Origin of the sequence: Caenimonas koreensis DSM 17982, from assembly GCF_009646335.1 — a bacterium.
Classification (GTDB): Bacteria; Pseudomonadota; Gammaproteobacteria; order Burkholderiales; family Burkholderiaceae_C; genus Ramlibacter; species Ramlibacter koreensis.
On record NZ_WJBU01000025.1, the window covers coordinates 1 to 56576 of the forward strand.

A 56576-nucleotide genomic window follows, 5' to 3' on the forward strand; every position below is an offset into this window, starting at 1 on the left:
ACGAGGCTGCATTCGACGCTGGGGTACGTGAGCCCAATGCAGCATGAGAGAAACTGGTTGGCGGCCCAGGAAAAGAAGTCCGCTTAACAAGCTCGGTTAAGGGATTCGTCAAACAGGGGCAAGGTCAAGGAGCCTTCAAGGGACAGTGGGGGCTGCGGTTGTTTCATGGGGTCGGGTGTGAATGGAAATCGGCGGAAAGGATGATCCTAGTCACTGCGCGAGCGCCTGGTAGCGATGGAAATGTGTCCGCGAAGACGAATGAACGGGCGCCGCATTTATATGCCTAGCACTGTGACACATTCGTGGGAAAGTGCTTTGCTGGATATCCACGCACACACCTCATGAAGGAGTCGCGCAAGCGCGCGCTTGTTCGCTTGAAAATTCTCGGCGAAGGGCACCTTGGTCGAGGGAAACAGGAAGCCGACCGCCGCATTCAATTCCTGAACAGATTCGGATGATTCAAGATTTGCTTCGAGCAACCGCAAGTCGCTAACGATGCACTCCCATTTGCTTGCAGCGATCTCGGTAAATGCGTAGTGGTCATAGTCCGGAACGTGCCGCTGGATAACTGGCTCCAAGTAAGCGAAGACTTCCTCTTCGAAAAACAACGAACCGTCATTCCAGCATTGCTCTAAGTACGGGCCAGGCAGAAGTTCCATGTATGCAGTGCCAACCAGCTCAGTCTTGCTTTTAATGATGCGGATGAAATCCATAGATAGTATTGCGGTACAACCCGTAGAGGTAACCGATGGCCGCGCCAAGATGCAAGCGCAGCGAGTAGACGATTGTGGACATTTGCGTTGACTTCCCGGCTAGGCCGGCTAACGCTCCCCATACGGCACAACTGTATCCAGCTGACCCGCAGGAAACAGATTCGGTGCAACGTTGCGGTAGACAAGTCGAGAGCCCACAGGCATCGGAATCACCGAGATCATTCCCCGGTTGTTAGTTTGGAACGAAGTCGCGTTCAACTGGTACAACCTGCCAGCCTCGACCCGAAGTCCGATTTGACCTTCGCCAGTCTCTCTGCGGGATTGGTAGCGAATTCCGATACGGTAAGCCCCCGGAAGCAAATAGATGATCGAGGCGCAGCCGCCTTGAGAAGTCGCAGGCTTTCCATCCACGCTGCAAATGAAGCCAGATTCGTAGTTTGGTCGACCGTCGGTAATGAAGACCGTGGCAACCTCAGACTCAATTCTTGGCGCCCCGGAGTATCCAACGGCCTTCACGGCGGGGCCAGGAGGAAAAGAAGCGCATGCCGCCAACAGAACCGTTGTCAAAGGCAAGGCAAAGCGGTGCAAGTGAGTCATGAAATTGATGTCAAACGTGAAGCAAGCTCCGCGACCATGTTGAACAACCTGTTAGACCGCATTTCCACCCTTCCTAACAAACTGCGCCCCGAACCAGAGCAGATACTGTACTGCGACCGCGCTCGGCGCTAAGAACACCAAGGGCAACCAAGCATTCATCCAGCTCCAGGCTTCTGGAAAAAGGAGCATGTTGTAGACAGCCCCAAGACCCCAGGGAAGTGCGCCGCACAGACCGAGACAAAGCAAACTTGCAGTCATCCAAGTGAGAACGAAGCTGTGCCGCCAGCGACCGTGGAAAGATGCCAGGGTGAGGCCGAGTAAGCCAGCGACCCCGAACACTGCGAATGACACGAGGCCAACTTTGAGCGCCGGTCCGATCAACAGTGTTACCGGCAACAAGAACACTGCTGGCGCTATACCACCGATGGCACACCAGAGCGGATGTGGAGGCGCAATGTGTGCCATGCGATCTAACGTTAGAGGTACGCGGTGACAAAGGCACCTGCGAGCATCGCGAGCAGATGCCGCAAGGCATCCGTCTTGACTGACCTGTCAGACCTCTTGCTCACTGCTCGTCCTCCGCCTGCAATGGCGAATGTGACCAAGACCAGTACGAAAGCAAGGCAGTTGCGTCCATATCGAGCTCCGGCCAATAGTTGTGCGCGTGAGGCGCCGAACCCTCGATCTCTCCGCGTTCAAAGCCAAGCGCTTTCATTTCAGATACGAAGCGATCGAGCCGTCCATACGCAAAGAGTTCATTGTGCCGATCCCACACGACAGTTCCATGATCAATGCGCGAGTGCGCCCAAATATCAAACCTGGCGTCAGAGGACAGAAATGAGGCGAACCTTGACATGAACGACTGAAAATCCACGGCCGACAGTTCCGGGCTCTGATAGCGACCTGGCTCACCTTCACCCCTTGGCGTGTGCAGAACATAGAGCAGCGTGTAAGGCTCCGCCATGCTCAGGACGAGCTTGGTAAATGGAGCCGAGTCTCCGCCCGGTGCAACCGTCGTAAGACGGTGAACGTCACCCACCGGCGTCAATGAGAAGACAGGACGTGCGGAGTGTTGAACCCAACTGCCGTCGACTAGACGCGAGAGCTTGTGCATGAGGTCTAAAGTGAAGATGACCGGCACACAGCAACTGCGGCGCGAGCCGCGGCCCGCTGCTGTGCGTCGGTGGCGGTTGACAGGTTAGACCGCACTTCGTGGCTCCGCAACAAGAACGAGATGAGAGAGAAGTGCATCGAGTTCTTCGTCCGTATGCCCCGCGCCCTTGTGATTGCTATCCCAGTGCCAAATGGCCTGCACCTCAGGCGTAAGGATGTTCGAGTACAGACGCGTCGCAAGAAACGCAAGCGCATACCTATCGAGGCCGTAAGTCGCCGCGACAGCACGAAACGCTCTTGACGGAGTCGACGACTGCAGTAGATTCCGCAGCTTTTTCGCCGCTTCGCGTTCTCTGTCCGACTCCAAACTCCTATTCATGCGCATTCTGTGCCCGTGCGGTCTAACGTAAAGTAACCGGCGCACAGCAACTGCGGTGCGAGCCGCAGCCTGCTGCTGTGCGTCCGTGTCGATTGACATGTTAGACAGCATGACGCGCGACCTCTTCTCGGCGTGTCCAAAGTGCCGGATTTCGCCAAATGCCAAGCACCCATGTAGCAAGTGCGATAACCGTCGTGTACATGACAAAGCCCGCGAGGTCTTCCAGCGCCTCGATTTTCTTCCAGTCTCTGAGACCTTCATCAAAAACCATTGACACGAAGATTGGCCCGAAGTACAGCATGCCGATCAGTGCGCCGCCTGCCGCAGCCCAATACCACTGCAGCCTTTTGAACTTCCAAGCAATGGCAAAGAGCGCCAAACCGAGCGGTACAGCGACGACTAATACCAAGGCTGCGTGCACGAGCGCACCAGTAGCAAGCGCTCCAATGCTTTCACCAGTGCCTAGAACGAGGCTGCTGAGAAATGCGACCACGAATGGCGCGAACACAAAAGCAGACAGCAGCCTAAACATGCGGTCTAACGAATGAAAGGGACTTCCCCGTCCCGAACTAGCCGCGTATTGCGGCGACCGGCAACGAAGTGCCACGATGGGAAGTGCGAATGTCTCATCAACTCGTTCGAAAGGGGAAGTCCATGTCTATTGTTACTCTGGGAATCGATCTCGCCAAGAACGTTTTTGCGTTGCATGGCATTGATGCCACCGGCCGCGTGGTGCTAGCGCGTCCGAGCGTGACGCGCGGCAAGTTGCTTGAACTGGTTGCCTCTTTGCCGCCGTGCCTCATCGGCATGGAAGCGTGCTCGGGTGCGCATCACTGGGCGCGTTTGTTCGCTGCGCACGGGCATACCGTCAAGCTGATGGCGCCCAAGTTCGTCGCGCCCTATCGCCTGTCGGGCAAGCGCGGCAAGAACGATGCGGCTGATGCGGCGGCGATCTGCGAAGCCGTGACGCGGCCCGCCATGCGCTTTGTGCCGGTCAAGAACATTCACCAGCAAGGCGAGCTGCTCGTGCATCGCGCGCGCCAGGGCTTCGTCGTGCAGCGCACGGCCACGATCAACCGCATCCGCGGCCTTCTGTCGGAGTTCGGCATCGTGCTGCCGTTGAAGGCCGCTACGGTGCGTCGCGAGGCGCTTGCGCAGTTGGAGGACCTGCCGGGCTGGTGCAACACCGTGATCGGCGATCTGCTGAGCGAAGTGCATCGCCTGGACGAGCGCATCGCGCAGTACGACCGGCACATCGAAGCCATTGCGCGCCAGAGCAAGTCCGCGCAGCAGCTGATGCAGCTTCCCGGCGTGGGTGCGACCACGGCGACGGCATTGATTGCGATGATCGGCAGCGGCCACGAGTTCAAGAGCGGCCGCCAGCTCTCGGCGTGGCTGGGCCTGGTGCCAGGCCAGTACAGCTCAGGCGGCAAGCAGCGCCTGGGGCGCATCACCAAAGCGGGCGATCCGTACATGCGAATGCTGCTGATCCTGGGCGCGCGATCGGTGCTGCAGACGGCCAAGGACAAGAGCGATGCCGTGAGCCGATGGGCCGTGCAGCTGGCAGCCCGCGTGGGTTACTGGAAGGCGATTGTCGCGATCGCGGCCAAGAACGCCCGAATGTGCTGGGCGGTGCTGGCCCGGGGAGAGAGTTTCAAGTTGCCGGCGTAGTCGAAGCCGGCAAAGAGTTTCACCGCGTGATGTGCAAGCGTTGATGTGAGTGAAGGTTGGACCTGCGCGGGGTGTGCCTGTTCATCTCTAGGAGAGGGCATCTGCCGTCCTCGGCTAACGATTGAGGCCCCCGCGCGCGTCTTTCATCAGGGTCCGCAGCACGAGTGCTGCATCAATGACCGTTTGTAGTTTCGCTGTCCGCACCCTTCGCAAGCAGCTGCACAGAGCGCATGGAAAGTTTGATTGCCTACACGCGATCTGCGATCGCGAAGGGGATCATTTGCTTGACAGGTGGGGAAGCCCTTGTAGTAAAGATGACCGGACAACAACACCTTGCGGCGAAGCCGCGTTCTGCTGTTGTTGGTCCGTGTCGATCGACAAGTTAGACGGCATCACACACCGCCCGTATAAAACACCAAATAGCACGGCAGCGCCAACAGCGCCGTGATCGAAACTAAGACAGCCAGCACTTTGAGCCTCCAACGAACTGCAACGGCCCAAGCAGCAGCGACCAAAGCGAGTACGCCTACCGGGACATGAACGTAGTAGCGTAGCTGACCTGCAGACGGGTACCCGGGCACGTTTTGTGAGCGAACTCCGTCAATACCCGCGAGGCCTATCACCAAGAACGCCACCCAAAGCGCAGCAGCTGCTAAGGAGAATACGTGGGCGGTTTTCATGCGGTCTAACGAATGAAAGGGACTTCCCCGTCCCGAACTAGCCGCGTATTGCGGCGACCGGCAACGAAGTGCCACGATGGGAAGTGCGAATGTCTCATCAACTCGTTCGAAAGGGGAAGTCCATGTCTATTGTTACTCTGGGAATCGATCTCGCCAAGAACGTTTTTGCGTTGCATGGCATTGATGCCACCGGCCGCGTGGTGCTAGCGCGTCCGAGCGTGACGCGCGGCAAGTTGCTTGAACTGGTTGCCTCTTTGCCGCCGTGCCTCATCGGCATGGAAGCGTGCTCGGGTGCGCATCACTGGGCGCGTTTGTTCGCTGCGCACGGGCATACCGTCAAGCTGATGGCGCCCAAGTTCGTCGCGCCCTATCGCCTGTCGGGCAAGCGCGGCAAGAACGATGCGGCTGATGCGGCGGCGATCTGCGAAGCCGTGACGCGGCCCGCCATGCGCTTTGTGCCGGTCAAGAACATTCACCAGCAAGGCGAGCTGCTCGTGCATCGCGCGCGCCAGGGCTTCGTCGTGCAGCGCACGGCCACGATCAACCGCATCCGCGGCCTTCTGTCGGAGTTCGGCATCGTGCTGCCGTTGAAGGCCGCTACGGTGCGTCGCGAGGCGCTTGCGCAGTTGGAGGACCTGCCGGGCTGGTGCAACACCGTGATCGGCGATCTGCTGAGCGAAGTGCATCGCCTGGACGAGCGCATCGCGCAGTACGACCGGCACATCGAAGCCATTGCGCGCCAGAGCAAGTCCGCGCAGCAGCTGATGCAGCTTCCCGGCGTGGGTGCGACCACGGCGACGGCATTGATTGCGATGATCGGCAGCGGCCACGAGTTCAAGAGCGGCCGCCAGCTCTCGGCGTGGCTGGGCCTGGTGCCAGGCCAGTACAGCTCAGGCGGCAAGCAGCGCCTGGGGCGCATCACCAAAGCGGGCGATCCGTACATGCGAATGCTGCTGATCCTGGGCGCGCGATCGGTGCTGCAGACGGCCAAGGACAAGAGCGATGCCGTGAGCCGATGGGCCGTGCAGCTGGCAGCCCGCGTGGGTTACTGGAAGGCGATTGTCGCGATCGCGGCCAAGAACGCCCGAATGTGCTGGGCGGTGCTGGCCCGGGGAGAGAGTTTCAAGTTGCCGGCGTAGTCGAAGCCGGCAAAGAGTTTCACCGCGTGATGTGCAAGCGTTGATGTGAGTGAAGGTTGGACCTGCGCGGGGTGTGCCTGTTCATCTCTAGGAGAGGGCATCTGCCGTCCTCGGCTAACGATTGAGGCCCCCGCGCGCGTCTTTCATCAGGGTCCGCAGCACGAGTGCTGCATCAATGACCGTTTGTAGTTTCGCTGTCCGCACCCTTCGCAAGCAGCTGCACTGAGCGCATGGAAAGTTTGATTGCTACACGCGATCTGCGATCGCGAAGGGGATCATTTGCTTGACAGGTGGGGAAGCCCTTGTAGTAAAAATGAGCGGCGACCGATGGAGTTCGAGCGCCGCAGGCGCGGACGCCATTGGGCGCCCGTCTCGATTGCCCAGTTAGATTGCATCGTCCGCTACCTCAATTGACGAACCATTGGGCACTTCCGCGGTCGTGGCTTCGACGAGTAGAAAGGCATCTTTCTCATGCGGAACAGGTTGTCGACGTAATAGCCACTCTTTCCATGCGATGAACTCGCGGCGCTCTCCATTGGGAAGAATTATGGTGGCTCTCAAACGCTTCCCGACCGAAAGCGGCATTTGATCACTGACCACTGCCACAAGCCCGCGCCCAGTGATCGTGAACGTTGCTTCGATTGGAACAGGGCCGTGCTTCATGCAATCTAACGTAATGTCTCAGGCAAACCCGCACGATAAAAACGGCGGGGCCTCACTTCACCCCGCGTCACATCGCACGCAAGTCCTTGAACGACAAGATGAGTTTTCATTTTTTCGGCCGCCCCTGATTTTTCTCTCCGCATATATATCACGCAGGATTCTTCGTGCGGAATAAAACCGCAGGATATTCGCCGGGCTTGCGTGATAACGCCAACGCCGCTTTTTTTTGCAGCCCTTCGTCTCATTGGCGATGAGCTCATTGCTCAATGCCGCTCGCGTCAATATACTGTCTTTTCATACAGTATAAATCCCATGCCAAACCCTGCACCGCCTTCAGCCTCATCGTCTGTTGCATCCCCGCGCCTGCTCGACCAGGTCCGCGCGCGCGCACGCTATCTCCACTACAGCTTCAGCACCGAAAAAGCGTATGTCTACTGGATCCGCTTTTTCATTCGCTGGCACAAGCTCAAGCATCCGCGCGACATGGGCTCGGCGGAGGTCGAGGCGTTTTTGTCGATGCTCGCCATGCAGCGCAATGTCTCCACTTCCACGCACAACCAGGCACTGAGCGCGCTGCTCTTTCTCTATCGCGAAGTGTTGAACATGCAGCTGCCGTGGATGGACAACATCCGCCGGCCTACCTACACCAAGCGCATTCCTTCCGTGTTGACGCGTGAAGAGGTTGCCGCGCTACTCGCAGCAATGGAAGGAGACATCGCCATCGTCGCGCAGCTGCTGTATGGCACGGGCATGCGCCTGATGGAAGGCCTGCGGCTGCGTGTCAAGGATGTTGATTTCGAGCGCAACGCCATCATCATTCGCGAAGCCAAGGGCAGCAAAGACCGGGTGGTGATGCTTCCGCGCTCGCTCACGGGCCCGCTGCGCAAACAGATGCAGGCCGCACACGCACTCTGGATGAGCGACCGCGCTGCCGGCAAGGCCGGCGTCGAAGTGCCACACGCACTTGAGAGCAAATACCCGCAAATCGGCAGCACCTGGGGCTGGTTCTGGCTGTTCCCTTCGCCCACGTTCGCCACCGATCCGGCCACGGGCGTCGTGCGCCGGCATCACCTGTTTGAAGACCGGCTCAAACGCGCCCTGCGCAAAGCCATCACCGCCACAGGCATCCAGAAGCGCGTTTCAGCGCATACCCTGCGGCACAGTTTTGCCACGCATCTGCTGCAGGCCGGCACCGACATCCGCACGGTGCAGGAACTGCTCGGTCACAGCGACGTGAGCACCACCATGATCTACACGCACGTGCTCAAGATTGCTGCAGGCGGCACCGCAAGCCCGCTCGATTCGCTGACCCCTATTGCACCACCCCAGCAGCCGCCCCGCTGCGAAGAGGCCGTGGTCGCCTACGACATCTCAAGCAGCAAACAGCTTCGCCACACTGATCACGCCGCCAATCACGATGAACAGCAGGGTCACCAGCAAGATCACCTTGGCGCGTTGCGGCAAGCCCCACACATAGCGCCCCGGGCCGCTCGCGCGCCGCTCGTTCTTGTCGAGCAACGCCTGCAGCTCACTTGCATCGACAGCGCTCCACAAACATCCGCAATCAGGGCACGCGTGAAACCGCTGCTTGTCTTTGAGCCGCACCATCCGCTTGAAAGCGAAGAAGCGCAAACCGTCCGGGTAGAAGGCACCCCTGAACTTGCCGCCTTCGTCTGAAGCCATGATGCTGCCCGCCACGCATCGCTCCTTTGAACAGGCCGGGCACTTCACCGGCGTCACACCTGCTCGCTTTGCTGCTGCAGCCGCCACATGTCGGCATACCGGCCGCCGCGCGCGAGCAGTTCCGCATGGGTGCCGCGCTCCACGATGCGGCCCGCATCCATCACCAGGATCTGGTGCGCGTCGGCCACGGTGGAAAGGCGGTGCGCAATCACCAGCGTTGTCTTGTTCTGTGCCACGCTCTTGATCTCCGCCTGAATCGCGCGCTCGTTCGCGGAGTCAAGCGCGCTGGTTGCCTCGTCAAAAATCAGGATGAGCGGGTTCTTCAGCAAAGTGCGCGCAATCGCAACTCTCTGTTTTTCACCGCCTGAAAGTTTGAGCCCGCGTTCACCCACCATCGTCTGGTAGCCCTTGGGGGTGGACTCGATGAAGTCGTGGATGTGCGCCGCCTTCGCAGCTTCTTCCACTTCTTCGCGCGACGCACCCGGCTTGCCGTAAGCGATGTTGTATTCGACCGTGTCGTTGAACAGCACCGTGTCTTGCGGGACGATGCCGATGGCCTGCCGCACACTCGCCTGCGTCACTTCGCGAATGTCCTCGCCTGCAATCGTGATGCGGCCCGACTCGATCCCACCGCTACCCGCAACGCCCACGTCATAGAAGCGATAGAGCAGCCGCGCCAGTGTCGATTTGCCGGAGCCTGATGGCCCCACCACCGCCACCGTCTTGCCCGCCGGTATCTCAAAGCTCACGTTGTGCAGGATGATGCGGGCCGGGTCATAGGCAAACGTCACGTCGTCAAAACGAACCGCCCAGTCGCCTTGCGGCGATAGCGGCTTGGCGCCCGGCCTGTCAGCCACTTCGCGGTCGCGCTCCATCAGCACAAACATCTTGTCCAGGTCCGTCAGGCTCTGCTTGATTTCGCGGTAGAGCACGCCCAGGAAGTTCAGCGGTATGTACAGCTGGATCATGAAGGCGTTGATCATCACCAGGTCGCCCAGCGTCATGGTGCCGTTCACCACACCTTGCGTCGCGCGCCACAGCATTGCCACCAGGCCCACGGCAATGATCAGTTGCTGGCCGGTGTTCAGTATCGTGAGCGACGTCTGCGCCTTCAGCCGCATGCGCCGCAGGCTCTCCAGGCTCTTGTCGTAGCGCTGCGCCTCGAAGTCTTCGTTGTTGAAGTACTTCACCGTTTCGTAGTTCAGCAGCGAGTCAATCGCGCGCGAATGCGCTGCCGAGTCATGCTCGTTGGCCAGCTTGCGAAATTGCGTGCGCCACTCCGTCACGGTCACAGTGAACGTGATGTAGAGCACCAGCGCAATCAGCGTGATCCACGCAAACCACACATCAAACTTCACCGCCAGGATCGACAGCACCAGCGTCATCTCGATCAACGTCGGCAAGATGCTGAAGATCGAATACGAGATCAGCGATTCAATGCCGCGCACACCTCGCTCGATGTCGCGCGTCATGCCGCCGGTCTGCCGCTCCAGGTGAAAGCGCAGGCTCAGTGAATGCAGGTGGCGAAACGTCTGAAGCGCTATCGTGCGCGCCGCGCCTTGCGTGGCCTTGGCAAAAATCAGCTCGCGCAACTCGGTGAGCAGCGAGGTTGACAGGCGCAGCAAGCCATACGCGATCAGCAGCCCGACGGGCACAACCAGCACCGCCGCCGTATCGCCCGGCTTGATCGACATCGCATCGACCAGGTGCTTGAGCAGGATGGGCACGCTCACATTGGCGACTTTTGCGCCCACCATGAAGAGCAGCGCAAAGGCCACGCGCCACCTGTATTGCAGCAGGAAGGGCAAAAGGCGCTTGAGCGTGGCCCAGTCCGAGCGCGGCTTCGCTGGCGCGGGCTGCGTCGTGGTGTTGGCGGTTGTGGGCGCGCAGGGCCCTGTGGAAGCTGCTTCGCCGTGCTGGCGCATGAGGGACAATCCGTTCGATTCAGACCTGAGTTAAAGAGATTGTGCCCATGTCCGCCAATACAAGCCCTGTACATGCCACGTTGCCCACCGACAAAGAGCTCGTGATGAAGGTCATCCCCATGCCCGCCGATGTCAACGCCAATGGCGACATCTTCGGCGGCTGGGTCATGGCGCAGGTCGACTTGGCGGGCTCCGTGGTGCCGGCGCGCTATGTCGAAGGGCGCATGGCGACGGTGGCGGTGAATGAATTCATCTTCAAGCAGCCCGTGCGCGTGGGCGACATCCTGTCGTTCTTCGCGTCGATCACGCGCATCGGCAATACGTCCATCACGGTGCAGGTGGAAGTGTTTGCCGAGCGCTTTCGCAAGCAGGGCCAGTTCGTGAAGGTGACGGAAGCGTCACTGACCTACGTTGCGATCGATGAAGCGGGCAAGCCGCGGCCCATTCCGCGCAAGCCCTGAGGGCGGCTCGCAGCAGCGGGCTAAAACTTCCCGTGCCGCCCTTCGCCTGACGCGAAGCGCCCTGCCCCTTCAATGCCATCCACCACACGGGCCTTGCTTCGCTCCCACTCCATGCGCAGGGCGTCCTGCATCGGCAAGTCCCACTGCTCATAAGCGTTCATGCGGTCAGCCAGCATCGTGGCTTGCGGGAACTTCGTGAGCTGACTGGCCAGCTCCACGGCAGCAGCCAGCGCATGCCCTTTGGCGACCACGCGATTCGCCAGCCCCATCTGCAACGCCTCCGCGGCCTCGACCTTGCGGCCGGTCAAGATCAAATCCATCGCGTGACCCATGCCCACCAACCGCGGCAGCCGCACCGTGCCGCCATCGATCAGCGGCACGCCAAAGCGGCGGCAATAGATGCCGAAGTACGCGTCTTCTTCCATCACGCGCATGTCGCACCACAGCGCCAGCTCCATGCCGCCGGCCACAGCCGCTCCGCTCACGGCCGCAATCACGGGCTTGGACAAGACAAGGCGCGACGGCCCCATCGGGCCTGCAGGCTGCGCCACGCCTTGCGGAAACTCCAGCGCGGCGATCACGTCACTCGCGGGCATTGACGACTTTGCGGCGGCCTGCAAGTCCCAGCCCGCACAGAAGTGGCCGTGCGCGCCATGGAACACGGCGACCTTTGCATCCGCGTCATTCTCAAAGGCGACGAATGCCTCGTGCAGCTTGAGGGCGGTGGCGGCATCGACGGCGTTGCGCACGTCGGGCCGGTCAAGTGTCACAACGGTCACGCCGCTGTGGTGTGTCACGTGTACGCCTGTTTGCATGAGGGCATTAGACAGCAATGCAGCCAGCCGCGCGACAGATCGTTCGGGTTGCACCCGGTATCTTCACTGCGCCCGACCCGCTATAAAACCTGTGGTTCGCTTCACCGGAGCAAGAGTGCAATTCATTCAACTCGTCATCAGCGGCATTGCGCAGGGCTGTATCTACGGCCTGATCGCGCTGGGCTTCGTGCTGATCTACAAGGCCACTGAGACAGTGAGCTTCGCGCAGGGCGAGCTGATGATGCTCGGCGCGTTCTGCGGCCTGGCCTTGATGACGTTCATGGGCTTTCCGTTCTGGCTGGCCGTCATCAGCGCCATCGCGGCCATGGCGGCGTTTGGCGTGCTGCTCGAGCGCATCGTCATCCGCCCCATCCTGGGCCAGCCCGCCTTCTCGATCGTGATGCTCACCATCGGCATCGGCTACGTGGCGCGCGGCCTCATCACCATGATCCCCGGCATCGGCACCGAGACGCACACGCTGCCCGTGCCCTACAAAGACCAGGTGTGGAATGTCGGCGCGCTGGTGCTCAACGCCGAGCAGATGGTCATCATCGGCGCGACCACGATGTTGTGCGCGCTGTTGTTCGCCGTGTTCCGCTACAGCAAGGTCGGCATCGCGATGCAGGCGTCGTCGCAGAACCAGCTGGCCGCTTACTACATGGGCATACCGGTCAAGCGGCTCAACGGCATCGTGTGGGGCCTGGCCTCTGCCGTCGCAGCCGTGGCGGGCCTGCTGCTCGCGCCCATCACGTTCGTGCACGCCAACATGGGCTTCATCGGCCTGAAGGCCTTTCCTGCTGCGGTGGTCGGCGGCTTCGGCTCGCTGCCCGGTGCCATCGTCGGCGGGCTCGTCATTGGCATCGTCGAATCGCTCTCGGGCTTTTACCTGCCGGAAGGCTTCAAGGACATCGCCGCTTACATCGTCGTGCTGGTCATGCTGATGGTCAAACCGAACGGCCTGTTCGGCGACAAGCTGCGCAAGAAGGTTTGAAAACTTTGCGGGACAGATCTTCAGCTCTGTCCTCAACTGATTAAGTATGCGTTTCATCTTCAAGACCGACTACGGCCAGGACATCGACCTGGTCAAACACAACGGCCAGCGCTTCTGGTACGGCCTGCTCATGGTCGTGCTCGTCGCCGCGCCCTGGGTATTCCCCGAATACTGGCTCGCGCAACTGAACTTCGTGCTCATTTACGCCATCGTCGGCCTGGGGCTGATGCTGCTCGCGGGCTTCACAGGCCTGTTCTCGATCGGGCACGCCGCCTTCCTCGGTGTCGGCGCGTATACCGAGGCCGTGTTCAACAACATGGGCGTTCCATTCCCGATCTCGATTGCACTCGCGGGCCTGTTGTCAGCAGCCGTGGGCGTCATCGTCGGCCTGCCTGCGCTGCGTGTGAAGGGCATCTACCTCGGCATCGCCACGCTGTCATTCGGCTTCATCGTTGAAGAAGTGCTGGCCCGCTGGGAATCAGTCACGGGCGGCAACGCGGGCATCACGGTGAAGAAGCCTGCGATGTTCGGCTGGAGCATCGACTCGGGCACGGGCTTTTATTTCCTGTGCCTCATCATCGCGGTGGTTGCCACACTCGGCATCCTCAACCTGCTGCGCTCGCCCACGGGCCGCGCGTTCGTCGCCATTCGCGATTCTGAAATTTCCGCGCAGAGCATGGGCATCCACCTCGCGCGCTACAAGACGCTGTCGTTCGCTCTGTCGGCGATGCTCGCAGGCATAGGCGGCGCGCTGTATGCACACAAGCTGTCGTTCATCTCGCCCGACCAGTTCAACATCCTGCAGTCGATCGACCTGCTCCTGATGGTGGTGATCGGCGGGCTTGGCTCGGTGCACGGCGCCTTCCTCGGCGCGATCTTCTTGATCTCGATGCCGCAGCTGATCTCGCTCACCAAAGACTACCTGCCCGCAACAATTGGCCAGGCACCCGGCCTGCAAGGCCTTGTGTATGGCGTGGTGCTCATTGCATTCGTGCTTTTCGAGCCGTATGGCCTGTATGGCCGGTGGCTGAAGGTGCGCACGTACCTGCAACTCTTTCCGTTCTACCGCAAAGGGCTCTTCAAGCGGCAAAAGTCCTTCCAGAAATCCGACCGGCTCAAATGACGACCACCTCCACGAACGACATCCTGCTGTCTGCCCGCGACCTGAGCGTGCGCTTTGGCGGCGTGCTGGCCGTCAACAAGGTCAGCTTCGACGTCAAGCGCGGCGAAGTGTTCACGCTCATCGGTCCGAACGGCGCTGGCAAAACCACGGTGTTCAACCTGATCAGCCGCATCTACACGCCCACCACCGGCACGATCGACTACGAAGGCCAGCCGCTCACGCAGCAGCCGCCGCACAAAATCGCGTCGCTCGGCATCGCACGCACGTTCCAGAACATCGAGTTGTTCGAACACGCGACCGTGCTGCAGAACATGCTGATCGGCCGCCACACGCACCGCACCACCAGCCTGCTCGACGACATTCTCTTCACCAAAAAAGCGCGTCAGGCCGAAATCGACGCACGCGAGAAGGCCGAGCGCATCGTTGACTTTCTTGACCTGCAACACCATCGCGATTCCATGGTCGCAGGCCTGCCGTACGGCGTGCGCAAAGTGGTGGAGCTGGCCCGCGCGCTATGCACCGAACCCAAGCTGCTGCTGCTCGACGAGCCGTCTTCAGGCCTGAACGTCGAAGAAACGGAAGACATGGCCTTCTGGATCCAGGACATCCAGCACGAGCTGGGTATCACGGTGTTGATGGTGGAACACGACATGACGCTCGTCTCCAAAGTGTCTGACCGGGTGCTCGCCATGAACCAGGGCGAAGTACTTGCCATGGGCACGCCGCGCGAAGTGCAGAACGACCTCGGCGTGATCGAAGCGTATCTGGGCACGGTAGACGACGTGTCGTCACTGCGGAGGACAGCGGCATGACACAAAATCCTCCCGCCGTGTCTGACACGCCAGTGCTCAAGCTGCTGAACGTCGAGTCGGCCTACGGCCCGATTCGCGCGATACGCGGCGTGTCGCTGCAAGTGCGGCGCGGCGAGATCGCCACCGTGCTGGGCTCGAATGGCGCTGGCAAGACGACAATCTTGAAGACCATCTCCGGCATCATCGACCCGCGCAAGGGCAGCGTCGAGTTCAAGGGCGAGAGCATCACCGCGAAAGACCCGGCTTACATCGTGCAGCAAGGCCTGTCTCACGTACCTGAAGGGCGCGAGGTGTTCCCGCTTCTCTCGGTGCACGACAACCTGCTGATGGGCGCCTACACCCGCAAAGACAAAGACGGCATCGCGCGCGACATGGAGGCGGTGTACACGTACTTCCCGATTCTTCGTGAGCGCGCGCAGCAGGATGCAGGCTTGCTCTCAGGCGGGCAGCAGCAGATGCTGGCCATCTCTCGCTCGATCATGGCCGCGCCCGACCTGATGCTGCTCGACGAGCCGAGCCTGGGCCTGTCGCCCAAGCTCACGAAAGAAATCTTCGAGATCGTCGTTCGCATCAATCGCGAACGCGGCACGACGATTTTGCTGGTGGAGCAGAACGCGAACATGGCGCTCAATGCATCCGACTACGGCTACGTGCTGGAAAACGGCCGCATCGTGATGGAAGACACCTGCGCGCGCCTGCGCGAAAAAGACGACATCAAGGAGTTCTACCTGGGCATGAAGGAAGCCGGCGTGCGCGGCGAGCGCAGGTGGAAGAAAAAGAAGAATTGGAGATAGCGCAATGAGCAACCTGTGGGACCTCTCCAGCATCCAGCCCGAGACACGCGTCGTGCTCGAAGGCGACACGATTGCAGCCATGTACTGGAACGCCGTTGCAGCGCGCGGCCCCAACACCTGGATGCGCCAGAAAAAGCTCGGCATCTGGCGCGCGTGGACATGGGACCAGACGGCCGAGGCCGTGCGCGAGATGGCCGGCGGCCTGATGCATCTGGGCTTCAAGCCCGGCGACACGGCATCGATCCTTTCCAACACGATCATTGAATGGGTGCTGGCCGACATCGCGATCCTGTCGTGTGGCGGCGTGTCGAACGGCATCTACCCGACAGACGCTGCATCGCAGGTGCAATACCTGTGCGAAGACTCGCACACGAGCATCCTGTTTGTGGAAGACGACGAACAGCTCGACAAGGCGCTCGAAGTGCGCGCGCAGTTGCCCGGCATCACGAAGATCGTCGTGTTCGACATGGAAGGCCTGCGCGACCTGAACGACGACGGCGTGATCAGCCTGGCGCAGCTGCGCGAGCTGGGCCGTGCGTACAACGCACAGCAGCCTGGGGAGCTGATGCAACGTGTCAAAGCCGTCAAGCCTGATGACCTGGCGATCCTCGTCTATACATCGGGCACCACCGGCAGACCCAAGGGCGCGATGCACAAGCACAGCGGGCTTGTTTACACCGTGCGCGGCTACAACACGCTGGTAGCGCAAGACGAGCGCGATGAGCGCATGTGCTTCCTGCCGCTGTGCCACATCGCCGAGCGCATGGGCGGCGAATACTTCTCGCTCTACACCGCGTCAAAGCTGAACTTCGTTGAAAACCCCGAGACGGTGCCGGAGAACGTGCGCGAGATTGCGCCGACGGTGTTCACGGCCGTGCCGCGCGTGTGGGAGAAGTTCTATTCAGCCGTGATGATTGCGCTGAAGGAAGCCGGCCCCGTGCAGCAAGCCGCGTATGCGTGGAGCATTGGTGTCGGCACCGAAATCGCCGACAAGGTGCTCGCTGGGCAACCCATCGACAGCTTCCTCAAATTCAAGTTCACGCTGGCACGCCGCCTCGCGCTCGACAACGTGCGCAAGTTAATAGGCATTCATCGTGCGCGCTTTCTCGTGACGGGCGCCGCGCCCATCGCGCCTGACCTGGTGAAGTGGTACCTCGCGCTCGGCGTGCCGATGCTGGAGGTGTGGGGCATGACCGAGTCGTGCGGCGCTGCCACCGGCGTGCCTGCCACGCGCATCAAACCCGGCTCGATTGGCCCGGCAGCGAACTACAACGAGGTGAAGCTCGACCCGGTCACCAAGGAAATCCTGGTGCGCGGCGGCAATGTTTTTGCGGGCTACCTCAACCAGCCCGAAAAAACTGCAGAGACGATCGATGCAGACGGCTGGCTGCACACGGGCGATGTGGGCGAAGTTGATGACGAGGGGTTCTTTCGCATCGTCGATCGCATGAAGGACATCATCATCACTGCTGGCGGCAAGAACGTCACGCCGAGTGAGATCGAGAACGAGTTGAAGTTCTCGCCGTACATCACCGATGCAGTGGTGATCGGCGACAAGCTGCCGTACCTCACGTTGATCGTGATGATCGACCAGGAGAACGTCGAGAAGTTCGCGCAGGACAACGATGTGCCGTTTTCCAACTATGCGAGCCTGACGAAGTCGCCGCAGGTTCAGGAGCTGATCCAGGGCGAGATCGATCGTGTGAACGCCAAGTTTGCGCGCGTCGAGCAGATCAAGAAGTTCTTCCTGCTCGACACACAGCTGTCCGCAGAAGACGAAGAGCTCACGCCCACGATGAAGCTCAAACGCAAGCTGGTCGAGAAGAAGTACGCGCCGCAGATTGAGGCGATGTACCGGTAGGCAAGAGGCGGGATAACACCCTTGACACCCCCCACCAGCCCGCAAGAATCATCCGCACGCAGACCCCTACACAAGGAGCCAACATGAAAACCAGACACACCGTCGCACTCGCAGCACTTGCGCTGGCGTCCACACTAGCCGCAGCACAACAGCAGGGCGTGAGCAAGACAGAAATCCTCGTCGGCACGATCCAGGACTTGTCGGGCCCGCTCGCAGGCTACGGCAAGCAGGCGCGCAATGGCATGCAGCTTCGCATCGACGAGCTGAACGAGCAGCAAGGCAACATCAACGGCCGCAAGATCCGCCTCATCGCAGAAGACGACGGCTACGACCCGAAGAAGGCTGTGCTCGCAGCGCAGAAACTGGTCAACCAGGACAAGGTGTTCATCATCGCCGGCCACCTGGGCACGGCGCAGAACATGGCCGCCATGCCGGTGCAGTTTGAAAAGAACATCGTCAACCTGTTCCCGATCACGGCAGCGCGCGAAATGTACGAGCCGCTCAACCGCCTGAAGTATTCGTTCGCGGCCACGTACTACGACCAGATCCGCATCGCGCTGCCCAAGCTCGTGAAGGAAAAGAACGCCAAGAAGATCTGCACGATCTACCAGGACGATGACTTCGGCCTCGAAGTGCTGCGCGGCGCAGAAGCCGGCGCGAAGTCCATGAACATGGAGCTGGCCGAAAAAACCAGCTACAAGCGCGGCGCCACCGACTTCTCGTCGCAAGTCGCGAAGATGAAAGCCTCGGGCTGCGACATGGTCGTGCTGGGCACCATCATCCGCGAGACGATCGGCACCGTGGCTGAGTCGCGCAAGACCGGCTTCAACCCGACGTTCCTCGGCTCCAGCGCTGTGTACACCGACCTGATCCACAAGCTCGGCGGCAAGCCCATGGATGGCATCTACGCCACGATGACCGTGCAGAACCCCTACCTTGATGAAGCCTCGCAGCCGATCCGCTTCTGGGCCAACAAGTACAAGACCAAGTACAACGAAGACCCGACCGTGTTCTCCGTGTATGGCTACTCGATCATGGACCAGTTCATCCAGGCCGCGAAGAAGGCTGGCCCCAACCTCACGACCGACACCTTCATCAAGGCGATGGACACGATGACGTTCGAGCCCGACATGTTCGGCAGCCCCAAGAGCAGCTACACCGCCACCAAGCGCCTGGGCAACGATTTGTCGCGCTTGTCGCAGATCACCGATGGCAAGTGGAAGGTCGTGTCCGACTACGTCAAGCCCACGCCGTGACCTGAATTCACTGCATGCAAAAAGGCCGGCCATGACGCCGGCCCTTTTTTTTGCTGCACTGTGAACGCGTGCCATGGGGTAACCTCGCCCACGTGAGCAACCCCAACTCCACATTCGAAGACAAGGCGTTCCTGTGGCTGGTCATGGCCGTCACGGTGCTGTTCGCCGTGATCCTGTACCCGCTCTCGGGGGCGGTGTCCTGGGCCGTGTTCCTGGCCATTGTGTTTTCGTCGCTGCAAGAGCGCTCGGTGGCCGTTTGCCGCGGGCGCCGTGGGTGGGCGGCGCTGAGCACGCTGCTCATCATTGTGGTGAGCGTGATGCTGCCCATGGCATTGCTCACCGTATCCATCAGCCATGAAGCGAGCGCCGCCTACGACCGCTTCAAGACAGGCGAGTTGTCGCTGGCGCAGTATTTCCAGCAAGCCATTGATGCGCTGCCCGTGTGGATGCGCGCGTTGCTCGACCGCTTCCACCTTGAAGACCTGGCAGCTTTGCAGAAAAAACTGGTGGACACACTGGGCAAGAGTGGCGACGCGCTCACGGCCGGCGCCTTCTCCATCGGGCAGAACACACTCGACTTCTTCGTCAATTTTTTCGTGATGCTGTACGTGCTGTACTTCCTGCTGCGCGATGGGCGCGAACTGGCAGCGAGTGCGGCGCGCAGGCTGCCCCTGCGCGAAGAACACACAACGCGCCTGTTCAAGCAGTTCTCCACTGTCGTGCGCGCCACCGTCAAAGGCAATGTCGTCGTTGCGCTGGTGCAAGGCGCGCTCGGCGGCGTTGCATTCTGGGTGCTGGGCCTCACAGGCCCGCTGCTGTGGGGCGCGCTGATGGCACTGCTGTCGTTGCTGCCCGCAGTGGGCGCTGCGCTGGTGTGGGGCCCGGCTGCGCTGTTCATGCTTGCCAACGGAATGATCTGGCAGGCCATCGCACTGGTCGCCTGGGGCGTGCTCGTGATAGGCCTGGTGGACAACGTGTTGCGGCCCGTACTTGTCGGCAAGGAAACGCGCATGCCCGACTACCTGGTGCTGATTGCCACCCTCGGCGGCATTGCAGTGTTTGGCCTCAACGGCTTCGTGATCGGGCCGGTGATCGCCGCGATGTTCATCTCGGCATGGGACATCTTTTCAGAAACGCGCACAGCCAGCCGGTTACCTGAAACCGCTGCGCCTTCACGAGACGATGTAAGCCCCTGAGCCGGCAGACATCAGCTTGCCGTCTGCCCCATAAAACTCCATGCGCGTCGATGCCACGCGCGAGCCCAGCCGCATCACCGAAGCCTTCATCTCGAAATACTCGCCTATAGCAGGCCGCAGGTAGTCGATGCGCAAGTCGATCGTGCCGAGCTTGCCAAAGCGCTGCAGGCGCTGCGACGGCGGCTCATCCATGTGCCGCGCGCCAATGGCGGCCATCACCGCCAGGCCACCCAGCGCGTCAAGCGTCGCGCTGATCACGCCGCCGTGCAGGCGGTTGTGTGTGTAGTGGCCGACGAGCTCGTTCTTCATCTCGATGCGGCCCGCCACCTCCTCGGGCCGCAGGCTCGTGATCTTCAGGCCCAGCACGCGGTTGAAGACGATCTTGTTCTCGAAGATGTCGCGCAGCCCATCGACGAATGGCGACTCGAACTCAACAGCATCGCTTTTGTTTTTCATAGTCCCAATTGTCGTGCGGCCAGGTCCTTCATGATCTCTTCGGCGCCGCCGCCGATCATCATCACCTTCACTTCGCGATAGATACGCTCGCTCTTTGTGCCGCGCATGAAGCCCATGCCGCCCAGCGTTTGCACGGCAGCATCCGCGCAGAACTGCATGGTTTGCGTGGAATGGTTCTTCAGCATGCAGACCTGCGCCACGCAATCGGGGTCAGATTCCAATTTCCCCGCGTCGGCAAGCCGCGCAACCGCGTCGAGCCATGCAGCAGTCGATGCAATTCGCATCTGCATGTCAACCAGCTTGTGCCACACCACCTGCTTTTCGACCAGCGCGCTGCCGAATGTCTTGCGCTGACGCGACCAGTCAAGTGCTTCGTCAAAGCAGGCCTGCGCAAAGCCCAGCGCCATCGCTGACATGCCCAGGCGCTCGCCGTTGAAGTTGCTCATGATCATGCGAAAGCCCGCGCCTTCTTCACCGACGAGGTAGCGGGCCGGAACGCGGACGTTGTCCATGCGCAGGTGGCCCGTGTCGGAACACCACCAGCCCATCTTCTCGAGCCTGGTGCGTGTCAGGCCAATGGCATCGCCCGGCACAACGATCATCGATATGCCGCTCGCGCCCTTCAAACCTGCATCACCCGTGCGAACCGCCATCGTGATCCAGTCGGCGCGCATGCCCGAGGTGATGAATGTCTTTTCGCCGTTGATGATGTAGTCGCCACCGTCGCGCCGGGCCGTGGTGCGCAGTGCCGCCACGTCAGAGCCGCCGCCGGGTTCGGTGATGGCCAGTGCGGCGATCTTCTCGCCACGAATCACATCGGGTGCAATCTCCATCTGCAATTCGCGCGTGCCGTGGCGCACGACAGGCGGCAAGCCGATGTTGATCGAGAACAGGCTTGCCATCAGGCCGCCGCTGCCGCCATAGCGCGCCATCGTTGTGGACATGGCGTTGCGTAGCGCGAAGGATGCGGGCGTTCCGCCGAGCTCTTCCGGATAACCCAGGCCTAGCAAGCCGATGGCCGCCGCTTCCCGGTAAACACTGCGCGGAAACTCGCCCGCCTCGTCCCACTTCGAGATGTCGGGCGCGATGCGTTCGAGCGTGAATCGCTTCACCAGGTCGGCGATGCTGGCGACGTCTTCTTCGATCGCGTGCATCATGCGGCGGCCTCGAACGTGACAAGCACTTGTGCAGTAGCGGCCTGCTGGCCGACTTCGACGGCAACGCTTTTGACGATGCCGTCACGCGACGCGGCCAGCGCATGCTCGAGCTTCATCGACTCGAGCACGAGCAGCGTGTCGCCACGCGCGACTTGTTGGCCCACCGCCGCCTTGATCGCGATCACCTTGCCGTTGAACGGCGCGCGAAGCTCATTGCCTGCCGACGCTGCACCTGCGCCGCCGGGCGGGTCGAACGACGCGTCTTCCACAACGAGATCGATGCCTGCCGCCTGCACATGCCACGCGCCCGTCGGCAAGCGAACACTGCTCGCGCGAATCGGGTCCACGCTGGCCGCCTCCACGCGCGCTGCAATGGTGGTGCCGCGATGGCGCAGCACCACAGGCCGCGGGAAAGGGCACGCCAGCTGCACGTCGCGCGCAGGCGCGCCATACAACGCAGCGAGCCCTGCCGGCAACGCCAGCTGCCGCTCGCGCGCTTCCAGACCGCCGCGAATCTCCGCTGCGTGGCCCGCAAGAAATGCAATGGTGGCGTCACCCGCCGCAAACTGCGGATGGCGCAGGCACGCAGCAAGAAACTGCCGGTTGGTCGCCAGGCCCAACACCTCGATGCGGTCCAGTGCGCCAGCGAGTTGCGCCACCGCTTCTGCACGAGTGGCCGCGTGGGCAATCACTTTGCCGAGCATCGAGTCGTAATAAGGGCTGACGTACGCACCCGGTTCAATCGCGTGATCAAAGCGCAGGCCCGAACCATCCACAAAGTGCGCCACCACACCCGAGTGCGGCACAAATGATTCATCCTCCGCGCACAAGCGCACCTCGATCGAGTGGCCGCTGAACTTCACCTCGTCCTGCATCAGCGGCAGTGCCTCGCCCTGCGCCACGCGCAACTGCCACTCGACCAGGTCAAGGCCCGTGACCATCTCCGTCACCGGATGCTCCACCTGCAGTCGCGTGTTCATCTCCATCAGGAAGAACTCACCGTCCTGCAACAGGAACTCCACCGTGCCTGCGCCCACATAGCCCGCCGCCTTCGCGAGATTGACGGCGCACTGGCCCATGCGCTCGCGCAAGGCTGCATCAACCGCGGGGCTGGGCGTCTCTTCAATAAGCTTCTGGTGGCGCCGCTGCACAGAGCAATCACGCTCACCTAAATGAATGCAGTTGCCCTGCGAGTCGGCAAAGACCTGCACCTCAACATGGCGCGGATTCAACAGCGCGCGCTCCAGCAGCAACTCGCCCGAGCCGAATGCTGACTGCGCTTCAGTGCGCGCACTCGACACAGCATCTTGCAGCTGCGCGGCATGCATCACGAGCCGCATGCCGCGGCCACCACCGCCCGCAGCCGCTTTGACCATCACGGGATAGCCAATGCGTTGCGCCTCCAAAGCAAACCGCGCGTCCGACTGGTCTTCGCCCCAATAGCCGGGCAGGCACGGCACACCTTGCAGCTGCGCAATCTGTTTGACTGACGACTTGCTGCCCAACGCGCGAATCGCAGAAGGCGGCGGCCCGACCCACGTCAGGCCCGCATCAATCACCGCCTGCGCAAAATCCGCGTTCTCGCTGAGAAAGCCGTAGCCAGGGTGGATCGCATCTGCGCCGGTCTGCTTTGCCGCGTCCAGCAACTTGTCGACACGCAAGTACGAATCCGCAGACGTCAGCCCGCCGATGCCCAAAGCCACCGTGGCCTCGCGCACATGCATCGCATTTCGATCTGCGTCGGAGAACACAGCTGCGGTCTGCACACCCATGCGATGCGCCGTGCGAAGAATTCGCCGCGCGATCTCGCCGCGATTGGCAACGAGCAGCCTGCCGATGCGCAAAGGCTGCGTCATTGCGGCATCGGCCTTTTCGCGATGCCCATCAGGCGCGACAGGATCTGCAGCATCACTTCATCCGCGCCGCCGCCGATGGAGCCCAGGCGCCCGTCGCGATACATGCGCGAGACCTTGTTCTCCCACGTGAAGCCCATGCCGCCCCAGAACTGCAGGCAGGTGTCCGGCACGATCCTGTTCAGTCGGCCAGCCTTCAGCTTTGCCATCGACGCCAGCTCCAGCACATCCTGCCCCTGCACATACAGGTCAACAGCGCGATAGGTCAGCGCGCGCAGGCACTCCACCTCTGTCTTCAACTCGGCCAGCTTGAACTGAACCCATTGCTGGTCGGCGAGTGACGAGCCGAACAGCTTGCGCTCCTGTGCCCAGTCAATCGTCCACTGGATGCAGTTGGTGAGCGACTGCAGGCAGCTCGACGCAGCCCACAGCCGCTCTTCCTGGAACTGCTGCATCTGGTAGATGAAGCCCTGGCCTTCATTGCCGATGCGATAGCGCTGCGGCACACGCACTTCATCGAAATAGATCAGGCCCGTGTCCGACGAGTTCATGCCGATCTTGCGGATCTTCTGCGCCACCTCGATGCCTTTGGTGAGCTTGCCGTTCGGCCCGTCGCGCATCGGCACGATCACGAGCGACTTGTTCTTGTGCGCCGGGCCATCGCCTGTGTTCACCAGCATGCACATCCAGTCCGCCTGCAGGCTGTTGGTGATCCACATCTTCTGGCCAGTGATCACGTAGTCGTCGCCGTCTTTCACGGCGCGGCTCTTGATGCTCGCCACATCGCTGCCGGCAGCCGGCTCGCTCACGCCGATACACGCCACCATCTCGCCGGCAATCGCGGGCGCGAGGAACTGCCGCTTGAGCTCGTCGCTGCCAAAGCGTGCGAGTGCGGGCGTTGCCATGTCGGTCTGCACGCCAATGGCCATCGGCACGCCGCCGCAGTCGATGTGGCCAAGCGCTTCGGCCATGGCAGCGGAATACGAATAGTCCAGCCCTGCGCCGCCGTATTCCTCCGGCTTGGTCAGGCCGAGCAGCCCCAGTTCACCCAGGCGCTTGAACACCTGGTGCGCAGGGAACGTCTGCGCCTCCTCCCATTCATCGACATGCGGATTGATCTCGTCGTCAATGAAACGCTTGAGGGTTTTCTGGATCTCGTGGTGTTCGTGGGTGAGGTTCATGTTCTCTCTTGTGCGTGTATGTCTTGTATTGGCCTACATCCTTGCCACGCCGAACTGCATCGGATGGAGCTGCTTGTTGTCCGCCTCTGCGCACATCGCGAGGCATTGCGCCAGCACGGCGCGCGTGTCACGCGGGTCGATCACGCCGTCGTCGAGCAGCAGGCCCGACGTGTAGAACGCGTCGGCCTGCGACTCGAACACGGCGACGATCTGGTCGAACTGCTGCCTGGCCTTGTCAGCATCCGGTGTGATGCCTTTACGCGCGAGGGCGGCGTCCGTCACGATCTGCATCGTGCGCGCCGCCTGCTCGCCGCCCATCACAGCCGTCTTCGCGCTGGGCCAGCTGAAAAGAAAGCGCGGCGCATAACCGCGGCCACACATGCCGTAGTTGCCCGCGCCGAACGATGCGCCGCACTGGATGGTGATCTGCGGCACCGTGGCGTTGGTCACGGCCTGGATCATCTTGCTGCCGTGCTTGATCATGCCGCCTTGCTCGCTCTCCTTGCCCACCATGTAGCCCGTGGTGTTCTGCAAGTACAGGATAGGGTGGCCGAGCTGGCACATCAGCTGGATGAAGTGCGTGGCCTTGTTGGCACCGGCTACATCGATGGGGCCGTTGTTCGTGATGATGCCAATCGCATGGCCTTCGATGCGCGCCTGCATGCACACCGTGGCGGCGCCGTAGAGCGGCTTGAAGTCAAGAAGGTCCGAGTCGTCCACGATGCGCGCGACGATCTCGCGCATGTCGATGGGTTCGCGCAGCGTGGCCGGGATGAGCGTGAGCAATTCTTCGCGGTCGTAGCGGGGGGCCGCACCTGTGCTGGTCGCGCTGCGCGTCCATCCCAGTTGCCCCACCACCTCCCGCGCGATGCCAAGCGCCTGCCGGTCATCCTCAGCCAGGTACTCGCCCAGCCCTGACAGCGTGGTGTGCATCTCTGCGCCGCCCAGCTCCTCTTCTGTCGCCACCTCACCGGTCGCGGCCATCAACAACGGCGGCCCCGCCAGAAACGCACGCGAGCGATTGCGCACCATCACCACCACATCACTCAGCCCCGGCATGTAAGCGCCGCCTGCCGTGCCTGAGCCGTGCTGCACCGTGATGACCGGAATGCCCGCTGCCGACAGGCGCGCAAGATTGCGGAACAGCGCGCCACCGTGCACGAAGCCTTCCACGCGATAGCGCATGAGGTTGGCGCCTGCGCTCTCCACCAGATGCAGGAAGGGCAGCTTGTTCTGCAGGGCGATGTCCTGCACGCGCAGGATTTTCTCCAGGCCCATTGCCTGGATAGCGCCCGCCTCGATGCCCGAGTCGCTCGCCACCACCATGCACCGCACGCCATTCACGAACCCGATGCCCGCCACGATGCCGCCGCCGGGCACGGACTGCGCCGGGTCCTTCACGTCCTGCATGAAGCCCGCGATCGAGCACAGCGGCAGATAAGGCGTGCCCGCATCGAGCAGCAGCGCCACGCGCTCGCGCGGCAGCAGCTGGCCGCGCTTGTCGAACACGGGCTTGGATTTCGCGGAAGCCTGTGCTGCGCGTTCTTCAAGCGCACGCATCTGCGCGATGCGCGCAAGCATGGCCTCGCGGCGCTGCTGCGCCAGCGCACCTTGTGCGTTCCATGACGATGCAAACACACTCATTTCTGGAACACCTTCGGCACCGTGGCGCGATGAAAACCGTTGAAAGGCTTGACGGCATCGCGCTGCATCGCGTCGTTGCCGGGCATCTGCATCGGCCAGCCCATACGCACTTGCGGCCGCGCGCCATCGACACGCAGCACGCTACCGCTGATAAACGCTGCGGCAGGGCTCAACAGGAATACGGCTGCTGCCGACGCCTCTGCTTCCGTGCCGAAGCGGCCCAGCGGCACCGTCTTGCCCATCTCGCGCAGCATCGGCCCCGCTTCGGGCGGATAGTGGTCCATGCCGCTCGATGCGATGTAGCCCGGCGCCACCGCATTCACGCGCACGCCGCTGCGCGCCCATTCAGCAGCTGCTGTTTCGGTGAAGCTCACCATGCCCGCGCGCGCCGCGCCGCTGTGCCCCATGTTGGGCATCGAGCCCCACATGTCGGCCACGATATTCACGACAGCGCCGCCGTGCTGCTGCATGGATTGCACGTAGCACTCGCGCGCCAGCAAAAACCCGCCCGTGAGGTTGGTGTCGATCACCGCCTGCCAGCCCTTGGCGCTGATCTTTTCCAGCGGCGATATGAATTGCCCGCCTGCGTTGTTCACCAGCGCGTCGATGCGCCCGTGCACGGCGATGATCGCCTGCACCGTGTTCTTCACCGCTTCTTCATTGCGGATGTCGCACGAATGAAAGCTCGCACGTCCACCGTCGCCCACGATCTCGCCGCACACGTCGACCAGCTTGTCGAGGTTGCGGCCAATTACCACGACGTGAGCACCGAGCGCCGCCAGCTCATGTGCGATGCAGCGGCCAATGCCCGAGCCACCGCCCGTGACAACGGCGACCTTGCCTTGAAAGAGGTGAGGCGCAAAAACAGACTCGTAGCGATCGCTCATGACGTCCCCGTGAAAAGTTGCATGGCCTGTTCAGTCAGCTCATCCAGCGAAGCGCCCTTGCGCCTGTCGAACCACTGCACCGACCAGTTGAGCGCGCCGAAGATCAGCAGGCGGGCGATCTTCACGTCGGCCTTGAGCAGGCCGCCCTCGCGCAGCGACTCGAGCACCGGAATCCAGGGCGCCTCGTACTCGCCCTGCAGGTGGGCCAGTGCTGCGCGCTGGCTGCGCGTGATTGACCGCGCCTCGTACAGCATCACTGGAATGAAGTCGTTGCCGTGGCCCAGAAGAATGTCGAAGTGGTTGCGGATCAGGGCACGCAACTGCGCAACTGGGGCGAGGCCGCGACTGCTGCCCGCACCGGGGCACGCTGCTTGCTGCATGGCCGCCGCCTGCTTGCTGATGGCGCTGCGCATCCCCTCATCCATCACGGCGTACAGCAGGGCTTGCTTGCTCTCGAAGTGATAGAACGGCGAGCCGCTTCGCATGCCAGTGGCAGCCGCGATGTCCCGGGTGCTGGTGCCGCCAAAACCCTTGCGCCTGAACAGCCTGGCCGCCGAGCGCAGCAGCTCGCCGCGGCGGTTGCCGTCGCCCCGGTCTTCGTCGCTCTTGCGCGGCCGGCCGCGCGGGCGCTTTTGCAAGGCAGGCAACGTGTGCTCAGCAGTCATGTCCATCGGCATCACGATAGCAAAGCCGATTATTTTTAGCAAGCGGATGCTTGGTGAAAATAATTGCAGCTCAGCCAGTGGATTTCCGTCATGGCTGAGCAGCACAGCGCGCGCATCGCTGCCTATACTCATTCGCAATGAGGTTGCGCGCGACATTTCAACTGGCAGTGGTCACAGTGCTGGCCTTCTTGCTGGGCGCTGCCGCGGCGTGGGCGCAGTCGCAGGCGGCGACTGAAAGCGCGCTCAAGGCTGCATTCATCTTCAAGTTCGCATCGTTTGTCGAATGGCCAGCGGGCACGTTCACCCGTGTTGACCAGCCGCTGGTCATGGCGGTGTCCGGCGACGCAGCCGTCGCTGACGACCTGGAGCAGCAACTCGTCGGGCGCAGCATCGATGGCCACCCGGCCATCGTCAAACGCATCGTTGACAACGCAGTTCCCGTGGGGGCGCACATCGTGTTTTTTGGCGCTCGCCGCGACGCACGGCTGCGCGAGGCGATCGAGGCCACGCTCGGCCCGGTGCTGATCGTGACGGAGCAGGCCAATGCGCACGCATGGGGCAGCATCCTCAACTTTTCGATGGAGGGCGCGCGCGTGCGGTTTTCGGCGTCGCCCGCTGCGGCTGAAGCGCGCGGCCTGCGGCTCAGTGCAAGGCTGCTGTCGGTCGCGCACAGCATCGAGGGGCGCAGCAAATGATCTTCATGCCGGCGCTGCGATCGATACGCCAGAAGCTCAACATCATCCTGGTCTCGACCACGTTGTTGGCCCTGACCATCGCCGCCGTTGCACTGGTCGGCGTCGATCTGCGCTCGCAGATGAGCGCCATCGAAACCGACATGCAGACGCAGGCCGACATCATTGGCCTGGTGAGTGCCCCGGCGCTGGCATTCGACGACGTGAATGTGGCGGCAGAAAACCTGCGCGTGCTGCGTGCCAAGGGCAACGTCTCGGCCGCTGCGCTCTATGACCAGCACGGCAAGCTCTTCGCCTCGTTCCAGGCGTCCGCCACCGAGCCGGTCGCCATTGCGCCCACTGCGCGACCCGCCGGCGTCGTCTTCGACCGTGAGTCGATCCGCGTGTGGCGGCCCATCGCGACCAGCGCCGAAACCATCGGCGTGGTGTACCTGCAGGCGCGGCACGAGCTGCTTAACCGCGCGCTCGACTTCCTGGGCCTGCTCACCGTGATCATGACCACGGCCCTCGGCGGCGCCCTGGTGTGGTCCAACCGCATGCAGCGCATGGTGACGCAGCCTATCCACGAGATTGCCGAGGTGGCCCGCAGCATCCAGCGTGAGCAGAACTTCGAGCTGCGCGCACCGCGAACCACCAACGACGAAATCGGTGAGCTGGCCGATGTGTTCAATGCGATGCTGGGTGAGCTGGGCCATCGCGCCGCCACGCTCGAGCAGGCGATCCGCGCGCTGCGCGCGAGCGATGAACGCTACCAGCTGGCCGTGCGCGGCTCGAGCGCGGGCCTGTGGGACTGGGACATTGCCGCCGGCACCATGTTCTATTCGCCGCGCTTCAAGGCGTTGCTGGGCTACACCGATGAGGAATTCCCCGACGTCCCCTCGTCACTGGCCAACATCGTTCACGAAGACGATCGCCAGGCCATGCACGACTTGCTGCGCGCGCACCTGGGTGAAGACGCGCCCTATTCGGGCGAGTGCCGCCTGCGCCTGAAGTCGGGTGAGTACCGCTGGTTCCTGATCACCGGCATGGCCAAGCGTGAGCCTAATGGCCGCGCCTTCCGCATGGCCGGCTCCATCATCGACGTGACGGAGCGCAAGCGCGCCGAGCAAGTGCTGATGGAATCGAACCGGGCCAAAGACGAATTCATTGCCACGCTCGCTCACGAGTTGCGCAACCCGCTGGCGCCCATCCGCACCGGCCTGGACATCCTCAAGAAGGATGCTGCCAACGGCCCACCTTCGCAGCGCGCACGCGACACGATGGAGCGGCAGCTCGCGCACATGATTCGCCTGATCGACGACCTGCTCGACATCTCGCGCATCAACAGCGGCAAGATCCGCCTGGAGAAGACGCGAACGCGCCTGTCCAGTGCCATCGAAAGCGCAGTGGAGATCAGCCGCCCGGCCATGCAGGCGCGCGGCCACCAGCTGAAACTGGCCCTGCCCGATTCGCCCATTGAGCTGATGGCTGACCCCACCCGCCTTGCACAGGCGCTTGGCAACTTGCTGAACAACGCCGCCAAATACACGCCGGCGGGTGGGCACATCTCGATGCGCGCCCGCCAGGAAGCCGGCATGGCTGTCGTTGAGGTGACCGACGATGGCGTGGGCATCGCGCCCGACATGCTCGAGAAAATTTTCACCCTGTTCACACAGGTGGGCCGCACACTCGACCACGCGCAGGGCGGCCTGGGCATCGGCCTGTACCTCGTTCGAAGCCTGGTCACCATGCATGGCGGCACCGTCACCGCGGCCAGCGCCGGCACAGGCCAGGGCAGCACCTTCACAGTCCGTATTCCGTGCCTGCTCCAGCCGGCACCCACACCTGCACCACAAGAGGAATCCATGGAACAACCCAACGACCCTGGCCTGAAGGTGCTGGTGGTGGACGACAACGTCGATGCCGCGGAAACGCTGGCCACCGTGCTCGACATGACGGGCAGGCGCACGCGCGTTGTCCACGATGGCCTGTCGGTGCTCGAGGCCGCGCGGCAGTTCCAGCCTGACGTGGTGCTGCTCGACATCGGCCTGCCCGGCATGTCGGGCTACGAAGTGGCAAAGCAGCTTCGGGCCGACCCGGGTTTCTCGCGCACGGTGCTGATCGCGATCACGGGCTGGGGAGCGGAGGAAGACCGGCGGCGCACGAAAGAAGCGGGGTTCGACGATCACCTGACCAAGCCGGTGGACCTGGGCGCGATCGATGCGTTGCTGGCGCGGCTCACCGCTGGCGCCTGAAGGCGCGGGCGGGCGAGAGATCAGTCGGCGACGAACCGCTGCTTGAACCTCACCGCATCTGCCTCCAGCTCGTACGTCACGAGCTGGCCGTTCTTGCGGTCTGCCAGCCGGTGCGCGGCAAACAGGCTCCACTTGCCCTTGGGGTCGTAGCTGGGCGGGTCGATCAGAGTGTATGCATGCGGCACGAACACTTCGTGCTCGAAGATCGTGCGCTCGCGGTTGCGCGGCGACGGGAACAGCTTGTAGGTGCCGGTGTTGATGGTGGCTTCTGGCATGGCTTGACTGTACGCCGCTTGCCGTCACACTCCGGCCGATGAGCCAACGGATCAAGACAACATTTCTCGTGCTTGCAGGCATCGCTGCATTGCTTGCCATTGCCACTTGGGCGACGTTCCAGCTGCCGGTATTCGGCGCGGGCCCCGGCGCCGCGTTGATGGAGCGCATGCGCGCGTCAAAGCAGTTCCACGGCGGGCGCTTCGAGAACACGCCGCCTTATGTGAGCGATTTGTCCTGGTCTGGCGAATTGAAGTCGTGGCTGGGCGATGAGGTGCGTGAGCCGACGTTTGAAGTGCCCGTAGAACGGCTGGCACGTAACGCGCTCGCCCGCCCTGTTGCACCTGGCCTTCGCGCGCGTTGGCTGGGCCACGCCAGCGTGCTGGTCGAAGTGGACGGGGTGCGCATCCTCACAGACCCTGTGCTGTCGCAACGCGTCTCGCCTTTCCAGTTCGTCGGCCCTGCGCGCCTGCACGCCGCGCCTATTGGGCTTGAAGACCTGAAAAACATCGACGCCGTCGTGATCTCGCACGACCACTTCGATCATCTCGACATGGCCACCGTGCAAGCGCTCGGGCGTGGCGGCACGCACTTCTACGTCGGGCTGGGCATTGGCGCGCATATCGAAAGCTGGGGCGTGCCGGCTGCGCAAGTGCACGACATGGACTGGTGGGAGAGTGCACAAGTCGGCAACGTCACCTTTCATTGCGCGCCAGCGCGCCACTACTCGGGCCGCAAGAGCATGGACAACTCCACGCTGTGGTCGTCATGGATGATCAAGGGGCCGAATCATTCGGTGTACTTCAGCGGCGACACAGGCTATGCGGGCCACTTCAAGCAAGTGCGCGAACGCCTGGGTGCGCCCGAGCTTGCGATGATCAAGGTCGGCGCCTATGGCGATACATGGGAGACGATTCACATGACCCCCGAGTCCGCGGTGCAAGCGCACCGGGACCTGGGTGCGGGCACGCTGCTGCCGGTGCACTGGGGCACGTTCAACCTCGCGTATCACGCATGGGCCGAGCCCATGGTTCGCAGCGTTGCCGCGGCGAAAGCGCAAGGCGTGCAGATCGTGACGCCGCGACCGGGCGAGAACGTGGAAGTCGGCGTGCCTTTCGTGAATCGCGCGTGGTATGTCAAGGGCTAGGATCTAGCTCACGTTAGGACCACAGGGCGTGCGTCATCAGGTAAACGCCCGCCACCAGTGACAGCGCCCCGACCACCCATGCCACGCGCTCACCCTGCGGCGCCAGCCGCTCTGCCGTGATGGCCGCGCCAACGACGGCCATGGCGCGCCAGTCCATCACGCCCACCACCAGCAGGATCGCCGTCAGCCCCGCGCAGGCGCGCGTGCATCGGCCACCAAGCCGCATGCCGTGGCGCAGGGCGGCAAGGCAGCGCCACGTCGATGTGCCTTGCGGCACGTCGCACGTCGTTGGCCTGCACCCTGCAAGCTCGCGCGACTTGGCTGCGGTGAACTGGTAGCCGCCTGCGAGCAGCACGACAGCCGCGAACCAGACGGGCGCGGCGCGCGCCAGTGCCGGGAACTGCATGGCGGCCTCCACCAGCGCAGCGACCAGCACAAAGATGCCCGCGCCCGTCGCAACACAAACACCAAAGTAGCCCGCCGCCATCATTGCAACGAGCGCGCCCGCACACCGCTGGCCACGATCGCGCCACGCCTGGCGCGCGCGCCACAGCACGGGCGCAATCGACGGCAGCATCATCACCACCATCATCGCGCTCCACATGCCGATGAAGCACGCCGCCGTATCCGCCCAGCCCTGGCCGCACACCGGCGTCCACATCGTGGACACCAGCCAGCCGCCGGGCATGGGGATTTCGCCGTGATCAGGCACAGCACGCACCCGCCTTGGGTGCCTGCGCTGCGTACTCGTCGTGGCGGCGCCACCAGATGCCCTGCTCATTGCGGCCCTTGGGCGCGCGGTCCAGCCACTGGTACGAACCCCACAAACCATCGAGCCCGCGTGAGTAGGTGGAGTACGAGTGATAGACCACGCCGTTCTCCATCACGAACGCGCTCATGCCGGGGCGCTCGCGCGTGTAGGTCGCCACATCGGTGCCGGTCGTCGCGGCAATCAAGGCGACGGGGCCTTCGCCATCTTTGGTCATCGCGTCGCCGATGCCATTGAGCGTCCACGCGGGCTCGCGCCGGTAGTTGTATTCCACCGTGCCGTCGAGCTGCTGCTTTTCAGTCAGCGACGCATTGAAGTCGTAGTTGAACGCACTGCCTGCCGACGAGGCCCACGGAAACGTCCTGCCCATGCGCTGGCGATAGGCGTGCAGCTTGGCCACTGGCGCGCTCGACACGACGCTCAGCTGCACATCATGGTTGGCCAGGTGCACGGCAAAGCCATCGAACCCATCGGCAATCATCGAACACGACGGGCAGCCCGCCGTGTAGTCAGGCCCGAACATGAAGTGATAGACCAGCAATTGCGAGCGGCCCTGGAACAAGTCCGCGAGTGTTGCCATGCCTGCGCCTGTGTCGAAGCGGTAGTCCTTGTCTACACGCACCCACGGCAGTTGCTGGCGTTGCAAGGCGAGTGCATCGCTGCGGCGGGTGAGTTCCTTTTCGGCGGCCAGCAGTTCAAGCCGCGCGGCCATCCATTCATCGCGCGTCGCTGTCTTGTGAGAGGCTGTGTCCAGTGTCGTCATCGCATGTCCTTCAAAGGGTTGTTGAATCGAATCGCGGACTTATAGTAAGAATGAACATGCGAAGGATGAGAGTGACAAGTGTGTCGGGATTGCGATGGATTCGCTGATATCTGCGGCGGCGCGCGCGCTCGCAGCGGGCGATGTTTTTGGTGCGCTCAACCGCGTGGCCTTGCGCAACGACGCGCCTGCCCTGGCGCTGCGTGGCATTGCAATGGCGAGGCTGGGCGACCTGGCTCGCGCGCGTGCATTGCTCAGGGCTGCGGGGCGCGCGTTCGGGCCGCGTGAAGCGCTCTCGCGTGCGCGATGCGTTGTTGCAGAAGCAGAGATCGCACTCGTCTCGCGCGACCTCGCATGGCCCACGAAAGATCTCGACGCGGCGCGCAGCACACTGCAAGCGCATGGGGACGACGCCAACGCAGCGCATGCAGGGCACCTGCAAGCGCGTCGCTACTTGCTCGTCGGCCAGCTTGACGCCGCGCAGCGCACGCTCGATCAACTGGACCCAACGCTGCTTGCTCCAGCAGCGCGTGCCGCACACGCGCTTGTCATCGCGGGCCTGGCGGTCAGGCGCTTGCAAATGAAGGTTGCGCGTGCAGCATTGCAGGACGCGGCACGCGAAGCGCAAGGCGCTGGCATCGCCGCGCTCGTCGCCGAGGTGCAGGCCGCAGCGGCAGACATCGACGCGCCCGCCGCACGCTGCAACACACACGGCTCGTCGCAGCTGTTGTCGCTCGATGAGGTCGAGGCACTGCTCGCCTCGCGCAGCTTCGTGATCGACGCATGCCGCCACGCCGTGCGGCAAGCGGGCGTTGCCATTCCACTGGCCAGCCGCCCCGTGTTGTTCGCGCTGGTGCGGGCGCTCGGCGATACGTGGCCCGGCGATGCATCGCGCGAGGTGCTGGTTGCACGCGCATTTCGCGGCAGGCAGGCAGACGAGTCGTACCGGGCGCGATTGCGCGTGGAGATGGGGCGCCTTCGTACGCTGCTCAAGCCGCTGGCGGGCGTGATCGCAACCAGGAACGGTTTTGCACTGCAGCCGCATCGCGCCAGGGAAGTTGTCCTGCTCGCGCCACCGTCTGACGACGAGCATGGCGACGTGCTCGCGCTGCTGGTCGACGGCCAGTCATGGTCGAGCTCTGCGCTGGCGCTGGCGCTCGGTGCCAGCCAGCGCACGGTGCAGCGCGCACTCGAGACGCTGGCGGCGGCTGGCAAGGTGCGCCCAGTCGGCCTTGCTCGCTCACGCCGCTGGATGACGACGCAAACGGTGCCCGGATTCACGACATCACTGTTACTCCCAGCTTCGATGCCAGCCGACTAGGATCACGCCATGAAACGAAAAGCAGCTGAAATCGTGCGCGAGTACGGCCCCTTCGAAGGCGCGGCCAAAGTCAACGGCGTGACCTTCGATGGCAAACAAGTGTGGTTCGCGTCGGGCGACAAGCTCAACGCGTTCGACCCCGCGAGCGGCAAGGCCGTTCGCTCGATCGACGCCGTGGCTGCGCATGCAGGCACCGCGTTCGACGGCAAGCACATCTACCAGATCGCGGAGGACAAGATCCAGAAGATCGACCCGGCCGATGGCAAGGTGCTTGCCACGATCCCCGCGCCCGGCGGTGGCGGCGACTCGGGCATGGCATGGGCTGAAGGCTCGCTTTGGGTGGGCAACCATCGCGACCGCAAGATTCACCAGATCGACCCCGCCAGCGGCAAGGTGCTGAGCACGATTGAAAGCAACCGCCTCGTCACCGGCGTGAGCTGGGTCGACAACGAACTCTGGCACGGCACGTGGGAGGGCGACAAGAGCGAGCTGCGCCGCATCGACCCGCGCACGGGTGACGTGCTGGAGCAGCTCGACATGCCCGAAGGCGTTGGCGTGTCGGGCCTGGAATCAGACGGTGCTGGCCTGTTCTATTGCGGTGGCGGCAGCAGTGGCACGGTGCGCGCGGTGCGCAGGCCTGCGCGGGCCAAGACTGCTGCCTGAGCTGCTCGCGCGGCGGGTGCCAGGTGGCATGCCACCTGGCAATACGCAGGTCGGGCAAATGGCGGAAAATGCCCTTCCATGACCTACCCCAACACCCAACTCTTCATCAACGGCGAATGGCAGGACGCTGCCAGCGGCAAGACGCTCGCTGTGTTCAACCCCGCCACTGGCGCCGAAATCGGCCGTGTGGCGCACGCGTCGATTGCTGACCTGGACCGCGCGCTCGCCGCTGCGCAAAAGGGTTTCGAGAAGTGGCGCGACATGCCTGCCATCGAGCGCAACAAGATCATGCGCAAGGCTGCGGCCCTGATGCGCGAGCGCGCTGGCGATATCGCGCTGCTGCTCACGCAAGAGCAAGGCAAGCCGCTCGCCGAAGCCAAGGGTGAAGCAATGGCCGCAGCGGACATCATCGAGTGGTTCGCCGATGAAGGCCAGCGCGTGTATGGCCGCATCGTGCCGCCGCGCTTTGCGCTCACCACGCGGCAGATGGTGTTGAAAGACCCTGTTGGCCCGGTCGCTGCGTTCACGCCATGGAATTTCCCGATCAACCAGGTCGTGCGCAAGATGGCGGCTGCGCTGGCCACGGGCTGCTCGATGATCGTGAAGGCACCCGAAGAAACGCCTGCAGCGCCCGCACAGCTCATCCGCGCTTTCGCCGATGCAGGCATTCCCGCTGGCGTGCTCGGCCTGGTGTACGGCAACCCCGCCGAGATTTCCAATTACCTGATTCCGCATCCGACGATCCGCAAGATCACGTTCACAGGCTCTACGCCCGTGGGCAAGCAGCTCGCCGCGCTGGCGGGCCAGCACATGAAGCGCGTGACGATGGAACTCGGTGGCCATGCCCCCGTCATCGTGTGTGAAGACGCCGACATTGCACTGGCCGTCAAATCAGCCGGCGCAGCGAAGTTCCGCAACGCGGGCCAGGTCTGCATTTCGCCCACGCGCTTTCTCGTGCATGAGAGCATCAAGAACGAATTTGCCACGGCCCTCACGCAGTACGCGCACGGCCTGAAGGTTGGCGATGGCGCGGCGGAGGGCACGACGATGGGCCCGCTGGCCAATCCGCGCCGCGTGACGGCGATGGCCGAGTTCACGCAGGACGCCGTCAAGTCGGGCGCAACCGTCGCGCTCGGTGGTGAGCGCATCGGCAGCACGGGCAACTTCTGGCAGCCGACGATCCTGACCGATGTGCCGCTGGGTGCAAAGGTGTTCAACGACGAGCCCTTCGGCCCGATGGCGGCGATCCGCGGCTTCAACACGCTCGACGAAGCCATCGCCGAAGCCAACCGCCTGCCGTATGGCCTGGCGAGTTATGCCTTCACGCGGTCCCTCAAGAACGCCGACCTGATTACGCGCCGGCTCGAAGTGGGCATGCTGTGGGTGAACATGCCGGCGCTGCCGAATGCAGAGATGCCGTTTGGCGGCGTGAAGGATTCGGGCTATGGCTCCGAGGGCGGGCCGGAGGCGATGGAGGCGTACCTGAATACGCGTTCGATCGCGATCAGCAACGTCTGAATTTTCCAGGCGGCGCCGCGGCTGCTCGCGCATGAAGGCGCAGGGCGGCCGGCATCGCGCTGGCTTCGCGCCCTAGTCCTACACCCGGCGCGGCAACCCGCCCCTAAATTGGGCGCATAACCATGAACGACAAACTCAACGCTGCCTGGGTGTGGAGTCGCGCCTTTCTCGCGCGCGAGGGGCAGGCCATTCGCCGCCACCCTTTCATCACCGCAGCGTTCCTGCCGTTCTTCGGCCTGCTGTATTTGCTGGTGCTGATCCCGCTCACGCCCAGCATCGACGACATCAAGAAGGCACGGGTGGCAGCACCGACCGTCGTGATGTCGTCCGACGGGCAGGTGCTCGCCGAGTTCAAGCGCGTCAATCGCGAACGCGTCACGCTGGACGCCATCTCACCGAACGTGATCGCCGCCCTGCTGGCCACGGAAGACCACCGCTTCTTCGAGCACCACGGCCTCGACCTGCGCCGCACGGCGTCCGCCTTGCTGCGCACGCTGCGCGGCGATACGCAGGGCGGCTCGACCATCACGCAGCAGCTCGCCCGCAACCTGTTCCCCGAAGAAGTCGGCCGGGCGCAGACGATCAACCGCAAGCTCAAAGAAGCCATCACGGCCGCGAAGATCGAGTCGGTGTACAGCAAGAACGACATTCTTGAGATGTACCTGAACACCGTGCCGTTCCTCTACAACGCCTACGGCATCGAAGTCGCGGCGCAGACCTACTTCGACAAGTCGGCCAGCGAGCTCGACGTGCTGCAAAGCGCAACGCTGATCGGCATGCTCAAGGGCACGGCTTACTACAACCCGGTGATCAACCCGGAGCGCTCGGTAAGCAGGCGCAATACCGTGCTCGCGCAGATGGTGAAGTACGACAAACTCAAGCAGGCCGACTATGAGGCGCTCAAGACCAGGCCGCTCGGGCTGGAGTTCGAGCGCAAGGAAGAAGACCTGGGCTCCGCGCCCCACGTCGCGTCGCAACTCAAGCGCTGGCTCATCTCGTGGGCAGACCGCAAGGGCTACAACATTTACGGCGACGGCCTGGTGATCCAGACCACCATCGACTCGCGGTTACAGACATTTGCCGTCGATGCACTGCAGCGCCAGGCCGACAAGCTGCAGGTATTTGCCGACAATGCCTGGGCCAGGCGCATGGGCGCAAACAAGCCGCTGCTGCAGACATTCATTCGCGAGTCGGGGCCGTATCGCGCGGCACGCGAGGCGGGCATGGACGACGCGCAGGCGCTTGCAAAAGTGCAGGCCGACACCGACTTCGTGCAGGCGATGTGGAAAGACAAGACCACATTGCAGGCGTCGTTCCTCGCGATGGACCCGACCGACAGCCAGGTGCGCGCGTGGGTGGGCAGCCGGGACTTCCGCCAGGACCAGTTCGACCACGTGCAGCAGGCACGACGACAGCCCGGCTCGACGTTCAAGCCCTTTGTTTACGGCGCCGCATTCGAGCAGGGCATCAGCCCCATGCAGACGTTCCTCGACGCTCCGGTGGATATTCGCATCGACGCGAAAACCGTCTGGCGGCCCGGCGACGTGCACGAGTCGAGCGGCGAGCAGACAACCCTGCGTGACGCGCTGGTGAAGTCCAAGAACACCGTCACGGCGCAACTGATGATGCAGGTGGGCCCCGCGCAAGTGGCCAAGGTCGCCCGGGACATGGGTGTGCGCGAAAGCAAACTGGACGCCGTGCCTGCGCTTGCACTGGGCACGAGCCCCGTCACGCTCAAGGAGATGGTGAGCGCTTACGGCACGATCGCGAACAACGGCTCGTACCGCGAACCGATCCTGATCCTTCGCGTGGAGGACAGCAAGGGGACCGTGCTGGAAGAGTTTCACCAGAAACCACCGGAGCAGGGCCTGCAAACCGCCGCGGCGCAGACGCTGCTCGATGTAATGCGCGGCGTAATCGACAGGGGCACGGGCGCCGGCATTCGCTCGCGCTTTGGCTTGCAGGGCGACCTGGCAGGCAAGACAGGCACGACGCAGGACAACACGGATGGCTGGTTCATCCTCATGCATCCGCGGCTGGTGTCCGGCGCATGGGTCGGCTTCAACGACAACCGCATCACCATGGGCGACTCATGGGGGCAAGGCGCGCACAACGCGCTGAACATCGTGGGCGACTTCTTCCAGCAGACGGTCAAGGCCAAACTGGTCGACACCAAGGCAGCCTTCGCCGCGCCCAAGGACGCTGGCGCGCTCGACAAAGTCAACGACTGGCTCAACAGCGTGTTCAATGCACAGCCAGCCGAGCAGGAGCCGCAGCCCATGGTCACGGCCGATTCGCCGCAGATCATCACGATCTACCAGAATGAACAGGGCGCGGTCACGCAGCGCCAGACGCCTGTGGCAGCAGAGCCACCGCAGGAGAGCCCGCTGATCAGGGTGCCTGATTACGTGCGCCCCCCGGAGTTGCCGCGACCTCAGGATGCGCGTTCGCCGGAGATCGTCCGCCTTCCAGAGAGCCTGCGCCCGCCCCCTGGCCCGCCCCCCGTGTCTTACGGGCCTGCACTCAGCGCGCCCGGCTCCTACGGTGAGCAGAGGTAAAGCCGGGACCTATCGCGCATGGGCGCCATGCAAAATCAGTTCAGCTGTCACCAGACACTCGTCGAACGACCGCTCGAACTGCAGGCGATCAATCTGCGCAAATTCTTCTTGTGCATAGACTGCGTTCTGCTTCAACCGCGAGATAAACGTGCTCGCGTGCTTCGCAAAGAACGGGGCCGCATGCTCTATCGCCTGCGGGTCTGCATGGGCCACCGCACATAGATCAAACAGGTCCCGCGCCTTCGCCATGTCCCCACGATGAAACATCTTCTTGGCGATGATTTCAGCGTTGGTCTCCACACGAACCAGCCGCCCCTTGTGGATCACTTCTTCCCACGGGTCTTGCGTCAACGGCTCGCCCACCACGATATCGATCTCGCCCGCGGGTAGCTGGAGCTTGATGTATTCCGCCGCTTCCACATAGTCGTGAGTGAGCGACTCAGCCGGGTCTGACAGGCGCGGGTTCACATAGCCCAGATATTGCGGGTCAGGCACGAACAGGTCGATGTCCTTGCTTTGCCGGTGATTCAGCCTGAGCATCAGCACGGTGCCGCCGCCAAATGACCACACCGGCTTGTTGATGACGCGCTCCAGGTGATCCGTCAGCGTCAATGCCGCATCGAACAGCGACTGCCACGCACCCGGACGGCGCCAATTCAGCTTGTTCAATTCCATATCCCACGTTGGACCTTCAACACGGATGCCAGGGTGCGCATGACCTGCCACGTCTTGCGCCGGTCAACGTCATGCTTGTTCTCGATTTCGACTGCGACTTCTGCCAGCACACCTGTCGGGGCCTCTTCGAGCACCGCGCGCAACTGCGGCAGGTAGCCGGGCGGGACAACGCCGTGAAGCAAGGCGTCTTCGAGCGAGTCAACGGGAAGTTTCTTGCCGTAGCTGACAGCTGCGGTGCGTGCCGCCAACTCAAGTGCCCGACCTTCTTTTGACGCGCGTGGCCTCGTGACGCCAAGGCTGAGACCCAGGGCGTTGGCGAGCTTTTCGGCGCGCAGCAAGCTGAGGTTGTGCAACTTGCCCGTTTCGAGTTCATTGACCGTGGCGCGCGATAGGCCCGACAGCTGCGCCAGTTGCACCTGGCTCAAGCCTATTTCGACACGGCGCTGCTTGGCGGCGGTGGAGAGTTCAGCAAGGATGGGCATGCCAGATTGATGTCGAATATATTTGGCTATTATAAGTCAAATATATTGTGCAACCTGGAATATGACGCCCGGCGGGGTCAGGCCGGCTACCCCGCCCGCGCACGCTCCAGCAACAGTTCCCGCTCGCGTGCATTGCCCGCCAGCTGCGCCGCCCGCATGAATTCCGCGCGCGCTTCATCGTGGCGACCCAGCTTGGCGAGCAGGTCGCCACGCACACTCGGCAGCCACTGGTAGTGGCCCAGCGATTTGTCATGCGCCAGCTGGTCGATGATCTCCAGCCCCGCCGCAGGCCCGAATGCCATACCCACGGCCACCGCCCGGTTGAGCTCGATTACCGGCGAAGGCGACACTTGCGCCAATGCGTCGTAGATGGCGGCGATGCGCTTCCAGTCCGTCCCGGCTGCGGTGCTCGCACGGGCGTGGCACGCGGCAATGGCAGCCTGCAAGGCATACGGCCCCAGCGCACCACCGAGCGCTTCGGCACGCTCCAGCGCGATCAGGCCGCGGCGGATCAACAGGCGGTCCCACCGGGCGCGGTCCTGATCCAGCAGAAGCACGGGGCGGCCTTGCGCATCGACGCGGGAATTTGCGCGCGACGCCTGCAGTTCCAGCAGCGCGACGAGCCCATGCACTTCCGATTGCTCGGGCGCCAGCTCAGCCAGCATCCGGGCAAGCCGCAACGCTTCGTCGCACAACGCCGGTCGCATCCAGTCTTCGCCGGCCGTGGCGGTATAGCCTTCGTTGAACACGAGGTAGATCACCTCGAGCACTGAAGCGAGCCGCGCGCGCAACTCGTCGCCGCGCGGCACCGCGAACGGCACATTGGCCTCACTGAGCGTGCGCTTCGCGCGCACGATGCGCTGCGCAATCGTCGGCTCCGGCACCAGGTAGGCGCGGGCGATCTCATGCGTCGTCAAGCCTGCGAGGAGTTTGAGCGTGAGTGCCGCGCGCGCCTGCATCGACAGCACCGGATGACACGCGGTGAACATCAGGCGCAGCACGTCGTCGCCGATTTCGTCAGCCCGCGCCTCGTCGAGTGCGTCGACAAAGTCGGGCGCGACCAGTGCCTCCTGCGCTTGCAGGTCATGCACGATCTGGTCGAGCTTGCCTTCGAGGCTGCGGTCGCGGCGGATGCGGTCGAGCGCCTTGTTCCTGGCCACGCGCATCAGCCACGCGCCGGGATTGGCAGGCACGCCTTCATGGGGCCAATGCTCCAGCGCAGACACCAGCGCATCTTGTGCCAGCTCTTCCGCCAGCCCCACGTCGCGCACCATGCGCGCGACGCCACCCACGATCTTTGCAGACTCAATGCGCCAGACAGCGCTGATCGCGTCGTGGGTGGTTGAATGCATGCGCCTCAGGCTTGCGGTGGGGCGGCGTTCGGATTCATGTAAGCCAGCTCCCAGCCGTGGCCGTCCAGGTCGGTGAAGCCGTGGGCATACATGAAGTCGCCGTGTTCTTGTGGCGCATTGGGCGCGGCGCCCCCAGCGGCCAGCGCCTTCGCCACCAGCGAATCGACTTCAGCGCGGCTCTCGCACGACAGGCACACGAGTACTTCGGTGGTCTTCGTCGCATCGGCCACCGGCTTTTTGGTGAACGTCTGGAAGAACGGCTCGACGAGCAGCATCACGAAGATGTTGTCGCTCACGATCATGCAGGCGCCCTTGTCGTTGGTGAACTGCGGATTAAAGGAAAAACCAAGTGACTTGAAGAACGCCTGTGTGCGTTCCATGTTCTTGATCGGCAGGTTGACGAAGATCTGGCGTGTCATTGAATTCAACTCCTGTGCGGGTGTGTTCTTCAGTCTTTTTTTTCAACGCGGGCGCGCAGCATGGCCAGGCCCGATTCAAATTCGCCGCCCACCATCTTGTCCATGTTCATGAAGAGGCCGACGAGCTTGGTGATGTACGGGCTGGGGCCGTGCAGGGCCCACGTGACTTGCGTTGCATCGCCTTGTGGCACCAGCGTGAATTCGACGATGTTATGTCCTTCGATCGGCTCGAACATGTCGAGCTTGAGCGTGACCCGTGTCGGCTTCGACTCAACAATGGCGATACTGCCTTTGCCTACATCCTTGTTGCCGGCAAAGTGAAATTCGGCCCCTGGCCCGGTGGCTGGCCCCCGATATTCGCCGTGCAGGCCCGGATCTTTGAGCGTGAACGGGTTCCACGTGTTCATCATTCGCAGGTCATTGATCTGCGGGTAGAGCTTGTCGGGCGGCGCCTTGATCAGGGCTGTGCGCTCGACGCGGAACGTGTCGGGCCGAAATGCCGCCAGCACCAGCGGGACGGCAATGATGACAACGATGGTGATGAGGATGGTCTTGAGCATGGCGGCCTCACTCCATGCCCATCTTCCTGAACCGGTCGATCGTTTGCAGCTCGGCGATTTCCTTGAAGTCGTCGAGCTCATAGAACTGCCGCACCTCGATCTCTGCGGACATGCCAGGCCCGACGGGGTTCGGAAAGCGCCGCGACCACTCAAGCGCCTCGGCGCGGTCGCGCACCTGGATCATGGTGTAGCCGGCGATCAGCTCCTTGCTCTCGGTGAAGGGGCCGTCAGTCACGTGGCGCACATCGCCGTCGTAGCGAATGCGCCAGCCCTTGGACGACGGCTGCAGGCCCGAGGCATCGAGCAGCACACCGGCCTTGGCAAGCTCCTCGTGAAAGTCGCCCATCTCCTTGAACATCTGTTCGGAGTGGGGCGGGAACCGGCCGGCTTCTGAATCAGCGGTGGCCTTGACGATGATCATGAACTTCATGCTGCGCTCCTGTGTGTGTGGTGGCTGTACCTACACGACGAATCGCGATGCGCAGAATCGACAAGTGCCGACTACGTATCGATTTACGTAACGGCTGACGCCCGGTTGCTGTGCCGCTCAGATGAAGCAGGGGCCGGTCTCGCGCACCTCGATCGTGGCCCACTGCGCCGCCGGGCACTGCCGAGCCACCTCAAGCGCGTCTTCACGCGTGGGCACATCGACCAGGAAGAATCCACCGACCATTTCCTTGGCCTCGGCGAAAGGGCCGTCGAGCACCTGGGCATGGCCGGCGCGCACCTGTACACGAGTGGCGCGCTGGTCCTGCGACTGCAGCGACTCCACGCCGCGCAGCACCCCGCGCTCTTTCAGCTCGCTTGCGAAGCGCAGCATGCGTTCGTACACGGCTTCGCCTTCTGCCTGCGAGCGCTCCTGGCGCTGGCCGACTGGCTCATGGATGAGGAGCATGTAGGGCATGCCGCGGCCTCAACGCAGCGTCATGCGCTGGAAGAACGAGATGACGCGCACCGTTTCGCCGGGCGTGTCGATCTTCATCGGCCGCTGCTGCTTTTGCAGCTGCTCCTGTGTGATCTGCGCATGCATTTCCATCACGCCGAACTCAGCCACGATGCGCTTGGTGGACACCTGCCCCTTTTGCACCGGATGGTTGGATTCCAGGATGGTCTGCTCCAGCTGGTCAGGCCCGAGCCAGCGGTAGGTGCCGGACGACTTGAACTTCGGACCATTGAGCGACCAGCGGCCATCGCACTCGAAGCGCAGCACGTTCTCGCCGTTGTAGGTGTCTTTGGATATCTGCTTGCCGTTGGCATAACGGCTGAGCTCCACGTGCCGCCATGAGCCGATGAGCCATTGCGCCGTAGTGGTGCGCTGCGCGCTGGCCGCCGGGCATGGAACGGAGGCCGCAGGCGTCGATGCCGGCGCGGCAGCAGGCTGCTGGGCCGCGGCACTGAACCCGGCAGTCACTGCAGCGGCACAAAGAAGGTGTTGAAGCGTTTTCACGCCCTCAGTCTACAAAGAAACCGCCAGCCGCTGCCAGCGCCTGTTCAGACTTTCGAGAAGTCCGGCTTGCGCTTTTCCATGAAGGCGCCGAATGCTTCTCTGGCTGCGGGCTCACCCAGCATGCGGCCAAAGCTCTGCCCTTCATCGGCCATCTGCTGCATCACCAGCTGCGTCTGGCCCTTCTTCATCAGGCGCTTGGTCTCGATCAAGGACGAAAGCGGCTTGGCTGCGAGCTTGCGCGCAATGCTTTGCGCCACGTTGTTCGCCTCCGTCGGCGGCACGACGCGGTTGACAAGGCCCACTTCAAGCGCGGCTTCGGCCATGAACGGCTCGCCCAGCAGCAGCGCCTCGGCAGCGCGGTGGTAGCCGAGCATTTGCGGCACGAGCAGGCTCGACGCCGCTTCGGGGCACAGGCCAAGATTGACGAAGGGCATCGAGAACGCCGCGTTGTCGCCGGCATAGACCAGATCGCAATGGAACAGCATCGTCGTGCCCACGCCCACAGCGGGGCCGCACACGGCTGCCAGCAGCGGCTTGGTGAAGGTGGCGATGCCGCGCAGGAAGCGGAACACCGGCGACTCCATGCCCTGCGGCGGCTTGTTGAGGAAGTCGCCGATGTCGTTGCCGGCGCTGAAAATCGTCTCGTGCCCCTGGAAGACCGCTACGCGGATCGATGCGTCGGCCTCGGCGGTGGCGAGCGCATCGGCCATCGCGCCATACATCGCGGCAGTGATGGAGTTCTTGCGGTCAAGCCGGTTGAGCGTGATGGTCATCACGCCAGCTTCGACGTGGGTAAGGATGTCGGTCATGGTGTCGCTTTCAGCAATGCTTCCTGTACAAAATCGAGTCGGTCCTGGCCCCAGAACATGTCGCCATCAACGAAGAAAGTCGGTGCGCCAAACACGCCACGGGCAACGGCCTCCTGCGTCACGGCTTTGAGGCGCTCTTTGACTTCAGCGTCGGCGGTGAGGGCCAGAAATTGTTGCGTATCGAACCCGGCGGCTTCGAGCACAGCGCCCACCACCGCCGGATCGTTCATGTTGCGCGCCTCCACCCACAGCGCGCGATACATCGCGTTGCCGTAGTCGATGAATTTTTCAGGTTCACGCATCTGCAAGCCCACGGCACCACGCATCAGCATGAGCGTGTTGATCGGGAAGAACGGGTTGTGCACGAAAGGCGCGTTGTAGCGGCGCGCGAAGCGCTGCAGGTCGTCCTGCATGTAGCGGCCCTTGGGCGCGACTTCCATGGGTGACCGGTTGCTCGTTGCCTGGAACACACCCCCCAGCAGCATCGGCCGGTAGTCGATATGCGCGCCGGTCTCGCGCGCGATGGCCGGCATCTGCGTCCACGCCAGGTAGGCGGCGGGGCTGCCGAAGTCGAACCAGAATTCCACCGTCTTGGTCATCAGAATTTCTCCATCCAGGGCCGCATGTCCAGCTCGTGCGTCCACGCGTCGCGCGGCTGCTTGTGCAGCATCCAGTACGCCTCGGCAATGTGGTCGGGGTTGACGATGCCGTCGCGATCTTTCAGCGCATAGCGATCGGGGAAATTGTCGCGGATGAACGCCGTGTCGATCGCGCCGTCGATGATCGTGTGGCACACATGGATGCCGCGCGGGCCCAGCTCGCGCGCCATGCTTTGGGCCAACGCGCGCAGCGCGTGCTTGGCACCTGAGAAGGCGGCAAAATTTGCCGAGCCACGCAGTGATGCGGTGGCACCCGTGAAGATGATCGTGCCGTGCGGTCCCTCGCCCTCACGCGCGACCATGCGCTTGGCCACTTCGCGGCCATTGAGAAAGCCTGCGAAGCAAGCCATCTCCCACACCTTCATGTACCTGCGCGCTGTTTCATCGAGGATGCTCGACGGCACGTTCGCGCCGATGTTGAAGACCATCACCTCGATCGGGCCGATCGTCGTCTCGATGTCGTCCACCAGGCGCACAACCTCCGCTTCGACGCGCGCATCGGACGAGAAGCCGTGCGCCCTGCCGCCATCCGCCTCGATCTGCTCGAGCGTGCTTTTGAGCTTGTCGAGATTGCGGCGGGTTGCGCACACCGTGTAGCCGCCCTTGGCGAATCGCCGCGCGACGGCGCCGCCCGTGGCGTCACCCGCGCCGATAACGAGGCATACCGGCGATCTGTCACTCATGGCTTACTCCTTGTAGTACACGATCTGGTGCGAGGTGGCGAGCAGTTGGCCCTGCTCATTCCACATCTGCGCCGATTGATCGAAGTACCCATTGTGGAACGCTTGCGCCTGCGCCTGGGCCATCAGGTAGCCGGTACCCACAGCCTTGAGTTGCGCATCACCTGCATGGAAGTACACCGTCATCGACACCGTGCCGACTGGCGTGAACTTCGAGCGGCGCAGCCAGATGCGCGGAAAGAACACATCGCACAGCGCCGTGAGCGACGCAAAGTCGAGCGCACGCACGGGCGTGTCGCGCACCCAGACCTGCGTGCGGCTGTGCTCCTGGTCGGCGCCGTCCCATGTCTCGGGAAGGCTGCCTTCCACGCTGCGCACTTCATACCTGTTGAGCCATTCGACGCGGCTGCGGCGGCTCACGACGGGCACGTCTTGCACCGGCGGCACCGCCGGCATCGCATCGCTGCTCGGCGACCAGATTTCGCGGCGCGCAGCGGTGACCGCCGTGCCCGTCATCACAACGCCATCCGCCTGGCGAATCTCCAGCGTCCAGTGCTGTGTGGAGCGATTCGTTCGAGCGGGGCGGGCTTCGACGGTGAACGCGCCATCGGCCAGCGCAGCGGCAAAGTTGACTGTGAGCGAGAGCGGCTCGCCCAGCCGCTTTGGATGCAGCATCACCGCGTTGATCATCTGCGCAGCGGTGATGCCGCCGTAAGGCCCGATCATGTTGGCGTAGGCCGGGCTCGTCGCGCCGGTAAACAGGTTGTCGCCAGCGGGTTGCAGCGCAATCGCCGCGTCGAACGCGTGGCCGCTCATGCAGCAGCAGGCCTTGTTGCCGCAAGCTGCGTGAGCCACTGCGACAGGCGCGGCCACAACTGCGCCTGATGCTCACTGCGAAACGCGCCGAAGTGGCCCAGGCGGCGGATGCCCAGGTCAGCGGGCGCGAGGCTGGTGACTTCACGCGGCGCGTTCTCGTAGAGATTGATCAGGCTGTGCGTGCCGGCCAGCGTCATCAACTCGTCGTCGGTGATCGACAGGGCTTGAACCGGGAATCGCGCATCGGCGTACTGCACACGCACCGCTTCGCCTTCGGCGCCAACGCTGTAGTTCGGGTTGAGGCACCACCTGCGCCACTGCATGATCACGCCCGCTGGCAAGTCGCCAACCTTGCGCAGCTTCTTGCCGGGGAAGTAGCCGCACAAGCGCGTTGCGAGGGGCACCAGGAAGAACCAGAAATACGGGACGATGCGCTTGAGCTGCGGCGCGTTCTGCCGCCAGTAGCCGCTGCCGGCTGCAACGCTGAGCAGGCCGCTGACCTTGTGCTTGTTGGTGAGCATGCCGGGCAGCTGCGCACCCAGGCTGTGGCCCAGCAGGTAGAGCGGGCGGTCGGGCAACGCGGCGTGCGCGTTGTCGATCACGGCTTCGTAGTCGCGCGTCCAGTCGAAGAGATCAGCGTTGAAGCCCTTGAGGCCTGCGCCGCTCGGGCCTGAGTCACCACTGCCGCGATAGTCGAACGTGGTGACGCGCCAGCCTTGCGTGGACAGCCACTGCGCAAACGCCTCGTAGTAATCCTGCCGCACGCCCATGGCGCCGCCGATGACCACACTGCCACGATTGCCATTGGCCGTTTCGAACACGCGGGCCGAGAGGCTCGTTCCGTCCGCAGCCACGATGGTTTGCGCTTTCATCCGGCTCTCCTCGCAAAAAACAGATCAGACGCGCTCGAAGATCCCCGCTGCGCCCTGCCCCATGCCCACGCACATCGTGACCATGCCGTACTTCAGATTCTTGCGCTGCAATGCGTGAATCACTGTCGCCGATCGGATAGCACCCGTCGCGCCAAGCGGATGGCCCAGTGCAATAGCGCCGCCCATCGGGTTGACCTTGCTCGCATCAAGGCCAAGCGTGTTGATCACGGCAAGTGACTGCGCGGCGAATGCTTCGTTGAGCTCGATCCAGTCGATGTCGTTCTGGTTCAGGCCCGCGTAGCGCAACGCTGCCGGAATCGCCTCGATCGGGCCGATGCCCATGATGTGCGGCGGCACGCCACGGCTCGCGTAGCTCACGAAGCGCGCGAGCGGCTTGAGGCCGAAGCGCTTGACGGCGGCTTCACTCGCGAGGATGAGCGCACCTGCGCCATCCGATGTTTGCGAGCTGTTGCCTGCCGTCACTGAGCCACGTGCAGAGAAGACTGTACGCAGTTTGGACAGGCCTTCGACGGTTGTGTCGGGGCGCGCGCCTTCATCGAGGTTCACGGTGCGCGTGTTCACGGTCACTTCAGCCGATTCGAGATTGACGCTGCGCTCGGCCACTTCCACCGGCGTGATTTCACTGGCGAACTCGCCGGCCTTCATTGCGGCAATCGCCTTCATGTGCGACTGGTAGGCAAATTCATCCTGCGCATCGCGAGAGACCTTCCATTGCTGCGCAACCTTCTCGGCCGTCAGGCCCATGCCGTACGCGATGCCGTAGCTTTCGATGTCATCCGGGTTGGTGAAGATCGTGGGCGACAGCGACGGCGAGTTGCCCATCATCGGCACCATCGACATGCTCTCTGTGCCCGCCGCGATCATCACGTCGGCCTCGCCTACGCGAATGCGGTCTGCCGCCATCTGCACTGCAGACAGGCCTGAGGCGCAAAAGCGGTTGACCGTGATACCGCCCACACTCTTGGGCAGGCCTGCGAGCACCGCGCCGATGCGCGCAACGTTCAGGCCCTGCTGCGCTTCAGGAATCGCGCAGCCGCAAATCACGTCTTCGATGGCCTTCGGGTCGAGCCCCGGGACTTGCGCGAGCGCTGCACGCAGGGCCGTGGCGAGCAGGTCGTCAGGGCGCGTGTTGCGGAAGTAGCCGCGATGCGAGCGGCCGATGGGCGTGCGCGTGGCGGCAACGATGTAGGCTTCCTGGACTTGTTTCATGTAAGGCTCCTGAAGTGGCCCTCGCCTGCAGGCGAAGGCTGTTTGACTTAACTCCTTCCCCCTTCGGGGGAAGGTTGGGATGGGGGCATCGCTTTGCTGAGCGCATCGCTAATCACAGTCAACACCCCATCGATATTCCGCAACGGCTGGTCCGTCGCAAATCGCAGCACGACAAACCCATCGCGCCGAAAAAATGCATCCCTGACTTCGTCGTACTCCACACTCTGGTGATGCTGCGACCCGTCAAGCTCCACGATGAGTTTCGGGTCGAGGCATGCGAAGTCGGCAATGTAGTTTCCAACCGGGTGCTGTCGCCTGAACTTCGCGCCCAGTTGCTCCCGACGAAGACGCGACCACAGGCGCCTCTCCGAATCGGTCATGTCCCGACGCAGTTCCCTTGCGAATGTTTGCGCTTTTGGTGTTGGGTAGTTATTCATGCATGCCCCCATCCCGGCCTTCCCCCGGAGGGGGAAGGAGGAAGGCAATCTAGTTGCGTACCGGTTTACCCGTCGACAGCATCCCCATGATCCTCTCCTGCGTCTTCTCATGCGTGAGCAGCGCGCAGAACGCCTGGCGTTCCAGCGTCATCAGGTATTCCTCGGTGACCAATGTGCCGGGATCCACATCGCCACCCGTGACCACATTCGCGATCAGCGATGCGATATGGAAGTCGTGCTGGCTGATGAAGCCGCCGTCGCGCATGTTCACGAGCTGGCCCTGAATCGTCGCCTTGCCACTGCGGCCCGCCACCGGGAACTGCCGCTTGTGCGGCGGGCGGTAGCCGCCTGCGAACATGGCTTTCGCCTCGTTGATGGCAACGTAGAGCAGCTCGTCCTTGTTCGGCACGATGATGTCGCTCCAGAGCAGGTAGCCAAGCTGGCGGGACTCGATCGCACTCGTGCCGACCTTGGCCATCGCCGCGGCGGTGAAGCCTTCAGTGAGGAAGGGCAGCAAGTCCTTGTGCGTCGATTCAGCTTGCCGCTCGGCCGCGCGGCGCGCGATGTACGTCAGGCCACCGGCACCAGGAATCAGGCCGACGCCCACTTCCACCAGGCCGATGTAGCTTTCCATCGCCGCAACCCGGCGCGCAGAGTGAATGGCAATTTCGCAACCACCCCCCAGCGCCATGCCGCGAATCGCAGAGATCACCGGCACGTTCGCGTAGCGCATGCGCAGCATCGTCTGCTGCAAATGGCCTTCTGCTTCGTCGATTGCGCTCACGCCCACGGCGATGAACGCCGGCAGCATGGCCTGCAAATCTGCACCGACGGAGAACGGGTCGTCGCCCGACCAGATCACCACGCCTTGATAGTCCTTCTCGGCCATCTCGACGGCGAGCTGCAAGCCTTCGGCAACTTCAGGGCTGATCGCGTGCATCTTCGTCTTGATGCTGGCGATGACGACTTCATCGTCCATCGTCCACAGGCGAATCGCGTCGTCTTCATGCAGCGTCTTGCCTGCCGTGGCGAACGAAGGCGCGTTGCTGCCGCGCACGGCTTCAGGAAAGTGCTGGCGCGAGTAAACGGGCAGCACGCGCTTGGGCTCGAACTTGCCGTGCGTCGGGTTCCACGAACCTTCAGGTGAGTGCACGCCGCCTGCATCGGCGACCGGGCCCTTGAACACCCACTCGGGCAGCGGCGCGCTCGACAGCGTCTTGCCTGCGGCGATGTCTTCCTGGATCCACTTCGCCACTTGCGCCCAGCCTGCTTCCTGCCACAGCTCGAATGGGCCCTGGCTCATGCCGAAGCCCCAACGCATGGCGAAGTCCACATCGCGCGCCGTGTCGGCAATCGACGCGAGGTGAACAGCGGCGTAGTGAAAACTGTTGCGCAGGATCGCCCACAGGAACTGGCCCTGCGCGCCTTCTGATTCACGCAACAGCTTCAGGCGCTCGCCCGCAGGCTTCTTCAGCATGCGGCCATACACCTCGTCGGCCTTCTCACCGCCGGGCACGTAGTCCTTGCTTGCAAGATCGAAGCGCAGCACATCGCGGCCGACCTTCTTGTAGAAACCAGCCTTCGACTTCTGGCCGAGGTTGCCCATCTCCAGCAGCGTCTTCAGAACTTCCGGCGTGCCGAAGCTCGCGTAGAAGGGATCAGTTTCCGCGTTCAGGTTGTCCTGCAAGGTCTTGACCACATGCGCCATCGTGTCGAGGCCCACCACGTCGGCAGTGCGGAACGTGCCGCTCGATGCGCGGCCCAGCTTCTTGCCGGTGAGGTCATCGACCACGTCGTACGTCAGGCCGAAGTTCTCGACCTCTTTCATCGTGGCCAGCATGCCGGCGATACCAACACGGTTGGCGATGAAGTTCGGCGTGTCTTTTGCGCGCACAACGCCTTTGCCCAGCGCGCTCGTCACGAAGGTTTCGAGGTCGTCGAGGATGTGCGAATCCGTGGTGGGCGTGTTGATCAGCTCGACCAGGTACATGTACCGCGGCGGGTTGAAGAAGTGGATGCCGCAAAAGCGCGGCTTGATTTCTTCAGGCAGCGCTTCGGACAACTTGGTGATCGACAGGCCCGACGTGTTCGACGCGACGATGGCATGCGGCGCAACGAAGGGCGCGATCTTCTTGTAGAGATCGAGCTTCCAGTCCATGCGCTCGGCAATCGCTTCGATGATCAAGTCGCAGTCGCGCAACTGCTCCATGTGCTCTTCGTAGTTGGCCTGGCCGATGAGCGCTGCGTCGTCGGCAACGCCGAGCGGTGAGGGCTTGAGCTTCTTCAAGCCTTCGACCGCCTTGGTGACGATGCCGTTTTTCGGGCCTTCCTTGGCGGGCAGGTCGAACAGCACGACCTGCACCTTCACGTTGACAAGATGCGCAGCGATCTGCGCGCCCATCACACCGGCGCCGAGCACGGCGACTTTCTTGACGTTGAAACGGCTCATGTTCATTCCTTCTCTCTCTTGTTCCCTCCCCCTCTGGCGGAGGGTTAGGGTGGGGGCACGGTCTGGGCGCTGCGCCCATGAAGTGCCCCCACCCCTGCCCTCCCCCAGAGGGGGAGGGAGTCAATTCAAAACCTCAATTCACTCGCACCCACGTCTGCGTGCGGCCAAAGGGGCCGAACGATCCGCGCACTTCCAGCTTCTTGCCGCCATCCACGGGCGTGAGGCGCAGCGTGTATTCGCGGCCGTTCTCGGGGTCGAGAATCTTGCCGTCTTCCCACACGTCCTTGCCTTCTGCTTTCTTCGCGCCTCGAATGATTTCAAGGCCGTCCACCGGCTTGCCCTTGCGCTCGTCGCGGCACTCTTCGCAGACTTCGCCCGGCTTGGCACCTTTGCCAATGCGCTTTTCAATCTTGCCGCTGATCACACCGGTGGTTTCGATGATGCGGATCTCCGCTTTCGCCTCGCCCGTCTTGTCGTCGATGTTGCGCCACAGGCCCACGGGGGACATCTGGGCGAAGGCGGTAGCGCAGGCGAACATCGAACCTGTGATGACGAAGAGCGTCTTCATGCGAGAGCCGCGTCCGTGTCCATCAACACCTTGCTGCCAGCACGCGCCGTGCGCATCAGCGTCGCCGTCTCAGGGAACAGCTTCGCAAAGTAGAAGCGCGCCGTCTGCAGCTTAGCCTGGTAGAACGGATCGGTGTTGCCCGCTGCTATTTCGCGCAGCGCCACTTGCGCCATGCGTGCCCAGAAATAGCCGTGCACCAGGTGGCCTGCCACGCGCAGGTAGTCCACTGCAGCCGCGCCCACTTCGTCAGGATTCTGGAAACCCTTGAAGCCGAGCTCGGTCGTGAATTTCGTCATCTGGTCGCCCAGGTACGCAATCGGGTTGATGAACTCGGCCATCTTCTCGTTCACGCCTTCTTCTTCCACCAGCTGCGCCACGAGCTTGCCGAATTTCTTCAGCGTGGCGCCGTTGTTGCCGAGGATCTTGCGGCCCAGCAAGTCGAGCGACTGGATGGTGTTGGTGCCTTCATAGATCATGTTGATGCGGTTGTCGCGCACGAACTGCTCCATGCCCCATTCCTTGATGAAGCCGTGGCCGCCGAACACCTGCAGGCACATGTTGGTCGCGATGTGGCCGTTGTCGGTGCTGAAGGCCTTCACGATGGGCGTGAGCAGCGACAGCATCTCGTCGCTGTCTTTGCGCACCTTCTCGTCGGGATGGTTGTGCGCCTTGTCGAGCAGTACCGAGCAGTAGATCGCGAGTGCGCGGCCGCCTTCGGCATACGCCTTGGCGGTGAGCAGCATCTTGCGCACGTCGGGGTGCACGATGATGGGGTCAGCCGGCTTGTCTTTTGCCTTGACGCCGGAGAGCGAACGCATCTGGATGCGGTCCTTCGCGTAGGCCAGTGCGTTCTGGTAAGCCACTTCGGTGAGGCCGAGCGACTGGTTGCCCACGCCCAGGCGTGCCGCATTCATCATCACGAACATCGCCTGCATGCCCTTGTTGGGCTGGCCGACCATGTAGCCACGCGCACCGTCAATGACGATCTGCGCCGTGGCATTGCCGTGAATGCCCATCTTGTGTTCGAGGCCGCCGCAGTAAATCGAATTGCGCGAGCCCAGCGAGCCGTCCTTCTCGACGTTGAATTTCGGCACGATGAACAGGCTCACGCCCTTGATGCCGGGAGGCGCATCTGTGAGGCGGGCCAGCACCAGGTGAACGATGTTCGACGTCATGTCGTGCTCGCCCGCGCTGATGAAAATCTTGTTGCCGGTGATGAGGTAGCTGCCATCAGGTTGCGCTTCGGCCTTGGTGCGCATCAGGCCCAGGTCCGTGCCGCAATGCGCTTCGGTCAGGCACATCGTGCCGGTCCATTCGCCGCTCGTCATCTTGTGCAGGTAGAGCTGCTTCTGCTCTTCGGTGCCGTGCTCGGCGAGCGCTGCGTAGGCGCCGTGCGTGAGGCCGGGGTACATCGTCCAGGCCTGGTTGGCGCTGTTGAGCATTTCGTAGAAGCACTGGTTGAGCACCAGCGGGAGGCCCTGGCCGCCGTAAGCCGGATCACAGCTCAATGCAGGCCATCCACCCTCGACGTACTTGTGATACGCCTCCTTGAAACCCTTCGGCGTGGTGACCGCATGGGTTTCCTTGTTCAATGTGCAACCTTCGGCGTCGCCGCTCATGTTCAGCGGGAACGTCACTTCGGTGGCGAATTTGCCGGCTTCTTCGAGCACGGCGTTGATCGTTTCGGCGTCTGCTTCGGCGTACTTCGGGATCGCCTTGAAGTCGCTCGTGACATCGAGCACTTCGTGCATCACGAATTGCATGTCGCGCAGGGGCGGTGTGTAAGTGGGCATCTCGATTACTCCTTGGAGGATGACTTGGTGGATTTAGCGGATTTGGAGGATTTGGCTGACTTGTCGGCAGCGGGTACAGGCAGCGAGTCTTTCGCGCCGTACAGCCGCAGGATGTTGTCGAAGCCGGCGTTGGCGCGGTCGATCGAGCCTGGGTTCTTCAAGAAGCGCGCTTCGTAGTGCAGTGCGAGGATGAGGCCGTGGATTTCGAAGAGCAGCTGGTCGACATCGACTTCAGCGCGCAGGTGCCCTTCTTCTTTGGCTGACACGACGGCGCGGCGCATGGCGGCAAGCCACGTCTTGACCGAGCCGACGAGCGCGTCGCGAACGGGCCCCGTGCGGTCATCGAATTCGACGGCGCCGCTGATGTAGATGCAGCCCGAGTCGATTTCAAACGACGTGCGCTGCATCCAGTTCGCGAACATCGCGCGCAGGCGCGGTAGGCCGCGCGGCTTGTGCATCGCCGGGTAGAACACTTCTTCTTCGAAGCGCGTGTGGTACTCGCGGATGACGGAGATCTGCAGCTCTTCACGCGAGCCGAAATGCGCGAACACGCCGGACTTGCTCATCTGCGTGACTTCGGCGAGCGCGCCGATCGACAGGCCCTCCAGGCCGATCTGCGTGGCCAGGCCGAGTGCTGCGTCGACGATGGCTGCCTTGGTCTGCTGGCCCTTTTGCATGGCGCGGCCTTCGCGCGGTGCGCGGGCATGTTTGGCGTGCAGGTCGTGAAGGGACATCGTGGGTGGGCGGCGATTCAGAATAAAACGAACGGTCGTACTATTTTGCACGATCAGCCGTGACAGCGTGGTGACTTTCTAGAGCGCGCCTTCTAGCGTCGGCAAGGGTTAACCCGAAACGGCCCGACGCGGACGCAACTGCAGAGCTGCGCGGCACTTCGAGCGGGCCTCGCAGGTGTCCTCCTTAGAATGCGCTGCAACCCGCAAGCAATCCGCTCCCCCTCCTTTGACACCGCACGACACCCAGCCCGGCCGCCAGCTCTTTGCCTGGGCCTGGCTCATCGCCTTCTTATTGGCGGCACTCACTTGCTCGACCGTGAAGCCGCCGCATCCTGCGGTGCTGCCGGTGCTGTTCGCGTCGGGCATGGCATATGTGCTGTGGTCGGCGCGGTCGCAGTTAATCGACATGCTGGGCAACCACCGCGCAATATGGCTGTCGCTCGCAGTGCTGGTCGCGTCCATTGCCATGGCAGAGATGTTGGCAGCCCAGCGGGGCGTGCAAGGGCTGGCGATCTTGCTGCCGCCTTCCATGTGGCTCGTCCTTTGCCTGCCCGTGCTCACCGTCTTTCTGATGCACGACGCTCGCCTTCGGTTCACCGTTTGGCTCTTCGCCGCGATCTGCATCTGGCACTTCTTTGCAATGCCGTTCGAAGCGGTGACGGGCATTCGCCTGAGCTGGCAGCCCATCGAGCTGTTCCCACGCGATGCGGGGCCGCTGCACTACCAGGCGGCGGGGCTCGCGTGGCAGGTGTACTACTTTGTCGGACTCTTCCTGCCGATGTTCTATCTGGCGTGGGGGCCATTGAGCGAAGGCCGGATCACGCGCTGGCCGCGCATGTCGCCACTGGCGTGGGCGCTGCTGGCGATGGCGTGGGGACTGCCTGCGGTAGCCACGCAGTCGCGCAGTGCGTTCGCCGGCACGATGGCGGCGGGCCTGCTCGCGC

54 protein-coding genes (1 of these 54 running past the window's edge) are annotated in these 56576 nt (G+C 62.9%); 19 read left to right on the forward strand and 35 right to left on the reverse strand.

Annotated features, from left to right (window positions below; all coding sequences use genetic code 11):
* Positions 1-275: 275 nt before the first annotated feature.
* The 3 genes from GHT07_RS19405 to GHT07_RS19415 form a co-directional block, all read right to left on the reverse strand.
* Positions 276-713, reverse strand: a complete 438-nt coding sequence (locus tag GHT07_RS19405; RefSeq protein WP_153586761.1) for a hypothetical protein — start codon at positions 711-713, stop codon at positions 276-278.
* Positions 714-1875: 1162 nt separating this feature from the next.
* On the reverse strand, positions 1876-2424 hold the full coding sequence (locus GHT07_RS19410) for a hypothetical protein (protein ID WP_153586762.1): 549 nt from the start codon (positions 2422-2424) through the stop codon (positions 1876-1878).
* A 478-nt stretch (positions 2425-2902) separates the two neighbouring features.
* Complete coding sequence (locus GHT07_RS19415; RefSeq protein WP_153586763.1) at positions 2903-3334, reverse strand: hypothetical protein; 432 nt, start codon at positions 3332-3334, stop codon at positions 2903-2905.
* Positions 3335-3456: 122 nt separating this feature from the next.
* On the opposite strand from GHT07_RS19415, the gene GHT07_RS19420 reads away from it, so the two are divergent.
* Positions 3457-4473, forward strand: coding sequence for an IS110 family RNA-guided transposase (locus tag GHT07_RS19420; protein WP_153586764.1), 1017 nt, complete (start codon positions 3457-3459; stop codon positions 4471-4473).
* 802 nt (positions 4474-5275) lie between these two features.
* The gene (locus tag GHT07_RS19425) at positions 5276-6292 is read left to right on the forward strand and encodes an IS110 family RNA-guided transposase (protein WP_153586764.1); all 1017 of its coding nucleotides are present in this window, start codon (positions 5276-5278) and stop codon (positions 6290-6292) included.
* Between the two features lie 384 nt (positions 6293-6676).
* Here the strand turns inward: GHT07_RS19425 and GHT07_RS19430 are convergent, their stop codons facing one another.
* A complete protein-coding gene (locus tag GHT07_RS19430; RefSeq protein ID WP_153586765.1) occupies positions 6677-6955 on the reverse strand; it encodes a hypothetical protein in 279 nt (92 codons plus the stop codon).
* 312 nt (positions 6956-7267) lie between these two features.
* Here GHT07_RS19430 and GHT07_RS19435 point away from each other — a divergent pair, with 312 nt between their 5' ends.
* Positions 7268-8632, forward strand: coding sequence for an integron integrase (locus tag GHT07_RS19435; RefSeq protein WP_153586766.1), 1365 nt, complete (start codon positions 7268-7270; stop codon positions 8630-8632).
* Positions 8633-8691: 59 nt separating this feature from the next.
* Here the strand turns inward: GHT07_RS19435 and GHT07_RS19440 are convergent, their stop codons facing one another.
* The gene (locus tag GHT07_RS19440) at positions 8692-10563 is read right to left on the reverse strand and encodes an ABCB family ABC transporter ATP-binding protein/permease (protein ID WP_153586767.1); all 1872 of its coding nucleotides are present in this window, start codon (positions 10561-10563) and stop codon (positions 8692-8694) included.
* A gap of 47 nt (positions 10564-10610) precedes the next feature.
* Between GHT07_RS19440 and GHT07_RS19445 the strand changes: the two genes are divergently transcribed.
* Positions 10611-11024 carry an acyl-CoA thioesterase gene (locus tag GHT07_RS19445; protein ID WP_153586768.1) on the forward strand — a complete coding sequence of 138 codons (414 nt, stop codon included), beginning with the start codon at positions 10611-10613 and terminating at the stop codon, positions 11022-11024.
* Positions 11025-11044: 20 nt separating this feature from the next.
* On the opposite strand, the gene GHT07_RS19450 is transcribed toward GHT07_RS19445, so the two are convergent.
* Positions 11045-11839, reverse strand: a complete 795-nt coding sequence (locus GHT07_RS19450; protein WP_153586769.1) for a crotonase/enoyl-CoA hydratase family protein — start codon at positions 11837-11839, stop codon at positions 11045-11047.
* Between the two features lie 115 nt (positions 11840-11954).
* Here GHT07_RS19450 and GHT07_RS19455 point away from each other — a divergent pair, with 115 nt between their 5' ends.
* The 7 genes from GHT07_RS19455 (at position 11955) to GHT07_RS19485 (ending at position 19872) form a co-directional block, all read left to right on the forward strand.
* The gene (locus GHT07_RS19455; RefSeq protein WP_323741024.1) at positions 11955-12830 is read left to right on the forward strand and encodes a branched-chain amino acid ABC transporter permease; all 876 of its coding nucleotides are present in this window, start codon (positions 11955-11957) and stop codon (positions 12828-12830) included.
* Positions 12831-12876: 46 nt separating this feature from the next.
* Positions 12877-13953, forward strand: coding sequence for a branched-chain amino acid ABC transporter permease (locus tag GHT07_RS19460; protein WP_153586771.1), 1077 nt, complete (start codon positions 12877-12879; stop codon positions 13951-13953).
* Positions 13950-14765, forward strand: coding sequence for an ABC transporter ATP-binding protein (locus tag GHT07_RS19465; RefSeq protein ID WP_153586772.1), 816 nt, complete (start codon positions 13950-13952; stop codon positions 14763-14765). Before GHT07_RS19460 ends, GHT07_RS19465 begins: the two co-directional genes overlap by 4 nt.
* Entirely contained in the window at positions 14762-15559 is a 798-nt protein-coding gene (locus GHT07_RS19470; protein WP_153586773.1) for an ABC transporter ATP-binding protein, read from the forward strand. The genes GHT07_RS19465 and GHT07_RS19470 overlap by 4 nt, the downstream gene beginning before the upstream one ends.
* Positions 15560-15563: 4 nt before the next feature.
* Positions 15564-17420, forward strand: a complete 1857-nt coding sequence (locus tag GHT07_RS19475) for an AMP-dependent synthetase/ligase (protein WP_153586774.1) — start codon at positions 15564-15566, stop codon at positions 17418-17420.
* An 83-nt stretch (positions 17421-17503) separates the two neighbouring features.
* On the forward strand, positions 17504-18676 hold the full coding sequence (locus tag GHT07_RS19480; RefSeq protein WP_153586775.1) for an ABC transporter substrate-binding protein: 1173 nt from the start codon (positions 17504-17506) through the stop codon (positions 18674-18676).
* Between the two features lie 92 nt (positions 18677-18768).
* Positions 18769-19872, forward strand: a complete 1104-nt coding sequence (locus GHT07_RS19485; RefSeq protein ID WP_323741025.1) for an AI-2E family transporter — start codon at positions 18769-18771, stop codon at positions 19870-19872.
* Here the strand turns inward: GHT07_RS19485 and GHT07_RS19490 are convergent.
* The 7 genes from GHT07_RS19490 to GHT07_RS19520 are packed head-to-tail and all read right to left on the reverse strand — an operon-like array spanning position 19849 to position 27727.
* Positions 19849-20328 (reverse strand): thioesterase family protein, encoded by a 480-nt coding sequence (locus GHT07_RS19490; protein ID WP_153586776.1) that lies wholly within the window; start codon positions 20326-20328, stop codon positions 19849-19851. The two genes, GHT07_RS19485 and GHT07_RS19490, sit on opposite strands and share 24 nt — an antisense overlap.
* Positions 20325-21485, reverse strand: a complete 1161-nt coding sequence (locus GHT07_RS19495; protein ID WP_153586777.1) for an acyl-CoA dehydrogenase family protein — start codon at positions 21483-21485, stop codon at positions 20325-20327. The genes GHT07_RS19490 and GHT07_RS19495 overlap by 4 nt, the downstream gene beginning before the upstream one ends.
* Positions 21482-23323 carry an acetyl/propionyl/methylcrotonyl-CoA carboxylase subunit alpha gene (locus GHT07_RS19500; RefSeq protein WP_407646668.1) on the reverse strand — a complete coding sequence of 614 codons (1842 nt, stop codon included), beginning with the start codon at positions 23321-23323 and terminating at the stop codon, positions 21482-21484. The genes GHT07_RS19495 and GHT07_RS19500 overlap by 4 nt, the downstream gene beginning before the upstream one ends.
* Positions 23324-23337: 14 nt before the next feature.
* Complete coding sequence (locus GHT07_RS19505) at positions 23338-24519, reverse strand: acyl-CoA dehydrogenase family protein (RefSeq protein WP_153586779.1); 1182 nt, start codon at positions 24517-24519, stop codon at positions 23338-23340.
* A 33-nt stretch (positions 24520-24552) separates the two neighbouring features.
* Positions 24553-26163, reverse strand: coding sequence for an acyl-CoA carboxylase subunit beta (locus tag GHT07_RS19510; RefSeq protein ID WP_153586780.1), 1611 nt, complete (start codon positions 26161-26163; stop codon positions 24553-24555).
* Positions 26160-27050 carry an SDR family oxidoreductase gene (locus GHT07_RS19515; RefSeq protein ID WP_153586781.1) on the reverse strand — a complete coding sequence of 297 codons (891 nt, stop codon included), beginning with the start codon at positions 27048-27050 and terminating at the stop codon, positions 26160-26162. The genes GHT07_RS19510 and GHT07_RS19515 overlap by 4 nt, the downstream gene beginning before the upstream one ends.
* The gene (locus GHT07_RS19520; RefSeq protein ID WP_153586816.1) at positions 27047-27727 is read right to left on the reverse strand and encodes a TetR/AcrR family transcriptional regulator; all 681 of its coding nucleotides are present in this window, start codon (positions 27725-27727) and stop codon (positions 27047-27049) included. The genes GHT07_RS19515 and GHT07_RS19520 overlap by 4 nt, the downstream gene beginning before the upstream one ends.
* Before the next feature lie 125 nt (positions 27728-27852).
* On the opposite strand from GHT07_RS19520, the gene GHT07_RS19525 reads away from it, so the two are divergent.
* Both GHT07_RS19525 and GHT07_RS19530 read left to right on the forward strand, forming a co-directional pair.
* Positions 27853-28410, forward strand: coding sequence for a YfiR family protein (locus GHT07_RS19525; protein ID WP_153586782.1), 558 nt, complete (start codon positions 27853-27855; stop codon positions 28408-28410).
* Complete coding sequence (locus GHT07_RS19530) at positions 28407-30641, forward strand: ATP-binding protein (RefSeq protein WP_153586783.1); 2235 nt, start codon at positions 28407-28409, stop codon at positions 30639-30641. The genes GHT07_RS19525 and GHT07_RS19530 overlap by 4 nt, the downstream gene beginning before the upstream one ends.
* A gap of 20 nt (positions 30642-30661) precedes the next feature.
* Here GHT07_RS19530 and GHT07_RS19535 read toward each other — a convergent pair whose 3' ends face one another.
* The gene (locus GHT07_RS19535; RefSeq protein WP_153586784.1) at positions 30662-30916 is read right to left on the reverse strand and encodes a hypothetical protein; all 255 of its coding nucleotides are present in this window, start codon (positions 30914-30916) and stop codon (positions 30662-30664) included.
* A gap of 38 nt (positions 30917-30954) precedes the next feature.
* Between GHT07_RS19535 and GHT07_RS19540 the strand changes: the two genes are divergently transcribed.
* Entirely contained in the window at positions 30955-32061 is a 1107-nt protein-coding gene (locus GHT07_RS19540) for an MBL fold metallo-hydrolase (RefSeq protein ID WP_153586785.1), read from the forward strand.
* Between the two features lie 13 nt (positions 32062-32074).
* On the opposite strand, the gene GHT07_RS19545 is transcribed toward GHT07_RS19540, so the two are convergent.
* Together GHT07_RS19545 and GHT07_RS19550 are read right to left on the reverse strand one after the other, a co-directional pair.
* Positions 32075-32773 (reverse strand): DUF2182 domain-containing protein, encoded by a 699-nt coding sequence (locus GHT07_RS19545; RefSeq protein ID WP_323741027.1) that lies wholly within the window; start codon positions 32771-32773, stop codon positions 32075-32077.
* On the reverse strand, positions 32766-33593 hold the full coding sequence (locus GHT07_RS19550) for a DUF899 domain-containing protein (protein WP_153586786.1): 828 nt from the start codon (positions 33591-33593) through the stop codon (positions 32766-32768). Before GHT07_RS19550 ends, GHT07_RS19545 begins: the two co-directional genes overlap by 8 nt.
* A 94-nt stretch (positions 33594-33687) precedes the next feature.
* Between GHT07_RS19550 and GHT07_RS19555 the strand changes: the two genes are divergently transcribed.
* From GHT07_RS19555 to GHT07_RS19570, 4 genes are all read left to right on the forward strand, one after another.
* Positions 33688-34911, forward strand: coding sequence for a helix-turn-helix domain-containing protein (locus GHT07_RS19555; protein ID WP_153586787.1), 1224 nt, complete (start codon positions 33688-33690; stop codon positions 34909-34911).
* Positions 34912-34920: 9 nt separating this feature from the next.
* Positions 34921-35574 (forward strand): Vgb family protein, encoded by a 654-nt coding sequence (locus GHT07_RS19560; RefSeq protein WP_153586788.1) that lies wholly within the window; start codon positions 34921-34923, stop codon positions 35572-35574.
* A 78-nt stretch (positions 35575-35652) separates the two neighbouring features.
* Positions 35653-37092 (forward strand): NAD-dependent succinate-semialdehyde dehydrogenase, encoded by a 1440-nt coding sequence (locus GHT07_RS19565; protein ID WP_153586789.1) that lies wholly within the window; start codon positions 35653-35655, stop codon positions 37090-37092.
* A gap of 122 nt (positions 37093-37214) precedes the next feature.
* Entirely contained in the window at positions 37215-39650 is a 2436-nt protein-coding gene (locus GHT07_RS19570; RefSeq protein WP_153586790.1) for a penicillin-binding protein 1A, read from the forward strand.
* A gap of 9 nt (positions 39651-39659) precedes the next feature.
* Here the strand turns inward: GHT07_RS19570 and GHT07_RS19575 are convergent, their stop codons facing one another.
* From GHT07_RS19575 to GHT07_RS19665, 19 genes are all read right to left on the reverse strand, one after another.
* Positions 39660-40325: a nucleotidyl transferase AbiEii/AbiGii toxin family protein gene (locus GHT07_RS19575; protein WP_228488452.1), complete on the reverse strand. Its 666-nt coding sequence runs from the start codon at positions 40323-40325 to the stop codon at positions 39660-39662.
* The gene (locus tag GHT07_RS19580; protein ID WP_153586792.1) at positions 40316-40807 is read right to left on the reverse strand and encodes a helix-turn-helix transcriptional regulator; all 492 of its coding nucleotides are present in this window, start codon (positions 40805-40807) and stop codon (positions 40316-40318) included. The genes GHT07_RS19575 and GHT07_RS19580 overlap by 10 nt, the downstream gene beginning before the upstream one ends.
* A gap of 86 nt (positions 40808-40893) precedes the next feature.
* Positions 40894-42159, reverse strand: coding sequence for an RNA polymerase sigma factor (locus GHT07_RS19585; RefSeq protein WP_153586793.1), 1266 nt, complete (start codon positions 42157-42159; stop codon positions 40894-40896).
* Positions 42160-42164: 5 nt separating this feature from the next.
* Positions 42165-42578, reverse strand: a complete 414-nt coding sequence (locus GHT07_RS19590) for a VOC family protein (RefSeq protein ID WP_153586794.1) — start codon at positions 42576-42578, stop codon at positions 42165-42167.
* Between the two features lie 29 nt (positions 42579-42607).
* A complete protein-coding gene (locus GHT07_RS19595) occupies positions 42608-43138 on the reverse strand; it encodes an SRPBCC family protein (RefSeq protein ID WP_153586795.1) in 531 nt (176 codons plus the stop codon).
* 7 nt (positions 43139-43145) lie between these two features.
* Positions 43146-43568, reverse strand: a complete 423-nt coding sequence (locus GHT07_RS19600) for a YciI family protein (protein ID WP_153586796.1) — start codon at positions 43566-43568, stop codon at positions 43146-43148.
* Between the two features lie 117 nt (positions 43569-43685).
* Positions 43686-44042, reverse strand: a complete 357-nt coding sequence (locus tag GHT07_RS19605; protein ID WP_153586797.1) for a YciI family protein — start codon at positions 44040-44042, stop codon at positions 43686-43688.
* 9 nt (positions 44043-44051) lie between these two features.
* Positions 44052-44585, reverse strand: coding sequence for a hypothetical protein (locus tag GHT07_RS19610; protein ID WP_153586798.1), 534 nt, complete (start codon positions 44583-44585; stop codon positions 44052-44054).
* A gap of 44 nt (positions 44586-44629) precedes the next feature.
* Positions 44630-45394, reverse strand: a complete 765-nt coding sequence (locus tag GHT07_RS19615; RefSeq protein WP_153586799.1) for an enoyl-CoA hydratase — start codon at positions 45392-45394, stop codon at positions 44630-44632.
* Positions 45391-45993 (reverse strand): 2-hydroxychromene-2-carboxylate isomerase, encoded by a 603-nt coding sequence (locus tag GHT07_RS19620; RefSeq protein ID WP_153586800.1) that lies wholly within the window; start codon positions 45991-45993, stop codon positions 45391-45393. Before GHT07_RS19620 ends, GHT07_RS19615 begins: the two co-directional genes overlap by 4 nt.
* Entirely contained in the window at positions 45993-46736 is a 744-nt protein-coding gene (locus tag GHT07_RS19625) for an SDR family oxidoreductase (RefSeq protein WP_153586801.1), read from the reverse strand. Before GHT07_RS19625 ends, GHT07_RS19620 begins: the two co-directional genes overlap by 1 nt.
* A gap of 3 nt (positions 46737-46739) precedes the next feature.
* Complete coding sequence (locus tag GHT07_RS19630) at positions 46740-47549, reverse strand: acyl-CoA thioesterase (protein WP_153586802.1); 810 nt, start codon at positions 47547-47549, stop codon at positions 46740-46742.
* Positions 47546-48421: an alpha/beta hydrolase family protein gene (locus tag GHT07_RS19635; protein ID WP_153586803.1), complete on the reverse strand. Its 876-nt coding sequence runs from the start codon at positions 48419-48421 to the stop codon at positions 47546-47548. Before GHT07_RS19635 ends, GHT07_RS19630 begins: the two co-directional genes overlap by 4 nt.
* 24 nt (positions 48422-48445) lie before the next feature.
* Entirely contained in the window at positions 48446-49651 is a 1206-nt protein-coding gene (locus GHT07_RS19640; RefSeq protein ID WP_153586804.1) for an acetyl-CoA C-acyltransferase, read from the reverse strand.
* Positions 49652-49698: 47 nt separating this feature from the next.
* On the reverse strand, positions 49699-50088 hold the full coding sequence (locus tag GHT07_RS19645; protein WP_153586805.1) for an endonuclease domain-containing protein: 390 nt from the start codon (positions 50086-50088) through the stop codon (positions 49699-49701).
* Positions 50089-50137: 49 nt separating this feature from the next.
* Positions 50138-52537, reverse strand: coding sequence for a 3-hydroxyacyl-CoA dehydrogenase/enoyl-CoA hydratase family protein (locus GHT07_RS19650; RefSeq protein ID WP_153586806.1), 2400 nt, complete (start codon positions 52535-52537; stop codon positions 50138-50140).
* Between the two features lie 133 nt (positions 52538-52670).
* The gene (locus GHT07_RS19655; protein ID WP_153586807.1) at positions 52671-53105 is read right to left on the reverse strand and encodes a DUF2147 domain-containing protein; all 435 of its coding nucleotides are present in this window, start codon (positions 53103-53105) and stop codon (positions 52671-52673) included.
* Positions 53102-54898, reverse strand: coding sequence for an acyl-CoA dehydrogenase C-terminal domain-containing protein (locus GHT07_RS19660; protein ID WP_153586808.1), 1797 nt, complete (start codon positions 54896-54898; stop codon positions 53102-53104). The genes GHT07_RS19655 and GHT07_RS19660 overlap by 4 nt, the downstream gene beginning before the upstream one ends.
* 5 nt (positions 54899-54903) lie before the next feature.
* Positions 54904-55632: a TetR/AcrR family transcriptional regulator gene (locus tag GHT07_RS19665; protein ID WP_153586809.1), complete on the reverse strand. Its 729-nt coding sequence runs from the start codon at positions 55630-55632 to the stop codon at positions 54904-54906.
* 226 nt (positions 55633-55858) lie between these two features.
* Between GHT07_RS19665 and GHT07_RS19670 the strand changes: the two genes are divergently transcribed.
* Positions 55859-56576, forward strand: the 5' portion of a protein-coding gene (locus tag GHT07_RS19670) for an O-antigen ligase family protein (protein WP_153586810.1). The gene runs 515 nt beyond the window's last position; only the first 718 of its 1233 coding nucleotides appear in the window; the start codon lies at positions 55859-55861; its stop codon lies off the right edge, out of view.

Bases quoted from the DNA above. Each gene is read 5' to 3' on its own strand.
- GHT07_RS19480 (WP_153586775.1), top strand. From the start codon at position 17,504: ATGAAAACCAGACACACCGTCGCACTCGCAGCACTTGCGCTGGCGTCC.
- GHT07_RS19450 (WP_153586769.1), bottom strand. From the start codon at position 11,839: ATGCAAACAGGCGTACACGTGACACACCACAGCGGCGTGACCGTTGTG.
- GHT07_RS19565 (WP_153586789.1), top strand. From the start codon at position 35,653: ATGACCTACCCCAACACCCAACTCTTCATCAACGGCGAATGGCAGGAC.
- GHT07_RS19505 (WP_153586779.1), bottom strand. From the start codon at position 24,519: ATGAACCTCACCCACGAACACCACGAGATCCAGAAAACCCTCAAGCGT.
- GHT07_RS19495 (WP_153586777.1), bottom strand. From the start codon at position 21,485: ATGATGCACGCGATCGAAGAAGACGTCGCCAGCATCGCCGACCTGGTG.
- GHT07_RS19635 (WP_153586803.1), bottom strand. From the start codon at position 48,421: ATGAAAGCGCAAACCATCGTGGCTGCGGACGGAACGAGCCTCTCGGCC.
- GHT07_RS19640 (WP_153586804.1), bottom strand. From the start codon at position 49,651: ATGAAACAAGTCCAGGAAGCCTACATCGTTGCCGCCACGCGCACGCCC.
- GHT07_RS19645 (WP_153586805.1), bottom strand. From the start codon at position 50,088: ATGAATAACTACCCAACACCAAAAGCGCAAACATTCGCAAGGGAACTG.
- GHT07_RS19630 (WP_153586802.1), bottom strand. From the start codon at position 47,549: ATGAGCGGCCACGCGTTCGACGCGGCGATTGCGCTGCAACCCGCTGGC.
- GHT07_RS19655 (WP_153586807.1), bottom strand. From the start codon at position 53,105: ATGAAGACGCTCTTCGTCATCACAGGTTCGATGTTCGCCTGCGCTACC.
- GHT07_RS19430 (WP_153586765.1), bottom strand. From the start codon at position 6,955: ATGAAGCACGGCCCTGTTCCAATCGAAGCAACGTTCACGATCACTGGG.
- GHT07_RS19470 (WP_153586773.1), top strand. From the start codon at position 14,762: ATGACACAAAATCCTCCCGCCGTGTCTGACACGCCAGTGCTCAAGCTG.
- GHT07_RS19530 (WP_153586783.1), top strand. From the start codon at position 28,407: ATGATCTTCATGCCGGCGCTGCGATCGATACGCCAGAAGCTCAACATC.
- GHT07_RS19535 (WP_153586784.1), bottom strand. From the start codon at position 30,916: ATGCCAGAAGCCACCATCAACACCGGCACCTACAAGCTGTTCCCGTCG.
- GHT07_RS19625 (WP_153586801.1), bottom strand. From the start codon at position 46,736: ATGAGTGACAGATCGCCGGTATGCCTCGTTATCGGCGCGGGTGACGCC.
- GHT07_RS19580 (WP_153586792.1), bottom strand. From the start codon at position 40,807: ATGCCCATCCTTGCTGAACTCTCCACCGCCGCCAAGCAGCGCCGTGTC.
- GHT07_RS19510 (WP_153586780.1), bottom strand. From the start codon at position 26,163: ATGAGTGTGTTTGCATCGTCATGGAACGCACAAGGTGCGCTGGCGCAG.
- GHT07_RS19420 (WP_153586764.1), top strand. From the start codon at position 3,457: ATGTCTATTGTTACTCTGGGAATCGATCTCGCCAAGAACGTTTTTGCG.
- GHT07_RS19475 (WP_153586774.1), top strand. From the start codon at position 15,564: ATGAGCAACCTGTGGGACCTCTCCAGCATCCAGCCCGAGACACGCGTC.
- GHT07_RS19465 (WP_153586772.1), top strand. From the start codon at position 13,950: ATGACGACCACCTCCACGAACGACATCCTGCTGTCTGCCCGCGACCTG.
- GHT07_RS19555 (WP_153586787.1), top strand. From the start codon at position 33,688: ATGGATTCGCTGATATCTGCGGCGGCGCGCGCGCTCGCAGCGGGCGAT.
- GHT07_RS19585 (WP_153586793.1), bottom strand. From the start codon at position 42,159: ATGCATTCAACCACCCACGACGCGATCAGCGCTGTCTGGCGCATTGAG.
- GHT07_RS19405 (WP_153586761.1), bottom strand. From the start codon at position 713: ATGGATTTCATCCGCATCATTAAAAGCAAGACTGAGCTGGTTGGCACT.
- GHT07_RS19620 (WP_153586800.1), bottom strand. From the start codon at position 45,993: ATGACCAAGACGGTGGAATTCTGGTTCGACTTCGGCAGCCCCGCCGCC.
- GHT07_RS19440 (WP_153586767.1), bottom strand. From the start codon at position 10,563: ATGCGCCAGCACGGCGAAGCAGCTTCCACAGGGCCCTGCGCGCCCACA.
- GHT07_RS19460 (WP_153586771.1), top strand. From the start codon at position 12,877: ATGCGTTTCATCTTCAAGACCGACTACGGCCAGGACATCGACCTGGTC.
- GHT07_RS19665 (WP_153586809.1), bottom strand. From the start codon at position 55,632: ATGTCCCTTCACGACCTGCACGCCAAACATGCCCGCGCACCGCGCGAA.
- GHT07_RS19525 (WP_153586782.1), top strand. From the start codon at position 27,853: ATGAGGTTGCGCGCGACATTTCAACTGGCAGTGGTCACAGTGCTGGCC.
- GHT07_RS19600 (WP_153586796.1), bottom strand. From the start codon at position 43,568: ATGAAGTTCATGATCATCGTCAAGGCCACCGCTGATTCAGAAGCCGGC.
- GHT07_RS19590 (WP_153586794.1), bottom strand. From the start codon at position 42,578: ATGACACGCCAGATCTTCGTCAACCTGCCGATCAAGAACATGGAACGC.
- GHT07_RS19615 (WP_153586799.1), bottom strand. From the start codon at position 45,394: ATGACCGACATCCTTACCCACGTCGAAGCTGGCGTGATGACCATCACG.
- GHT07_RS19595 (WP_153586795.1), bottom strand. From the start codon at position 43,138: ATGCTCAAGACCATCCTCATCACCATCGTTGTCATCATTGCCGTCCCG.
- GHT07_RS19490 (WP_153586776.1), bottom strand. From the start codon at position 20,328: ATGAAAAACAAAAGCGATGCTGTTGAGTTCGAGTCGCCATTCGTCGAT.
- GHT07_RS19425 (WP_153586764.1), top strand. From the start codon at position 5,276: ATGTCTATTGTTACTCTGGGAATCGATCTCGCCAAGAACGTTTTTGCG.
- GHT07_RS19520 (WP_153586816.1), bottom strand. From the start codon at position 27,727: ATGCCGATGGACATGACTGCTGAGCACACGTTGCCTGCCTTGCAAAAG.
- GHT07_RS19660 (WP_153586808.1), bottom strand. From the start codon at position 54,898: ATGCCCACTTACACACCGCCCCTGCGCGACATGCAATTCGTGATGCAC.
- GHT07_RS19560 (WP_153586788.1), top strand. From the start codon at position 34,921: ATGAAACGAAAAGCAGCTGAAATCGTGCGCGAGTACGGCCCCTTCGAA.
- GHT07_RS19650 (WP_153586806.1), bottom strand. From the start codon at position 52,537: ATGAGCCGTTTCAACGTCAAGAAAGTCGCCGTGCTCGGCGCCGGTGTG.
- GHT07_RS19570 (WP_153586790.1), top strand. From the start codon at position 37,215: ATGAACGACAAACTCAACGCTGCCTGGGTGTGGAGTCGCGCCTTTCTC.
- GHT07_RS19550 (WP_153586786.1), bottom strand. From the start codon at position 33,593: ATGACGACACTGGACACAGCCTCTCACAAGACAGCGACGCGCGATGAA.
- GHT07_RS19445 (WP_153586768.1), top strand. From the start codon at position 10,611: ATGTCCGCCAATACAAGCCCTGTACATGCCACGTTGCCCACCGACAAA.
- GHT07_RS19415 (WP_153586763.1), bottom strand. From the start codon at position 3,334: ATGTTTAGGCTGCTGTCTGCTTTTGTGTTCGCGCCATTCGTGGTCGCA.
- GHT07_RS19605 (WP_153586797.1), bottom strand. From the start codon at position 44,042: ATGCCCTACATGCTCCTCATCCATGAGCCAGTCGGCCAGCGCCAGGAG.
- GHT07_RS19515 (WP_153586781.1), bottom strand. From the start codon at position 27,050: ATGAGCGATCGCTACGAGTCTGTTTTTGCGCCTCACCTCTTTCAAGGC.
- GHT07_RS19410 (WP_153586762.1), bottom strand. From the start codon at position 2,424: ATGCACAAGCTCTCGCGTCTAGTCGACGGCAGTTGGGTTCAACACTCC.
- GHT07_RS19435 (WP_153586766.1), top strand. From the start codon at position 7,268: ATGCCAAACCCTGCACCGCCTTCAGCCTCATCGTCTGTTGCATCCCCG.
- GHT07_RS19540 (WP_153586785.1), top strand. From the start codon at position 30,955: ATGAGCCAACGGATCAAGACAACATTTCTCGTGCTTGCAGGCATCGCT.
- GHT07_RS19575 (WP_228488452.1), bottom strand. From the start codon at position 40,325: ATGGAATTGAACAAGCTGAATTGGCGCCGTCCGGGTGCGTGGCAGTCG.